This window comes from Pseudomonas putida (assembly GCF_002741075.1).
GTDB lineage: Bacteria > Pseudomonadota > Gammaproteobacteria > Pseudomonadales > Pseudomonadaceae > Aquipseudomonas > Aquipseudomonas putida_T.
Window position 1 is genome coordinate 4,156,029 of record NZ_CP016634.1, and the last position, 57,180, is coordinate 4,213,208.

Consider the following 57,180-nt stretch of genomic DNA (forward strand, 5'->3'; position numbering starts at 1 on the left):
CATCACGCTCAGGGCAGTGACGGTGAGGATGGAGAAACCAAAGACCTTGCGGGCCCACTTGCTGTCGTCCTCGGCCTTGTAGCCGCCCCAAGCCATGTACAGCCAGTACAGGCCCATGGCAGCCGCCACGGCGAGGTAACCCAGACCGGCGTAGCCGCCCAGGGTCAGCATCAGGGTGGCGAGCACGAAGGCCAGCACGTACAGCACGATCTGCTTCTTCGCCGCGAGAATACCGCGCGCCACCGGCAGGACCGGAATGTTGGCGGCGCTGTAATCCTTGAAGCGGAAGATGGCGATGGCGAAGCTGTGTGGCATCTGCCACAGGCTGAACATCACCAGCAGCGTCACTGCAGCCAGGTCGAAGCTGTTGCTGACGGCGCAGTAACCGATCACCGGAGGCATGGCACCGGACAGGCTGCCGACCAAGGTGCCGTGCACCGACTTGCGCTTGAGCCACAGGCTGTAGAAGCCGACGTAGACGACGAAGCCTACCGCTGCGCAGAACGCCGACAGCGGGTTGGCCTGGACATACAGCAGGCTGAAACCCGCCACCCCGAGCAGGGTGGCGTAGATCAGCGCGAGGGTCAGCGACATGCCACCCTGGACCATGACGCGGTTCTTGGTGCGCTCCATCTTCTGGTCGATGTCGCGGTCGATGCAGTTATTGAACACGCAACCGGACGCGACGACCAGAGAGGTCCCCACCACTACCGCCAGGAACAGGGCGAAGTCCACATGGCCCTTCGAGGCAAGGAAGAAGCCGCCTGCCACGGAAAGCACGTTACCGAAAATGATCCCCGGTTTGGTGATTTGGATAAAGTGCTTCACGGACATGCAGTCTTACCTCACTTGGCCATCATTTCGATGTGGATGCTGAACATGATCCACAGCGACAGGCCGACCAGCAGAGCGATTACGAGAGTGGTGAACAGGAACGTCGACACATTCGAACGCTGCTCTTTCGAGCGGTCCATGTGCAGGAAGTACACCAGGTGCACCACCACCTGAATGACGGCCATGGCCACCACGATCAGGACGGTCAGGTTCTTCGGCAGGCTCGGGTACATCACCAGACCGAACGGGATCGCGGTCAGGATGATCGACAGGATGAAGCCGATCGCGTACGACTTGACGCTGCCGTGGTTGCCTTCGTGATGAGTGTCGTGTGCGCTAGCCATTACAGAACTCCCAGCAGGTAGACGACGGTGAATACGCAGATCCAGACCACGTCCAGGAAGTGCCAGAACAGGCTCAGGCAGCTCATGCGGGTCTTGGCGGTCGGGGTGATGCCCTTGGTGCTGATCTGATACATCAGGACAGCCATCCAGATCAGACCGGCAGTCACGTGCAGACCGTGGGTGCCGACCAGGGCGAAGAAGCCCGACAGGAAGCCGCTGCGGTTCGGGCCGAAGCCTTCGCCGATCAGGTGATGGAATTCATAGACTTCCATCGCGATGAAGCCAGCACCGAACAGGAAGGTGATGGCCAGCCAGCCCAGCACGCCACCTTTGTTGCCCTTGAACATCTGCAGCATGGCGAAGCCGAAGGTGATCGAGGACAGCAGCAGCAGTGCGGTTTCAACAGCTACGAAGTCGAGCTGGAAAATGTCATGACCCGACGGGCCGCCGGCAAAACTGCCGGACAGCACCGCGTAGGTGGCGAAGAGCGACGCAAACAGGATGCAGTCGGTCATCAGGTACAGCCAGAAACCGAGTACGGTCATCTGGCCCGAGTCGTGGTGGTGATCGTCGTGCCCATGGTCGTGACCATGAGCGCCGGCGTGGATTACTTGACTGGACATTGATTACACCCGCTCAAACGATTCGACACGTGCGCCGGCAGGCAGAGCACCTGCTTTGGCCAGCGCTTTCATGCGCTCGCCTTCGATGCGCGCCACTTCTTCGGCCGGAACCATGTAGCCCTGGTCGTCACGCGCAGCGTGGCGAACGAAGACAGCGATGGTTGCAACCAGGCTCGCGCCAACCAGCCACCAGATGTGCCAGATGAATGCGAAGCCGAAGACGGTCAGGAACAGGCCCATGAACAAACCGGTGGAGGTATTGCTCGGCATGTGGATCGCTTCGTACTTGGCCGCAGGCTTGTAGGCGACACCGGCTTCCTTGGCTTCGTGCCAGGCGTCCAGGCCAACCTTCTCAGGCATGTGGGCGAAGTTGTAGAACGGAGGTGGCGAAGAAGTCGACCATTCCAGGGTACGGCCACCCCATGGATCGCCAGTGACGTCCAGGTTCTGGTTGCGATCGCGGACCGATACGTACAGCTGGATCAGCTGGCAAGCGATACCGAACAGGATCAGCACGGCGCCGACGACGGCAACGTACAGGTACGGTTCCCAAGCCGGGTTGTCCGAGTGGTTCAGACGACGGGTCATGCCCATGAAGCCCAGGGCGTACAGCGGCATGAACGCTACGTAGAAGCCGGAGATCCAGAACCAGAAGGCAGCTTTGCCCCACTTCTCGTTCAGGGTGAAACCGAAGGCTTTCGGGAACCAGTAGGCGAAGCCGGCGATGTAGCCGAATACCGCACCACCGATGATCACGTTGTGGAAGTGGGCGATAACGAACAGGCTGTTGTGCAGAACGAAGTCAGCACCTGGAACAGCCAGCAGAACGCCGGTCATACCACCGATGGAGAAGGTGACCATGAAGCCCAGGGTCCACATGATCGGCGCGGTGAAGCGCAGACGGCCCTGGTAGATGGTGAACAGCCAGTTGAACAGCTTCACACCGGTCGGAATGGAGATCAGCATCGTCGCCAGACCGAAGAAGGTGTTGACGCTCGCGCCTGCACCCATGGTGAAGAAGTGGTGCAGCCAGACGGCAAAGCCCAGAACAGCGATCGCGCCCGATGCGTAGATCATCGAGTGGTGGCCGAACAGACGCTTGCCAGCGAAGGTCGAGGTGACTTCCGAGAACACACCGAAGGCCGGCAGGATCAGGATGTAAACCTCAGGGTGACCCCAGGCCCAGAACAGGTTGACGTACATCATCGGGTTCCCACCAAGCTCGTTGGTGAAGATGTGGAAGTCCAGATAACGGTCAACAGTCAGCAGAGCCAGTGCAGCGGTCAGGATCGGGAAGGAAGCGACGATCAGCACGTTGGCCCAGGTGCAGGTCCAGGTGAAGATCGGCATGTCCATCAGCTTCATGCCAGGAGCGCGCATCTTCATCACGGTGACGAGGAAGTTCACACCGGTAAGCGTCGTACCCAAGCCGGATAGCTGTAGCGCCCAGATGTAGTAGTCCACACCCACGCCAGGGCTGTACTGGATACCCGCAAGCGGCGGATAGGCAACCCAACCGGTCTTGGCGAATTCACCAACACCCAGGGAGATGTTGACCAGCAGCACGCCTGCCAGCAGCAGGTAGAAGCTCAGGGAGTTCAGGAATGGGAAGGCAACGTCACGTGCACCGATCTGCAGAGGAACCGCCAGGTTCATCAGGCCGGTGAAGAACGGCATCGCCATGAAGATGATCATGATCACACCGTGGGCGGTGAAGATCTGGTCATAGTGTTCAGGCGGCAGGTAGCCTTCGGCGCCACCGGTAGCGGCGGCCAGCTGGGTACGCATCATGATGGCGTCGGCGAAGCCGCGCAGCAGCATGACCATCGCGACGATGATGTACATCACCCCGATTTTCTTGTGGTCGACCGTGGTCAGCCACTCGGTCCACAAGTAGGTCCACTTGCGGAAATAGGTGATAGCACCGACGACAGCGATACCTCCGAGCGCAATCATGGCAAGCGTCACCATGACTATCGGCTCGTGATAGGGTATCGCCTCCAGGCTTAATTTACCGAACATCTCTTACTCCTCTGCACCGGCAGCTGGTTGCATACTCGATTCCACACCCTTGGTAGTGGCCAGATCTTTGCTGCCTGCTTCTTCGTGGCTCGGACGACCGCGGTTCATGCCTTCGTACTTGTCGACGATCAGTTGGAACTGGTCAGGCGAAGCCTCGCTATACAGCGCGACTGGGTTGTTTTCGCTTGGTTTGGCCAAGGCGTCGTATTCGGCCTTGTCCAGCTTCTTCGGCGACTGCTTGACCTCGGCGACCCACTTGTCGAAGTCTTCCTGGGAGGTGGCAGTAGCCTTGAATTTCATGCCGGTGAAGCCAGCACCGCTATAGTTGGCGCTGATACCGTCGAACTCGCCGTTTTCGTTGGCGATCAGGTGCAGTTTGGTGGTCATGCCGGCCATGGCGTAGATCTGGCCGCCCAGACCTGGGATGAAGAAGGAGTTCATCACAGCGTCGGAGGTCACGCGGAAGTTGACCGGGGTGTTAGCCGGGAAGACGATCTTGTTGACCGTGGCGATGCCCTGCTCTGGGTAGATGAACAGCCATTTCCAGTCCAACGCGACCACGTCGATCTGCACCGGCTTCACTTCGGAATCCAGTGGACGGTAAGGGTCCAGCTTGTGGGTGGAATGGTAGGTGACGTAGCCCAGGGCGATGATGATCAGGATCGGGATGATCCAGACAGCCGCTTCGATCTTGGTCGAGTGCGACCAGTCGGGGGTGTAGGTGGCAGCCTTGTTGGAAGCACGGTACTTCCAGGCGAATGCGATGGTCATGATGATGACCGGCACGACGACCAGCAGCATCAGGCCGGTAGCGATCAGGATCAGGTTCTTTTGCTCAATGCCGACCTGGCCCTTCGGGTCGAGCAGGGTCCAGTTGCACCCACTGAGTAAAAGCATGCCTAAAAAGGGCAATATGCCAAACAGTCTGGGGTAACGCTTTTTACTCATCTCACGACCTCTAGATCAGCTTGCTTCAATGCAATTTGTGTTTTGGTAGCCAACACTTCGTCCTGCCAAGTGAGGCATTTCGCGCCCGTACTCGCTCCTGCCGGAGGTCCGACTGCAGGACCTTGGCGTCAAGCGGGTTAGCGGTGCTTATGGTTTCGTAGGCAACAGGCCTGTACTTCAGACCAAGTCCATTTGGTGCGGGAAAACGCGGAGGGGGGTCCGCCCGGTATCGCCGTTGGGCGAAACTTGACGAAGTCAGCAAAAAGGAGCCTCGGCTTCCTTCAATCCTGCGACTTGCAAGCAGTGCCGAACGGAAATTGGGGGCGATTGTAGATAGGTCGCCCACCCTTGACTATGACTTATTGCGCAACAGTCTTTTACGCAATCGGTAACAATGCAGAAGGGAAAATCAACTTCGCGACAGTTTGTCGCACCCCGCTTGATAGCCCTGGAGCCCGCATTGCGCAAGGCTTCGTGATTGATCTAGGTCAAGCGGGAGGCAAGTTTCTTTTGGTATCTCGCCGTGCAATAGAAGAGGTCGGAAGCGGGACTTTTGTCTAAGCCTTGCGTCGGTTCCGATAGATGCCCAGCGGCACCAGGATGGCCGTGAGGACGAACGCCACAAGCGCCCACTGAGCCAGGGACAATCCAAGGATCGGCGGGTACGGCGTGCTGCAGAATCCATCGACCTGGAACGCCAGTGGCCAGACCTGTGCCAGAGGCAGGTCGTCGACGATCGGTTGCAGCGTGTCGATACCACAGCTGACCATCGGGTGCGCGAGTATATACACATGGTTGCCGGCCGCAACGATTCCGCCGATCGCGCTGAGCACCACCAAGGCTTCGAAGAACGTCAGGCTGCGTTTTCCCGGCATGGCGGCAGCAAGGAAGGCGAACACCGCAATCAACAGCAGCGCGTAGCGTTGCAGGATACACAGCGGGCATGGTGCCTCGCCGAGCACCACCTGCATGTAGAGCGCCCCGCCGATCAACGACAGGCAGATCACACCCAGCAGAACCAGGAAGCGCCGTTCGCGATTCAGGCGCGATGTTTGTTCGTTCATTACCGATTCCTTCGATGGATAGGGGCAGTGTCCGACCCTGTCAGGGCAATGGCCTGCCTGGGCGACAGTCTACACGTGCGTCGAGGAAGCGGCGTGATAGCACTGCGCGGGGCTATCCGATGACGACTTCAGACCAGCCAGGGCGACGTCGGTTCAACGTCGGCCGCCAAAAAGCGGCAACCCGGATGTCGGACAGGCGAACGCCCCTCGACACCCGGGAGTGAAGGATACAGTGATTAAAGGAAGATTAAAGATGAAATTGGCCCTGCTTATTTCATCTCCTTCTATATAAGAAGAGACCTATAGGCCCAATCGCTGGCAAGCCAGCCCCCGCACACACGATGTCACGTTCGTTTCGTCTCGATTACCCACGTTCGGGATCACCGCGTACGGGAGCTGGCTTGCCAGCGTTTGGGATAGACGGACAGCGTTGCCGCTTCGCGGGTAACCCCGCTCCCACAGGGTTATCGCAAACCTTGTGAGAGCGAGCTCACCCGCGAGCGGACTCACCGGACTATCGAAGCATCACTCCAGCGCCGCTGCCGGGCCGAAGAACTCGTAGCGGCTCTGCTGCTCGGGCACGCCCAGGCCCTTGAGGTGGTGCTTGACCGCCGCCATGAAGCCTTTCGGGCCCAGGAAGTAGGCATCCACATCACGTTCGGCCGGCAGCCACTGGCCCAACTGCTCCTGGCTCAGCAGGCCAATCGCATCAGCCTCGCCCTTGCCGTCCTGCTCGGCATAGCAGTAGAAGCGCTTGAGCTGGGGATGGCGCGCCGCCAGACCGTCGATCCAATCACGGAAGGCATGTACTGCCCCATTGCGCGCACAATGGATGAAATGCACCGGACGCTGGGTCTTCAAGGCAGCCTGGAGCATCGCCAGGGTCGGGGTGATGCCCACGCCACCGCTGATCAGCACCAGCGGTTTGTCGCTGCTGGTCAGGGTGAAATCGCCGGAGGGTGGGAACAGTTGCAGGGTCTGGCCGACCTGAAGCTGGTGATGCAGGTAGTTGGACACCTTGCCACCGGCCTCGCGCTTGACGCTGATGCGGTACTGCTCGCCATCGCACAGGGCCGACAGGGAATAGTTGCGCCGCTGCTCGACACCGTCGATGAACAGTTGCAGGCCGATGTACTGGCCAGGCTCGGCTTTCAGCACCGGCTTGCCATCGACCGGGGCGAAATAGAAGGAGACGATTTCGCTGCTCTCCTGCTCGCGGCGCACCAGGCGGAACTCACGGGTACCGCGCCAGCCACCGGCGGCTTCTTCCTTCTGTTTATAGAGGCTTTCTTCGGCGCCGATCAGAATGTCAGCCAGTTGGCCGTAGGCCGCGCCCCAGGCATCGATCACCTCTGGGGTGGCGATGTCCTTGCCGAGGACTTCCTCGATGGCGCGCAGCAGGCAGCTGCCGACGATCGGATAGTGTTCCGGGAGGATCTGCAAGGCGACATGCTTGTTGATGATCTGGCCGACCAAGCCGCCAAGCTGCTCCAGCTGATCAATGTGGCGGGCATACATCAGCACGCCGTTGGCCAGCGCGCGCGGCTGGTCGCCGCTGGCCTGGTGGGCCTGGTTGAACAGCGGGCGAACCTCGGGGTACTCGCTGAGCATCAGCTTGTAGAAATGGGTCGTCAGGGCTTCGCCACCGCTTTCGAGCAGTGGGACAGTGGCTTTGATGATTGCACGTTGTTCGGCATTGAGCATTTGCAACGACTCCTGAGCCTGTGGGCTTGAATTTGACTGCCCTCGCTATTTCATCAATCGTGCCAACTTTCAAACCCAGTGTTTACGGGGCTTTTACACAAAGCGAGTCAAAACGACACCGATGCGCGTATAGTCATATCGACCAACAGGAGTCTATATGACCACACGCCCACTGCTCACCACCCTGCTCCCCCTGGTCAGCGATCTTTCACGCGACCTGCCGGACCAGGAGCGCTATCGCCGCCTGCTGCAAGCCATGCGCAACCTGCTGCCGTGCGATGCCGCCGCTCTGTTGCGCCTGGATGGCGAATGGCTGGTGCCACTGGCGGTCGACGGCCTGTCGCCCGATACGCTGGGGCGGCGCTTCAGGGTCAGTGAGCACCCGCGCTTCCAGATTCTGCTCAGCCGCCCCGGGCCGACCCGCTTCGCCAGCGACAGCGAACTGCCTGACCCTTATGACGGCCTGGTCAACGCTCCCCATGCCGACCTGGAAGTGCACGACTGCATGGGCTGTCCCTTGATGGTCGATGAGCAGCCCTGGGGCCTGGTCACCCTCGACGCGCTCACGCCCGGGCAGTTCCAGAGCCTGGAACTCGACGCCCTGCAAGCCTTCGCCAGCCTTGCCGCGGCCACCGTGACCGTGGCCGAGCGTATCGAGGACCTGGCCCTGAAGGCCGAAGACGAACATCAACGTGCCGAGGTCTATCGCCAGGCCAGCGGCCAGAACAAAGAACTGATCGGCCAGAGCAAAGCGCACAAGCGCCTGCTGGAGGAAATCCGCCTGGTCGGCGGCAGCGAACTGACCGTGCTGATCACTGGCGAGACCGGGGTGGGCAAGGAGCTCGTGGCCCAGGCCCTGCACCAGGCCAGCAACCGTGCCGACAAACCGTTGATCAGCCTCAACTGCGCCGCCCTGCCCGACACCCTGGTCGAAAGTGAGTTGTTCGGCCACGTGCGCGGTGCCTTCACCGGTGCCCATGGCGAACGACGCGGCAAGTTCGAGTTGGCCAACGGTGGCACACTGTTCCTCGACGAGGTGGGCGAACTGCCCCTGACGGTACAGGCCAAGCTGCTGCGCGTGCTGCAAAGCGGGCAGCTGCAACGCCTGGGTTCGGACCGCGAACACCGGGTCGATGTGCGCCTGATCGCCGCCACCAACCGCGATCTGGCCATGGAAGTGCGCAACGGCAACTACCGCGCCGATTTCTACCACCGCCTGAGCGTCTACCCGCTACAGGTCCCGCCTCTGCGTGAACGCGGGCGCGATGTATTGCTGATCGCAGGTTATTTCCTGGAGCAGAACCGCTCGCGCCTGGGCCTGAACAGCCTGCGCCTGAGCGCTGAAGCCCAGGCCGCACTGCTGGCCTACGACTGGCCGGGCAATGTGCGCGAACTGGAGCATCTGATCGGCCGCTCGGCACTCAAGGCCCTCGGCCAACATCCCGAACGTCCCCGCATCCTGACCCTGGAAGCCAGCGACCTGGACCTGCGCCCCACCCTTCCCAACCATGAGCCCTCCCCTGCCCCGGCACCGCCTCTGCTCAGCCTGCCCGAGGGCGGCCTGCGCGAAGCGGTGGACGATTACCAACGGCAGGTGATCGGCGCCTGCCTCGGGCGCCATCAGGACAACTGGGCGGCGGCAGCGCGTGAGCTCGGGCTCGATCGTGCCAACCTCAGCCGCCTGGCCAAGCGCCTGGGGTTGCGCTGACATTGCAACCCAGTCGCGCCACAGCGAAACGGCATTCGCGGGTACCGCTCTGTTACCAAGACCACCGCAGATCCTGTAAGAGCGGGATTACCCGCGAAAGGGTCAGCGCTGTCGATATGTGCCAGAGCGAAGCCTGCGATTGGCCGCACCACAACCTAAAGCCTGGCCTCAACAGGCCGATAACCCGGCATCCTCCCTTTATTACCGACAGACTCGAAGGTTGCCCATGGCCACGCAAAACGCCCGTGCGGACTCGTTGTCCCTGCTGCTGTTCACCTTGCGCAGCGGCAAGCTGATGGCGATCAACCTGCTCAAAGTCAGCGAGATCATCCCCTGCCCGCCGCTGACCCGGCTGCCGGAGTCGCATCCGCACGTCAAAGGCGTGGCAACGCTGCGCGGCAATCCGCTGTCGGTGATCGACCTGTCCCGCGCCATCGGCGAACAGCCGCTGGCCGACCCATCCGGCGGCTGCCTGATCGTCACCGAGATCAGCCGTTCGCGCCAGGGGCTGCATGTGCAGGCGGTGAGTCGCATCGTTCACTGCCTGAGTACCGACATCAAGCCGCCGCCCTACGGCTCGGGCAACCGCTCGTTCATCACTGGCGTGACCCGGGTCGACAACACCTTGGTGCAGGTATTGGATATCGAGAAGGTCATCCACGCCATCGCCCCGCCCGAGCCCGAACCGCACCCAGGCGAGCTCAGCGAGGAAGACGCCAGCCTGCTGGCCGCCGCCAATATCCTGGTGGTGGATGACAGCCAGGTCGCTTTGCAACAGTCGATCCACACCCTGCGCAACCTGGGCATCGAGTGCCATACCGCGCGCAGCGCCAAGGATGCGATCAATCTGCTGCTGGAACTGCAAGGTACCGACCGGGAGATCAACATCATCGTCTCGGACATCGAGATGTCCGAGATGGACGGCTATGCCTTCACCCGCACCCTGCGCGAAAGCCCGGACTTCCAGCACCTCTATGTACTGCTGCACACGTCGCTGGACAGCACCATGAGCGGTGAGAAAGCCAAGTTGGCTGGCGCCAACGCCATCCTCACCAAGTTCTCCTCGCCGGAGCTGACCGATTGTCTGGTGGTGGCAGCACGGGCCGTGGTCTTCGCCGAGCACTGATATAGTCAGCGACAATTTCCCTGGCTTGCTGCCAGGGATGACTCGGGCATAATTCGCGCCCTTCGGTTGTTTTGTTGCCGGTACCCTGTATGAAGCTTCTCAGCACCCTCCTGATCGCCTGTGCCTTCGCCAGCAGTGCGGCCCAGGCCTCCAGCAGCCAAGCCTGGAATGAACAACGCCAACAGATGCTCAAGGGCTGCCTGGCCGCCAGCCAGCTCAAAGATGCCCACGCCCGCGGCAAGCCCGCGGAGTTCGACGACCAGGTGGGCTACAGTGCCCTGCTGATCGAAGGCGTCTACCCGCAAAAACACATGCAGCAGCGCACCGGCACCGAGCTGTGCCTGTATGACCGCCAGCGCCATCAGGCCTTCGTCAGCGAATGGAGCCCGGGCGCGCCGTGAGCGACAGCATTCGTTTCGCCTGCACCGGCTGTGGCAAGTGCTGCACCGGCCACCATGTGCCCCTGACCCTGGACGAAACCCGCCAATGGGCGGCCAACGGCGGCCAGGTGGTGGTACTGATCGAAGGGTTCGTCTGCGATGGCCCCGGCATGCCGGCCGAGCAGCGCGACCATGTGCTGCGCCGGGCCTACCCGGTCGACTGTGGCACGGCCCGGCTGCACGTTTCGGTCACCTTCGCCGCCTTCAACCCAGGCCGCTGCCGCAACCTGGACGACAACGACCTGTGCACCATCTATGAAACCCGCCCGTTGGTGTGCCGCATCTACCCGGCCGAGATCAATCCTCACCTGCCCCTGCGCTCGGAAAACAAAGACTGCCCACCCCAAGCCTGGCAGCAAGGCCCGACGCTGATCCACGGCCAGTCGCTGGTGGATCCGCAGTTGCGCGCGCTGATCGAAGCCTCGCGCCAGGCCGACCGAGACGACATCGCCGCCAAGGTTGCCATCTGCCAGGCCCTGGGCATGACCACCAGCGCGCTCAAGGGCAACGGTTTTACGGCCTACCTCCCCGCCATGGAAGCATTCGCCACCGCCCTGGAACAGGTACCGGCCGACAACCAGGCGCCCTGGACCTTGCACATCGAAGCCCCGATCCTGGCACAGGAGTCGGCAGCGCTCGGCCTTCTGACCACCGCCGAGCCGCCCCTCTACTACGCCTTCATCGGTTTCTGATTCACTGGCACCGACGCCAGAACTCATCGGCCAGGCGCCGCAGATCCATCGCCAGATCCGCCACGTCCGTTGCACTGGCATGGCTGCGCTGGCCGACATCGACCGTCGCCTCGCTGGCTTGGCGGATGCTGATGATGTTGCGGTTGATGTTCTCGCTCACCTGGCTCTGCTGCTCCACCGCAGCCGCGATCTGCAGGCTCATTTCATTGATCTGGTTGACCCGTGCGCTGATGCCATCGAGCGCACCACTGGCCAATTGCGCCTGCTCGACGCTATGCCCGGCATGGCTGCTGCTCTGGCGCATCACCTGCACCGCGGCGCGAGCCCCTTCCTGCAGCGTGCCGATCATGCGCTGGATCTCGTGGGTCGACTGGGTCGTGCGCTGCGCCAGGCCACGCACTTCGTCGGCCACCACAGCGAACCCGCGGCCCTGGTCGCCCGCCCGGGCGGCCTCGATGGCTGCATTGAGCGCCAGCAGGTTGGTCTGCTCGGCGATGCCCCGGATCACATCGAGCACCCCGGAAATATCGCTGCTGTGCTGTTCCAGTTGATGGACCGCATCACTGGCTTCGACCAGCGAACCGGCCAGGTCCTGAATCGCGCAGCGATTGCGATCGACCACCTGGTGACCGGCCTGGGTTTCATCCTCGGCCTGGTTGGCCGCCACGGACGCCAACTGCGCACTGCTGGCAACCTGGGCGACACTGGCGCTCATCTGGTGAATGGCGGTGGCCACCTGGTCAGCCTCTTCCTGCTGCTCCAGGCTGTTGGCGTGGCTGGCCTGCAATGCCTGCACCAACGAGCCGGAATGCCCTGCCAGGCGCGCCGAGGTATCGCCGATACGCCCCACCACCGCACCCAGCTGGGCCTTGAGCATGCGCATGGCGAACTCGATCTGGCCGATGGCATCGCGCCGCCCGGTGTACAGCTGCTGGCTCAGCGGGTTGTCGGCAATGGCCAAGGCTTGCTGACGCAAGCGTTCGAAGGGACGTAGCTGCCAGAACAGCAGCGCACTGCTGGCCCCGGCCGCAAGCATGATTTCCATCAGCGAGCTCCAAAGCGACAGCCCCTGCCAGCCGTGACCGACGCCGACCACCAGCGCCAGAGCGGCCGTCACACCCAGCGACAACCGCAGCCCCAGACCAAGCACCGGCAGACGCGCGCGCCAGTTACGCTGCCCTTCGCGCATCTGCTGGTAGCAACGCTCGGCCGCCGCCACCTGCTCGGCGCTGGGCCGAGTGCGCACCGACTGGTACTCGATGGTTCGCCCACCGCTGCTGATCGGCGAAACGAACGCGCTGACCCAATAGTGGTCGCCGTTCTTGCAGCGGTTCTTCACCAACCCCATCCAGGAGCGCCCCGCCGTGAGCGCGCCCCACATCTGCTCGAACGCCTGGGGCGGCATGTCCGGGTGACGCACGATATGGTGTGCATGGCCCAACAATTCATCACGGGTGAACCCACTGATTCGCACGAAATCGTCGTTGGCATAGGTGATACGGCTGTCCAGGTCGGTGGTGGACAGGATGTTGGCATCGCCGGGGTAATCCACTTGGCGACCGGTAACAGGCAAATTGCACTTCATCGGAGGCACTCGTTGTTGTTGTAGGGAAAATCGGCAGGGCGTTCGACTCTAGGGGCAATGACTGACAAAACATTGATCCAGAGCAGCATATTGGCAATTGGCCACTAACCAGCTGAAACTGACAGGTCTGTCAGCCAGGCGTCACGCTCTCGACCCGATCCAGGCGCTATAACCTGAAACAGTGAAGAACCGCTTTTCTCCCTTTCGGCTACGGTGCCCGATCCGATGCGACATCCGTCCCGCTCTCTCGTCTTTGCCGCCCTGAGCATCCTGGCCCTGGCCACGTTGGGCGGGTGGCTGAGCCAACGCCAGGCGCCGCCGGGGGCTCGTGCGCAGGTAGCCATTCCGGTGCGCGTGGTCAGCGTCGTCCAGCAGGACGTGCCTCGCTACGCCAGTGCCCTCGGCTCGGTGCTGTCGCTGCACAGTGTCGAAGTGCGTCCGCAGGTCGAGGGCGTACTGACCCAGGTGCTGGTCAAGGAAGGCCAGTGGGTGAAGGAGGGCGACCTGCTAGCCACCCTCGATGACCGCGCGATCAGCGCCAGCCTTGACCAGGCCCGCGCCCAGCTTGGCCAAAGCCAGGCACAGCTGCAGGTGGCCGGCGTCGACCTCAAGCGCTACCGCTTGCTGAGCACCGACGATGGGGTATCCAAACAGACCCTCGACCAGCAGCAGGCCTTGGTCAACCAGTTGCAGGCCACGGTGAAGGGCAACCAGGCGGCCATCGCCAACGCCCAGGTCCAGCTCTCCTACACGCAGATCCGCTCGCCGGTGACCGGGCGGGTCGGCATTCGCAACATCGACCCTGGCAACCTGGTGCGCACCAGCGATACCCAAGGGCTGTTCAGCGTCACCCAGATCGACCCGATCGCCGTGGAATTCGCCCTGCCCCAACAGATGCTGCCGACCCTGCAGAAGCTGCTGCAGGCCCCCACACCAGCCGTGGTCCAGGCCTACCTGGATGCCGATGGCCAGAGCAGCCTGCTCGGCGAAGGTCACCTGGCGCTGATCGACAACCAGGTCTCCGCCACCACTGGCACCGTGCGGGTCAAGGCCGAGTTCGACAACAAGGACGGCCAGCTGTGGCCGGGCCAACTGGTGACCATCAAGCTGCGCACCGCCTTTGAGCAAAACGCCTTGGTGGTGCCACCGCCGGTGGTGCAACGCGGTATCGACGGACACTTCGTCTATCGACTGGAGGGCGACAAGGTGACCAGCGTGCCAGTCAAGGTGCTCTACCAGGACAGCACGCTGAACATCGTTGCCGGGGTCAAGCCCGGGGACCGGTTGGTGCTCGATGGCCAGTCGCGGCTCAAGCCCGGCGCCCGCGTGGAGGTCACCCCTCAGGTGCCGCCCGCCCCGGAAATGGCCGACCGCCGGAGCCAGCCATGACCTCGCGCAACAGTGTGTCGGCCTGGTGTATCGATCACCCGGTGGCAACCCTGCTGCTGACCTTCGCCCTCATTCTGCTCGGCGCCATCGCCTTCCCACGCCTGCCGGTGGCGCCGCTGCCGGAGGCGGACTTCCCGACCATCCAGGTCACCGCCCAGTTGCCCGGCGCCAGTCCCGAGACCATGGCCTCGTCGGTGGCGACGCCTCTCGAAGTGCAGTTCAGCGCCATCCCCGGCATGACCCAGATGACCAGCAGCAGCGCCCTGGGCTCGACGACCCTGATCCTGCAGTTCTCCCTCGACAAGAACATCGACACCGCCGCCCAGGAAGTTCAGGCGGCGATCAATACCGCCACCGCACGCCTGCCCCAGGACCTGCCCAACCCGCCGACCTGGCGCAAGGTCAACCCCGCCGACAGCCCGGTGCTGGTCCTCACCGTCAGCTCTGCGCAGATGCCCGGCAATGACCTGAGCGACTACGCTGAGACCCTGCTCGCCCGTCAACTGAGCCAGATCGACGGCGTCGGTCTGATCAACATCACCGGCCAACAACGTCCGGCCATCCGCGTCCAGGCACAGCCCGAAAAGCTCGCGGCCATCGGCCTGACCCTGGCCGATGTCCGCCAGGCCATCCAGCAGACCAGCCTGAACCTGGCCAAGGGCGCACTGTATGGCGAGCACAGCGTCTCGACGCTGGCCGCCAACGACCAGCTCTTCCACCCCGAGGACTATGCCCGGCTGATCGTGTCCTATCGCAATGGCGCGCCGGTGCACCTGTCCGATGTGGCCAAGGTGATCCAGGGGGCCGAGAACGCCTACGTCAAGGCCTGGTCGGGTGACCAGCCAGGGTTGAACCTGGTGATCTTCCGCCAGCCCGGGGCGAACATCGTCGATACCGTGGACCGGGTGCTGGCAGCCCTGCCGAAGCTGACGGAAATGCTGCCGGCCTCGGTCGAGGTCTCGGTGCTCAACGACCGCACGCAGACCATTCGCGCTTCGCTGCACGAGGTGGAACTGACGCTGATGATCGCCGTGGTGCTGGTGATCGGGGTGATGGCGCTGTTCCTGCGCCAGTGGTCGGCAACGATGGTGGTCTCCAGCGTGCTCGGCGTGTCGCTGATCGCCAGTTGCGCCTTGATGTACGTGTTCGGTTTCAGCCTGAACAACCTGACCTTGGTGGCGATCGTCATCGCCGTGGGCTTCGTGGTCGACGACGCCATCGTGGTGGTGGAGAACATCCACCGCCATCTGGAGGCCGGCGACGACAGCCGCACGGCAGCGATCAAGGGCGCCGGCGAGATTGGCTTTACCGTGGTGTCGATCAGCTTCTCACTGATCGCCGCGTTCATTCCGCTGCTGTTCATGGGCGGTGTGGTCGGCCGGCTGTTCAAGGAGTTCGCCCTGACCGCCACGGCCACCATCCTGATTTCGGTGGTGGTGTCTTTGACACTGGCGCCGACCCTCTGCGCGCTGTTCATGCGCAAACCGCCCCGTGAAACCCACGACGGCTTCGGTCAACGCCTGCTGCGCGTGTACGAGAAGGGCCTGGACCACGCCCTGGCCCACCAGCGTCTGACCCTCGGCGTGTTCGGCCTGACCTTGGCCCTGGCCGTGGCCGGCTACGTGGGCATCCCCAAGGGCTTTTTCCCTCTGCAGGACACCGGTTTCGTCCTCGGCACCAGCGAGGCCGCCGCCGATGTGTCCTACCCCTCCATGGTGGAAAAACACCAGGCACTGGCGAAGATTCTCGAAGCCGACCCGGCGGTGCGCGCCTTCTCGCACTCGGTGGGCGTCACTGGCAGCAACCAGACCATCGCCAATGGCCGCTTCTGGATTGCCCTCAAGCCCCGCGGCGAACGCGATGTCTCGGCCAGCGAATGGATCGACCGCATGCGCCCCAAACTGGCCCAGGTGCCGGGCATCGTCCTCTACCTGCGGGCTGGGCAGGACATCAACCTGAGCTCCGGCCCGTCACGCACCCAGTATCAATATGTGCTCAAGAGCAACGATGGCGTCGCCCTGAACCTCTGGACCCAGCGCCTGACCGACCGCCTGCGGGAAAACCCGGCGATCCGCGACCTCTCCAATGACCTGCAACTGGGCGCCAGCGTCACCCGCATCGAAATCGACCGCCAGGCCGCCGCACGCTTCGGGCTGACCACCACCGACGTCGACCAGGCGCTATACGATGCCTTCGGCCAACGGCAGATCAGCGAATTCCAGACCGAGACCAACCAGTACAAGGTCATCCTCGAACTGGATGCCCGCCAGCGCGGCAAGGCCGAGAGCCTGAACTACTTCTACCTGCGCTCGCCGCTGTCCGGGGAGATGGTGCCGCTGTCTGCGCTCGCCCATGTGGCCACGCCCAGTACCGGCCCTCTGTCGATCAGCCACGACGGGCTGTTTCCGGCCGCCAACCTCTCGTTCAACCTGGCGCCAGGCGTAGCCCTGGGCGATGCGGTGAAGATCCTCGAGCGCACCCAGCGTGAGCTGGGCATGCCCGACTCGATCGTCGGCAACTTCCAGGGCGCGGCCCAGGCGTTCCAGAGCTCGCTGTCGAGCCAGCCATGGCTGATCCTCGCTGCGCTGGTGGCGGTGTACATCATCCTGGGCGTGCTCTACGAGAGCTTCGTCCACCCGCTGACCATCATTTCCACCCTGCCCTCGGCGGGCCTGGGTGCGCTGATCCTGCTTTGGGCCATGGGCCAGGACTTCAGCATCATGGGCCTGATCGGCGTGGTGCTGCTGATCGGTATCGTCAAGAAGAATGGCATCCTGCTCATCGACTTTGCCCTGGACGCCCAGCGCACGCACGGCATGACGCCGGAGCAGGCGATCCACCAGGCCTGCCTGACACGTTTTCGCCCCATCATCATGACCACCCTGGCTGCACTGCTTGGCGCCCTGCCGCTGATGTTCGGCTTCGGCACCGGTGCCGAGCTGCGCCAGCCATTGGGAATCGCCGTGGTCGGTGGCCTGCTGGTGAGCCAGGCCCTGACGCTGTTCACCACCCCGGTCATATACTTGGCCCTGGAACGCCTGTTCCATCGCCGTCGGGCCGCCAATGCGCTCGCGCCCCGTGCCAGTTGAGACAAGACCATGCGTGTGCTGATCATCGAAGACGAAGAGAAAACCGCCGACTACCTGCATCGTGGCCTGACCGAACAGGGCTTCACCGTGGACCTGGCGCGCGACGGCATCGACGGCCTGCACCTGGCCCTGGAAGGCGACTACGCGGTGATCGTGCTGGACGTCATGCTCCCGGGCCTGGACGGTTATGGCGTGCTGCGCGCCTTGCGCGCGCGCAAGCAGACGCCGGTGATCATGCTCACCGCCCGCGAGCGGGTGGAGGACCGGATCCATGGCCTGCGCGAAGGCGCCGACGATTACCTGGGCAAGCCGTTTTCCTTCCTGGAGCTGGTGGCCCGGTTGCAGGCCCTGACCCGTCGCAGCAGCAGCCACGAGCCGTTGCAGGTCCAGGTCGCGGACCTGTGGATAGACCTGATCAGCCGCAAGGCCAGCCGCGCCGGCCAGCGCCTGGACCTGACCGCCAAGGAGTTCTCGCTGCTCAGTGTGCTGGCCCGTCACCAAGGCCAGATCCTGTCCAAGACGGCCATTGCCGAACTGGTCTGGGACATCAATTTCGACAGTGATGCCAATGTCGTCGAAGTGGCCATCAAGCGACTGCGCGCCAAGCTCGACGGGCCGTTCGACAACAAGCTGCTGCACACCATCCGAGGCATGGGCTATGTCCTGGAAAACCGCGCCTGAATCCCACATCGCCGGGGGCGCTGCGCGCCCCTTTCGCGGCACAAGGCCGCGCCTACAAGGGCATGCGATCTTCTGTGGGCGCGGCCTTGTGCCGCGAAAGGGCTGCAAAGCAGCCCCAGAGGATGCCTGAGCATGCGACGTTCTACCGGCAACTCCATCGCCCTGCGCCTCTCGGCGCTGTTCACCCTGGTGGCCCTGGGCGTGTTCGTGCTGATCGGCAGCGCCCTGTACCGCCAGGTCGATCGCAGCCTTGATCTACTGCCGGCGGCCGAGCTCGATGCCCGCTTCAGCGTGCTGGAGTCCACCCTCAACCGCTACGGCACGCCCGAGCACTGGGCCAAGATCAACAACAAGCTCAGCCTGCTGGCCGAGGAAGACCGGCGCATCCGCTTCTGGGTCGTCAGCGGCAATCCGGCCTACGAGTATGGCCGGCCGGATGGACAGATCCGCCATTTCGCCGAAGGCCCGCCCGGCATGCGCGACCTGCGCCTGACCGACAGTACCTATCCCTACAAAGTGCTGCTCAGCGAGCTGCCGGCCTTGGGCGAGCGTCCGCCGCTGCGCTTTCTGATCGGTATCGACACCGAGACGTTCTGGCAGGCCCAGCACAGCCTGCTGGTGGCCATCGTCAGCCTGGCCGTGCTGGGTGTGCTGCTGGCCTCGCTGCTCAGCTACTGGGTCGCACGCATTGGCCTGCGGCCCTTGCTCGCCCTGTCCGCCGAAGCCCAGGCACTGGCCCCGCCCCGTCTGGACGGGCGCCTGCAAACCCAGGACCTGGCCCCGGAGCTGGCCCAGTTCGCCGATGCCTTCAACGCCGCACTGGACCGGGTCAGCCAGGCCTATTCACGGCTGGAGGCGTTCAATGCCGACGTCGCCCATGAACTGCGCTCACCGCTGACCAACCTGATCGGACAGACCCAGGTCGCACTGACCCGGGGACGCAGCGCCGAACACTACTTCGAGGTGTTGCAATCGAACCTGGAAGAGCTGGAGCGCCTGCGCAGCATCATCAATGACATGCTGTTCCTCGCCAGCGCCGACCAGGGCACCAAGGCCACAGCCCTCACCCAGGCATCATTGGCCGAGGAAGTGGCCACGACCCTGGATTACCTGGACTACATCCTCGAAGACGCCCAGGTCAGCGTCACCGTCAGTGGCGACGCCCAGGCACCGATCGAAAAGGCCCAACTGCGCCGTGCCTTGATCAACCTGCTGAACAACGCCGTGCAGCACACCGCGCCTCATCAGGTCATCGAGGTGCGCATCGAGACCGGCCCCGACCAGGTGAGCATCGCCGTGAGCAATCCGGGGCCGGCCATCACCGAAGCGCACCTGCCCCTGCTGTTCGAGCGCTTCTATCGGGTCGACGCGGCACGCAGCAACAGTGGCGGTGGCAATCACGGGCTGGGGCTGGCGATCGTCAAGGCCATCGCCTTGATGCATGGCGGCGATGTGTTCGTGCGCAGCCGCGCTGGCACCAACACCTTCGGCATTTGCCTGCCGAGCGCTCAAGGGCGCGGGTTTGCGCCCTAGATCCAGACATTTTCCCGGCTAATCATTACTTTTTGCGCAACAGTGCTTCTCCAACATCGGCCTGTTTCGAAGTGTTTGAAGGGACTAACTTATGCCTGTCCCCGTTAACACTTGCATCGCAAGAAGGTTGTTTTAAATGTCCAACAGTATGGGTGTTGCCAGCGTTTTCATTCTGTCTTCCCTGTTGTTGTCGCCTCTGGCCATGGCTGAAGAATCGCCGGCCTTTGCTGCCCGTAACGCAGAACTTGCAGTTATCCATAAACAGGCTCGCGAAGCCTATGCCGCACAGAAAGCCGATGCGGCGAAAGACGTACAGCAGACAGCTTCCAAGGCCGTCGCCGACGACAACGCCGATAGCTGACCGACAGTTTCCCGCTCCTGTTTTTTCCCTTGGCTCTCACACGGGCGCCCTATGCGCCAATATGTTAGCCTTTCAAAGCCGCTGCCGATCAGCGGCTTTTTTTATGTGCCAAAACAATCAGCCACGCTGGTGAGTACATAACAAGAAACTTTCAAATCACAGAACAACAACGCCCCCACCGCCAGACCAAAGGAGCTCGTACCGGTGTCTTCCGCGTTTCGTTTTACCCCGCTGTTCATTGCACTGACTGCAACGATGCCATTCGCTGTACAGGCAGATGAAGACAAGGCTGATGGCTTTATCGAGGGTTCTTCGTTGAACCTGCATTTTCGTAACGCCTACTTCAACCGCAACAACCTCAACACCGGTGAGCGTGACTTGCGCGAATGGGGCCAGGGCTTCGTCGCGCGTTTCGAGTCCGGCTACACCCCCGGCGTGATCGGCGTCGGTGTCGATGCCCATGCCATGCTGGGCCTGAAGCTCGACGGCGGCGGTGGCCATTCGGGCACCAGCATCCTGCCCAAGCACGTGCAGGACGACGGTGAGCCAGGGGCGGCCCCGCACTCGTTCTCCACTGCCGGCGCGGCGGTCAAGTTCAAGGCCTTCGACACCGAGCTCAAGGCCGGTGACCTGTTCCTGACCAACCCGGTGATCGCCGGTGGCGAGTCACGCATGCTGCCGCAGACCTTCCGCGGCGTGAGCCTGACCAACACCAGCATCGACGGGCTGCTGCTCGAAGGGGGCCAGGCGAGCTTCACCAAGCCTTACAACCAGAGTGGCCACCGCCGCATCGACACCTACTACGGCAGTTTGGAAGATGGCACCAAGAGCGACCACCTGACCTGGGCCGGGTTGTCCTGGAGCGGTACCGAGAACGTCACCACCAACCTCTATGCCGCCGAGCTGAAGGACATCTGGAACCAGTACTACGTCGACTTCGACTACACCTATGTGGTCAACGACCTGGTCAGCCTCAACCCAGGCCTGCACTTCTATCACACCCAGGACACCGGCCAGGCGCTGCTGGGCAACATCGACAACAACACCTACAGCCTGCATTTCACGGTCAATGCCGGGTACCACAGCATCACGGCCGCCTACCAGCGCGTGAACGGCAACACGCCATTCGACTACATCAACCTGGGCGACAGCGTGTACCTGGACAATTCGCGCATGTACTCGGACTTCAACGCACCCAACGAACGGTCCTGGAAGCTGCAGTACGACTACGACTTCGCAGGCCTGGGCATGCCCGGCCTGAGCACGTCGCTGTCGTACTCGCGCGGTGAAGCGGACCTGACCAAAGCCGAGCAGGACACCACCCACTACGCGTACTACAACCCAGAAGGCAAGAATGCCATGCACTGGGAGCGTGACCTGGACGTGAAATACGTGTTCCAGGAAGGCAACCTCAAGGACCTGTCGGTGCTGTTGCGCTATGCCAGCCATCGCGGCAGCCAGGGCTATGCGGCCATCGATGGCAACAGCGACAACGATGAAGTGCGGGTGATCGTGGACTACCCGTTGAGCATCTTCTGACCTGAAAGCCCGATCGCAGGGCCGCTCCTACAGAGGACACCATCGTCCCCTGTAGGGGCAGGCAAAGGCCGCCCAGCGGGCGCCATCGTTTTTCCGTCGAACGAATCTTGTCCGACAATCCCGGCTTCCCTAAAATACCGCCGCCGCAGAATGGCCCCGCCTGTGCAGTAGCGAACATGCCTACCCGATCATCGCGCTTTACCCTGTACAGGTCGCACCCCGAACTGATCCTCAACCTGGGCAGTTGCCTCGCCGTGCTCGCCATCGTGGCGATCGTCAGCTACCTGCTGAGCCGCGAACGCGACAGTGTCGAGCAGTCGGCCAAACGTTCCTCCAACAACATCGTCCAGCTCATCGAAAGCGATATCCTGCGCAACGTCGAACTCTACGACCAGACCCTGCACGGGCTGATCTGGGCGGTGAATCACCCCCAGCTACTGGACAGCTCGCCTGAGCTGCGCCAGCAGATCCTGTTCAACCAGACCTTCGCCGCCCCGGTGCGTGGCGATATCCTCTGGCTCGACGCCACCGGCAAGGTCCTCGGCGATTCGCTCAGCGTGCCGCCACGGCAAGCCAATCTCAGCGACAGCATCGCCTTCAAGGCCCATCGCGACCGCCCAGGCCTGGGGCTGTTCATCAGCCCGCCGTTCAAGGCACGGCTCGGCGATCTGGATTGGTGCATCAGTTTCAGCCGGCGCATTACCGGCCCCAATGGCGAATTCGTCGGCATTGCCGCCGGTGCCCTGCGCCTTTCCTATTTCAGCGAACTGTTCGAGCGTCTGGACATCGGCAACGACAGCAGCATCAACCTGCTCAACACCGACGGTCAGCTGCTGGCCCGCCAGCCTTCTCGCCCGCAAGACCCACTGATCGGCAGCGACTTCAGCGAGCGCCCCAATTTTCAGCGCATCCTCAGCGAGCGCAGCGGCAGTTTCACTGCGCAGTCGGGGTCGGTCGGCACACCTCATATCTATACCTTTGCCCGGGTCAAAGACCTGCCCTTGATCGTCTTGGTGGTGGATTCGGCCGATGAGGTGTTTCAGTCCTGGCGGCGTACCGCGATCCTGGTCAGCGTGGCGACCGGCATGCTGTGCGTCGGCATCCTCTGGCTGACGCTGCTGCTGGGGCGCGAGTTGCGTCGTCGTCACGAAGCCGAGCAGAGCTTGGCCACACTGGCGGCCACTGACAGCCTCACCGGTCTGGCCAATCGTCGACGCCTGGACCAGGTGCTGCGACAAGAATGGGCACGGGCCCAGCGCAACCGCCGGCCACTCGCCGTTCTCATGGTGGATGTAGATCACTTCAAATCGTTCAACCAGCGTCATGGTCACGCCGGAGGCGACCATGCCTTGCGCGAAGTCGCCAGCACGCTCGAACACTGTATTCGCCGCCCGGCGGATCTGGCGGCGCGCTATGGCGGGGAGGAATTTCAGGTGGTGCTACCGGAGACGGACCTGGCAGGGGCACGCCTGTTGGCCGAACGAATTCGCACTGAAGTCGAGGCACTGCCAAGCTTCGCAGGCGACGAGCACCCGGTAACCGTCAGCATTGGCATCGGCGTGCACGTCCCCGGCACCCAGCAGGACCTGACGGCTCTGCTGGGCAGCGCTGACGAAGCGCTCTACCGGGCCAAGGCCAACGGCCGCAACCGCGTCGAAGGCCCGGCTGCTTAGGGGCCTAGGAGCGGGCGCGGGCGGCGTCGCGCAGGGCCTTGACCTGGTCATGGTTGCGCTGCACACCTTGCAGTTGCTTCTCAACCAACGCGTAGGTCTGATCGCTGGCGCTACGGCCGAGCTTGACCAGTTTCTCGCGGGCATCCTTGTAGGCTTTCAGGGCGTAGTCCTCGCCGCGCTCAACCTCATTGAGCACCGCTTCTTCGCTCTTGCCGGTCAGCATCGACTTGAAGTTGACCCAACCCCGATGCAAGTCACCGCTCAGGCTCGTGGAGGTTTCCGGATCGCCGCCCAGGCGACGTACTTCACTTTGCAGCTCGGCAGCGGCGCTGGCGCATTCGCCGGCACGTTGGACGAAGAAGGCCTTCAACTCGGTGTTCTTGACGTCTTCGGCCGACTCCTTGAAACCCTTTTCGCCGTCCTTGCTGTACTCGATCAGGTCGTTGAGTACATCGATCACGTCTTTGTTTGGATGACTCATGGCGCGAACTCCTTGGCAGGTGATAGTCACCTGAACTGGAGCAGGCATCGTGCCAAATTCGCCATGCTGATAAATTCCAGTGAAATCAGCAGGTTACAAAGCATCGATAAAACACGTGAAACGGCGTTCTGCATGATCGCCGCTTGGGCGTTCGTGCAGTTTGCAGTATGGTCGGCGCTTTGTTGAACAAAGGGCTGGCGATGAAACCTGAAACCTTGCAACTGCTGGTCACCCGCACCATGCCCTTCGGCAAGTACCAAGGCCGCCTGATCGCTGACCTGCCCGGCGACTATCTGGCCTGGTTCGCCCGCAAGGGTTTCCCGCCCGGAGAGCTGGGCGGGTTGCTGGCCTTGATGCATGAGATCGATCACAACGGGCTGGGTGAACTGCTGACGCCTTTGCGGCGCAAGCACCCGCGTTAGCCCCACGCGCCTACAGATCCATGCGATTTCTGTAGGAACGGCCTCGTGTCGCGAAAGGGCTGCGCAGCAGCCCCGACACCTGGCCCTTCAGCCTTTGACTGGCGCCACCGCCAACTCCACCCGTTCCCCTTTCTTGATCAGCGCATACACCACCGCCGTCAGCAGGCTGCCCGCCAGGATCGCCAGCAGGTAAAGCAGCGCATGGTTGATCGCGTTGGGGATCAGCAGCACGAACAGCCCCCCGTGGGGCGCCATCAGCTTGCAGCCAAAGTACATCGACAGTGCCCCGGTCAACGCGCCGCCCGCGACGCTCGCCGGGATCACCCGCAGCGGGTCCTTGGCGGCAAACGGGATCGCCCCCTCGGAGATGAAGCACAGCCCCAGAGCCAATGCCGCCTTGCCCGCCTCGCGCTCGCTCTGGGCGAACTTGCGCCGAGCCAGGAAGCTGGCGATACCCAGGCCGATCGGCGGCACCATCCCGGCAGCCATGGTCGCCGCCATCGGCGCATAGCTGGAGGAGGCCAACAGTCCCACCGAGAAGGCATACGCCGCCTTGTTGATCGGACCGCCCAGGTCGACGCACATCATGCCGCCGAGCAACAGGCCGAGCAGAATGGCGTTGGTGGTACCCATGCTGTCCAGGAAACGCGTCAGGCCTTCGAGCATCGCCGCCACCGGCTGACCGACCACGTAGATCATCACCAAACCCGTGAACAGACTGGCCAACAGCGGAATGATCAGGATTGGCTTGAGCGCCTCAAGGCTGCTCGGCAGGCGTGCCCAGCGGCTGATGGCCTTGGCGCTGTAGCCCGCCAGAAAGCCCGCGACGATGCCACCGATGAAGCCCGCCCCCAAGGTACTGGCGAGCAGACCGCCGATCATGCCCGGCGCCAACCCCGGGCGATCGGCAATCGACCAGGCGATATAGCCGGCCAGCAGCGGCACCATCAGCTTGAACGCCGCCTCGCCACCGATCTGCATCAAGGCCGCCGGCAAGGTGCCAGGTTCCTTGTAGGCCTCGATGCCAAAGACGAACGACAAGGCAATCAGCAGGCCGCCGGCCACCACCATCGGCAGCATGAATGACACACCGGTGAGCAGGTGCTTGTAGACACCGCGCTTCTCATTGCTCTTTACAGGTTCGGCAGACGCTTCGCCGCCCACCTCGACCTTGCCTTCGCCCAGGGCCTTGTCGAGGGTGGCACGCGCCTGCTTCAGCGCGACGCCGGTACCACAGCGGTAGATGCGCTTGCCGGCAAAGCGCGCCGTGGGCACTTCGATGTCGGCGGCCAGCAACACCACATCGGCGGCGGCGATGGCTTCGGCCGAGAGTGGGTCGCGCGCCCCTACCGAGCCCTGGGTTTCCACTGTCAGTAGGTAGCCCAGATCCTTGGCCGCCTGCTGCAGCGCCTCGGCCGCCATGAAGGTATGGGCCACACCGGTCGGGCAGGCGGTGACGGCAACCAACCGGGGCTGCGTAACGATCGGCGCGCTCACCGCGGGCGTCTGCGCCTCCAGCACCTGGGCCTGGGTCGCCGCCTCATCGAGAAAACGCTCGCGATCGGCCAGGGCCTGGGCCGGAGTACTGCGGTAGACCCGCTTGCCGACAAAACGGTCAAGCTCCACGGGGCCGGTGCTGACCACCAGTACCCAGTCGGCCTCGGCGATCTGCGCCGGACTCAAACGCCCGTCGGTATGCTCGGCATCCTGCACCTCGACCACAGGTATCCAGCCCCGTTGCCGGGCAGCGGCCGACAGAAGACGCGCGCTCAATACGCTGGACACCTGGCCGTTGGGGCAGGCAGTGATGATGGCGATGTTCATCGGCAACCCTCTTGTTGTTCTGTCAGTTGCACAGCGTCTTGCAGACGGGCCAGCTGCTCGCGGTCACGGATCCCGAAGCCAACCTGGGTCACCGCCTGGGCGGCGATGGCCGTGGCCCGGCGCAGGGTCTGTTCAGGCGGCTCACCCAGCAGCAGGCCATGAACCATGCCCGCTACCAGCGAATCACCCGCGCCGACAGTGCTGGCCACCTGCACCTTCGGCGGTCGTCCGTGCAGGGCTTGGCCATCCTGGGCAAACCAGGTCACGCCCTGCTCGCCCTGGGACACCACGACATGCTCGACGCCACTGGCCAGCAGCCGCTCGGCGGCCAGGCGTTGCGCGTGCGCGGTATGCACCTCGGTGCCCAGCGCCTCGCCCAGTTCCTCGGTGTTGGGCTTGACCAACCAAGGCCCGACCTGCAGGCCGGCGCGCAAGGCTTCGCCGCTGGTGTCCAGGGCGATCTTCAGGCCTTGCTGCTTCAGTTGCAGCAACAACTGATGGAACCACCGGGCATCGACGCCTCGGGGCAGGCTGCCTGCCACCACCACCGCATCGTGCCCGGCCGCCAGCTGCCCCAGGCGGCGCATCAGGGCGATCCAAGCGGCTTCGTCGACATCCGGCCCCTGGCCATTGATGTCGGTGACCCGGCCATCGGCCTCCACCAGCTTGATGTTGCTGCGGGTTTCGCCCGGCACCCGGACGAAACAGTCGGCAAAGCCCCGCCAGGCGATCAGCGCCTCGAACGGCTCCAGGTTGTCGCGCCCCAGAAAGCCACCCACGGTCACGCTGTGGCCCAGGTCGGCCAGGACCTGAGCGACGTTCAGCCCCTTGCCCGCGGCATGGCTGTGCTGGCTGTGGCTGCGATTGACATGGCCGGGGCGCAGGGCGTCCAGGCTGACGGTGATGTCGAGCGCCGGGTTCAGGGTGAGGGTAAGGATCTTGGCCATTTCAATAACGCTCCACCAACGCCCGGACCGCCGCGGCGCTGTCTTGTTGCAGGGCCTCGCGCGCCAGGGCGCGGGCTGTCTGATGATCGGCCTGGCGAACCAATGCCTTGACTTCGGCGATGCTGCGGGCCGCGACGCTCAGCTCGTCCACATCCAGGCCCAGCAGCACCGCGACCGCCTGCGGGTCCGCCGCCAGCTCACCGCACACGCCCACCCATTTGCCATGGGCGTGGGCCGCCCGCACGGTCATGTCGATCAGTTGCAGCACCGCCGGATGCAGGCCGTCGGCCTGGGCCGAAAGGCTCGGGTGACCACGGTCGATGGCCAGGGTGTACTGGGTCAGATCGTTGGTGCCGATACTGAAGAAATCCACTTCGCGGGCCAGCTGCGGTGCCAGCAAAGCCGCTGACGGCACTTCCACCATGATGCCCACTTGCAGGTCGGCCACCGGGATGTGCGCTCGCAGGCGATCGACCATGGCCTTGGCCTCGCGCCACTCATGCACCTGCCCGACCATCGGGAACATGATGCGCAAAGGACGATCATCAGCGGCGCGCAGCAAGGCGCGCAGCTGTTCTTCCATCACTTGGGGACGCTGCAGGGTCAGGCGCACGCCACGAACCCCCAGGAAGGGGTTTTCCTCGGCGGCGATCGGCCAGTACGGCAGCGGCTTGTCGCCGCCCACATCCAGGGTGCGCACCACCAGGGCGCGCCCACCCAGCCCATCGAGCACACGGCGGTACTCGGCCTCCTGGGTCGCGATGTCGGGTGCCTGGGGATGAGCCATGAAGATCAGTTCGGTACGCAGCAGGCCGACCCCTTCGGCGCCCTGCTCCACCACCTTGTCGATGCCGGTGCTCTCGCCGATGTTGGCGAACACCTCCAGCGCATGGCCATCGCGGGTCACCGCAGGCTCGTGGCGCTTGGCCCAGGCGGCCTGCAGGCGTTGCTCGCGCAGGTCGCGCTCGGCCAGGGCCCGTTGCAGTTCATCTGCCGCGGGCGCCACGCAGACCCGGCCACGCTGGCCATCGAGCAGCAACGGCGTGCCGGCCTCCAGCAGCAGGATCGCAGCACCGGCCCCCACCACTGCCGGAATGCCCAGCGCCCGGGCCACGATGGCGCTGTGGGCCGTAGCGCCGCCCTGGGCGGTGACGATACCGGCGACTCGGGCCGGGTCCAGGCGGGCTACATCCGAGGGGCCCACTTCGGCCATCACCAGCACGTAGGGCTGCTGAGGCTCGGCAACGTCCTGGATGCCACACAGCTGGGCCAGCACTCGCCGGCCGATGTCGCGCAGATCGGCGGCACGCTCGGCGAGCAGGGTGTCGTGCAGCGACTCCTGCTGGCGCGCCGCACTGTCGATCACCGCCATCCAGGCGGCCGCCGCGCTCTCGCCCTGGGCCAGACGCTGCTGGACTTCCTCGCCCAGACCTGGGTCGGCGAGCATTTCCTGGTGGGTGACGAAGATCTCCCCGATAGACGTGTCGCTGCGCTGCACCAACGCCTGCAATTCAGCGTTGACCGCTGCCAAGGCATCCTGCAGCCTTTGCCGCTCCTGGGCAGGCGACTCACCGCGCAGCGGGTAGTCGATCTTGCGAGCCACATGCACATGGGCCGGGCCACTGGCGATGCCTGGCGCCGCACCGACGCCCTGGACGATGCTGCCAGCTTGCGGCGCCTGGAGCACAGGCTCGGGCGGCGCCGCGCTGGTGGGGGCGACCTCCGGTAGCGGCTCCACCGCCTCGCCCAGGCCTTGCTCGATGGCCGCGAGCAACACCGGCAGGGCATCGTTGGCAATGCCCGGTTCGGCGATCAGTTCGAGGGTCTGCCCACGCCGGGCTCCCAGGCTGAGCAGCTTGCTCAGGCTCTTGAGCGACACGGCAGGCTGAGCGCTGTCTTGCAGACGTACCAGAAGCTCGCCCTCAAAGCCTTTGGCCAACTGCGCCAGCACCTTGGCCGGGCGGGCGTGCAGGCCGTGTGGGTTGGCCAGCACGACACAAGCGCTGGGCCAATCGGCCGGAACCTCGCCGCCCAAGACCTCGAGCACGGCGCGGCTGTTGCGCGCTTGGTAGAGCATTTGCCCACGGCCTTCGATGAGCACTTCGCACAGGCGCTCGAGCAACGCTTGGTGAGCGACACCCAGGCTGGCCAGGCAGAACAAACCATTGAGCGGCTGGTCGCGATAATGCAGCGGCTGCTGCGGCGTGATGAAGGCCAACCCCGGCTGGCGTACCTGACGCTCGCTGTGCAGCCACCACAGCCCTTCGCCCAAGGGCAGCGGCTCGGCCTGTTGCAACACGTTGGCGAACCCTGGATCGACGCAACCGGCGCGCTGCAGCAGGCGCGCGCCACGCCAGGCCAGTTCGTCGAAGTCTTCGGCGGCCAGGTTCAGCCCCACCAGTTGCGCATCCAACGCCAGGGCCTGGGGCGCCCCTTGCAGCAGCTTGAGCAGCGCTTCGGCACTGGAGGCGCGGCGCAGGGCCTCGGCCAGATCGGTCTCGCCCAGGGCGCGGGTTAGCAATTGCAGAAGACGCAGGTGCTCGTCGGAACGGGCGGCAATGCCAATGGCCAGGTAGACGATCTGCCCGTCACCCCAGTCCACCCCTTCGGGAAACTGCAACAGGCGCACGCCGGTGGCGAAGACCTGATCGCGGGTCTGCGGCGTGCCGTGGGGGATGGCGATCCCTTGGCCAAGGAAGGTCGAGCCTTGCGCCTCGCGGTCCAGGAGCCCTTGCAGGTAACCTTCGGCGACCAGACCATCGGCGACCAATCGATCAGCCAGCAGGCGCAATGCCTCGGCCTTGTCGGCAGCCACCTGGTTCATGGCGATCTGCTCCTGAGCGAGCTCCAGCATGACCTTCTCCTTTTGCAGCCCCCGGGAGGGGACCTGAGGTATTGTTGTGAAATTCACCAATCGGGTCCGTTCAACGGTCTTGCGCAGGCGGTATTCGAGGCAGAAAATTTGCCTGCTGAAACGTTTAATCTGACCAGGTGGCCACGTTACTCGATAATCTTCCGACGAAAAAGCCCCATCCTGTCGGACAATTGCGACAATGGTCGCCTGCCCAAGGCCCCGGCGCCAGGTGAAACTACCCGGTCCGGCCTCGCAGGCAGCCCCGGTAATAACAAGGAAAATTCGGTGAAACTCAGCGATATCGCCCGTCTGGCCGGTGTGTCCGTGACCACCGCCAGCTACGTCATCAATGGCAAGGCCGAACAGCAGCGCATCAGCAACAGCACCGTCGAGCGCGTGCGTGCGGTGGTCGAGGCCCACGGCTTCACGCCCAACCCCCAGGCCGCCGGCCTGCGTAGCCGGCATACGCGTACCCTGGGCTTCATTCTCCCGGATCTGGAGAACCCCAGCTACGCCCGCATCGCCAAGCAGCTCGAGCAAGGAGCCCGCGCCCGCGGCTACCAATTGCTGATCGCCAGCAGCGATGACCAGCCCGACAGCGAGCGCCAATTGCAACAGCTGTTCCGTGCTCGCCGTTGCGATGCACTGTTCGTCGCCAGTTGCCTGCCGCCGGATGACGAAAGCTATCGCGAGCTGCAGGACAAAGGCCTGCCGATCATCGCCATCGACCGACGCATGGCACCGGAGCACTTCTGCTCGGTGATCAGCGACGACCGCGACGCCAGCCGTCAACTCGCCCAGAGCCTTCTGGATACCAACCCCGGCAGCATCGCCCTGATCGGCGCGCGCCCGGAGCTGTCGGTCAGCCAGGCCCGCGCCGGCGGTTTCGACGAGGCCCTGCACCCCTTCGCCGGCCAGGTGCGCCGCTATCAGGGCGAGGCCTTCAGCCGCGAGTGCGGCCAGCGCCTGATGGTGCAATTGATCGAAGACTTCGGCGGCCTGCCGGATGCCTTGGTGACCACCTCCTATGTGCTGCTGCAGGGCGTGTTCGATACCCTGCAGGCGCGCCCGGCCGACTCGCGCCAGCTGCAACTGGGCACCTTCGGCGACAACCAACTGCTGGATTTCCTGCCTCTGCCAGTCAATGCCATGGCCCAACAGCACGGCCTGATTGCCGCCACCGCTCTCGAACTGGCCCTGGCCGCGATCGAGGACAAACGCTACGAGCCCGGCGTGCACGCCGTCGCCCGAACCTTCAAGCAACGCATCAACGCAGGTTGAGCATGCGCCTGATCGACACCCACACCCACCTGGACTTCCCCGACTTCGACGCCGACCGCGACCGCCTGCTGGCCAACGCGGCGGCGCGGGGCGTGGAGCGCATGGTGGTGCTGGGGGTGTACCAGGCCAACTGGCAGCGGGTGTGGGACTTGGTCTGTGGCGAGCAGCGGCTGTTCGCGGCGCTGGGCCTGCATCCGGTGTACCTCGAACAGCACCGCCCCGAGCATCTGGCACAACTGCGCGACTGGCTCGAACGCCTGCGCGGCGACCCACGCCTGTGCGCGGTGGGAGAGTTCGGCTTGGACTACTACCTGCCGGAACTGGACAAAGACCGCCAGCAGGCGTTGTTCCAGGCGCAGTTGCAACTGGCCTGCGACTTCGACCTGCCCGCCCTGCTGCACGTACGCCGCAGCCATGCCCAGGTGATCGCTACCCTCAAGCGCTACAAGCCTGCGCGCGGCGGCATCGTCCACGCCTTCGCCGGCAGCTACGAAGAAGCCCGCGAGTACATCAAGCTCGGTTTCAGGCTGGGCCTGGGCGGCGCGGCCACCTGGCCCCAGGCCCTGCGCCTGCGCAAGACCTTGCCCCGACTGCCCTTGGAAAGCCTGGTGCTGGAAACCGACGCGCCGGACATGGCGCCGGTGATGTTCCCTGGCGAGCGCAACAGCCCCGAACACTTGCCGGAAATTGCCGAGGCACTGGCCGAGGTGATCGGCACAGAGGCCGAGCACCTGGCTCAGACCAGCAGCCGAAATGCCTGTGAGCTGTTCGGCTGGTAGGCCGCCGCAGTCCCATTCGTGGGTAAGTCGGGGCTCTCGATGACACCCGCGAAGGGTGCCCCCTCGGCTAGACGCGAAACGCCCCGATCAGCCGCTTGAGCTCTTCCACCTGTCCCGACAGCGCCCGGCTGGCATCCTCGGTCTGGCACGCGCCCTGGGTGGTGTCCTGGGCGGCGCGGTTGATCGCCACGATGTTCAAATCGATGTCATGCGCCACCGTGGTCTGCTGCTCGACGGCCGCTGCGATCTGCTGGTTCTGCGCGACGATGCCGCCCACCGCGCCCAAGATGTTGCCCAGCGCCTGTTGCACCTGGCGTGCTTCGTCCACCGTCCCCGCCGCCATCTGATGGCTGCTGCCCATGGCCTTGACCGCCGCGCCAACGCCTGCCTGTAGGCGCTGGATCATCTGCGCGATCTCCTCGGTGGAGTCCTGGGTGCGACGCGCCAGGGTGCGCACCTCGTCGGCCACCACGGCAAACCCCCTGCCCTGCTCGCCAGCCCGTGCCGCCTCGATCGCGGCATTGAGCGCCAGTAGGTTGGTCTGCTCGGCGATGCTGCGGATCACTTCCAGCACCCGGCCGATGGCCTGGCTGTCACCGGCCAGCTGGTTGACCGCGACCACGCTCTGGTCGATCTCACCGGCCAGTCGGGTGATGCTGTCCTGCTGGTTTTCCACCAGGCCACGGCCGGTGGCGCTCTCGCGATTGACCTGCTGCGCGCCTTCGGCGGCCAGCGCCGCGCTGCGGGCGACTTCCTGGGAGGTGGCACTCATCTGGTTCATGGCCGTGGCCACCTGCTCGATCTGCTCGCGCTGACCACTGACCGCCTGGTTGCTGCGCACCGACACAGCCAGCACCTGTCCGGCCTGCTCCTCGACCGTCGAGACGGTCCGACCCACCTGGTCGATAAGTTCGCGGATCCGCCGCACCGTCTGGTTGAAGCCCTGGCCCAGCTCGCCCAGCTCGTCACGGCTGCGGGCCTGGAAGCTCACGGTCATGTCTCCGGCAGCGACCTTGTCCATGGCCGCGCCCAGGTTGCCCAGGGTTTCGCGGATGGACACATAGAAGCCGCTGTCCAGGTAGATGATCAGGGCAAACACCACCGCCAGCGCAGCGATCAGCGCGATCATGCGCAGACGATGCTCGTCCAGGCGGTCTTGCAGTTGCACCTGCAAGTGGCCGAGGACGGCGTCGTTGAGCCGGTAGGTCTGCGCCATCAGCTCGCTGACCTGCTGATAGAACGCGAGCCATGGCGCGTCCAGGGTCTCGGCCATCACCACGCGGTCTTCGAACAAGGTGGCGGCCTGCTTCACCGTTGCCTGGCTGGCCTGGGCCAACGCGGCCAAGTCGGCCTTTGCGCGCGGGTCGGCGCTCAGCGCATCGTCCAGGCGGATGCCGTAGTCGGCGGACAGGCGCTCCAGGCGCTGCAACAAGTCTTCGAAACGGGCGCTGCCAGCCGAATCGATGAAACCGCGGCCCAACGCCATGGCCCCCAGCGCCCGCCCCTCGCCCAGGGTTTGGGTCACCTGCCCGGTGGCACTGCCCAACAGCTCGCTCAGATGCCGCACCGACGCCTGGTTGTCCTGATCCAGCCCGGACTGGCTGGCCACCTGCTTGGTCAGGACCTGGGCCTGGACCAGGAGCTTGTCGAACAGGGCTGCCTTGCTTTGCAAGGAAGACTCTTTGCGCGCTCGGGCGAAGATCTCGCTGAGTTCATCGCGTCGGGCCTGTAGCTGCGGGCCGCTCACGGGAATCGCCTCGAGCCCTGCGGCGACCTTTTTCTCAAGCGCATCGATGCGCTGCTCCAGATCACCGGCCTGGCCCGACTGGCCCAGCAGGGCATTGATCTGCACGAGATTGCCCAGGGTTTCCAGGTCACCGCGCAGGCTCAGGGCTCCGGCCAGGGGGCCGAGCCCCTGCAGTTCGACGCCGGTGGCGTGAAATTCGTCGTAGACGTCGCGCACCAGGTAGAAGCTGGTGACCAGCATGGGGACGAAGAACAAGGTGCTGATCAAGCTGAACTTCAGGCCGAAGCTCAGCCGGTCCATCAGGGCGATGGCCGGATAGAGCAAACGCTTCATGCGCATCTCCTTGGATTCTTTTTATTCTGCGAGGTAGCACAAGGCCATTAACGGCCAAGCGACCTGTATAACGCAGATCGAATCCAAGGTTTGTAATTTAAGGTTAAGCGAGGCTTGCCAGACCAGGCTCATCCGCCAGCAGGCCTACAGGGTGCTGATCTCTTCGCGGGTAAACCCGCTCCAGATACAGCGGTGCCCTCATTAACGCCGTTGTATCTGTAGGTTTACCTGCGAAGCAGGCGCCGCTCACCAGGCGAAGAACACCTTCTGAAAAGCGCTCAGAACAATACCGTCCACAGCGCAAAGCAGGCGTACCACAGCACCGCGCAACGCAGCAGCAGCTCCCAGAGGCTGTCCAGGCGACCGAGCCCACGCTGGGCGTCCTCTTCCTCGGGCATGTTGTCCGCCACGCGCCCGACCCGCGCCACCAGATGCCCCGCGCTGATGTGCCAGTTGAGCAGTTCATGCAGCATCACCCGCATCACGGCGACGAAGTTACCCACCAGGGCAAAGCTCAGGGCCAGCACCCGCACCGGCAACCAGTCCAGGGCATGGCGCAACTGCTCGGCGCGCTCCTTGAGTGCTGGCTGTCGGCTGTTCTCGGCACTCAAGGCCAGCAGGCGGTAGGCCAGGGCGGCACCTGGGCCGAGCAGGAAATACCAGAAGATCACCGCAAAGAAGCTCTGGTAGGCCTGCCACAGCAAATGTCCCTGCACGCGCACCAACAAACCAGGGGCATCGTCGGCCACCAGGCCCAGGTCCCGCTCGGCCACATGCAATGCGGCCTGGTCATCGGCCCGGCGCCAGGTATCGCGAAACGGCCCCAGGGATGCCTTGATGTCGCCACGACCGAGGCTGTAGATCAGCACCAGCAGGTGCACCGGCAAGGCCAGCAGGCCATAGGCCACCGGCTCGAGCACGTGGAGCAACAGCACCAGCAAGGCCACGGGCGCCAGCACCAGGATGGCCAGGGTCCACCAGGGGTGCACCTTGCCACTGCGCTCAAGGCGCACCAGCTCGCCGATGAAAAAACCGTCACGCTGCAACCGCTGGCGCAGGGCCGAAAACTTCTCGAACCAGAGCACCAGCACCAACACCAGAAAACTCATGCGTTGTCCTCATTGCATTGCAAGGCCGCGCGGTAGCGGCGCCAATCGAAAGCCGGGCCCGGGTCGGTCTTGCGCGCCGGGGCGATGTCGCTGTGACCGCAGATACGCCCAAGATCGATCGCAGGCCACACGCTGCGAATCTGCCGGGTCAGCTGCGTCAGGGTCTGGTATTGGGCGTCTGTGTAGGACAACTCGTCAGTGCCCTCCAGTTCGATGCCGATGGAAAAATCGTTGCAACCCTCACGCTCGCCGAAGCGTGAAACACCGGCATGCCAGGCCCGGTCCAGCAAGGAAACGAACTGAGTCACCGCCCCGTCGCGCTCGACGAACAGATGCGCCGACACAGTCAGGTGACAGATGCTTTCGAAATAGGGATGCTCGGCGGGGTCGAGCCGGTTCTGGAAGAACTGCTGGACCTTGCCGGTGCCGAAACAGGCCGGCGGCAGGCTGATATTGTGGATGACCAACAGGGAGATGGCTTCGCCTTCAGGGCGCGCGTTGAAATTCGGCGAGGGGCAGTGGGTGACGCCGGAGAACCAGCCAGTCGCACGGTCCAATTGCATGGAGCAGATCCTGAAATCGCCAGGGAGGAGCCACCAGTATGCCCCGCGCCTGGCAGGCTTGCATGTAAATGATTGTTCAGCAGACCTGCTACCTGCGCAATCGCTCAAGCACCGCGTCCAGCGCGCGCTCGAACAACAGCCCGTCATCGAGCAGGCGCACCTCGCCGCGACGCAGGGCCTGAGCCAGTCCAGCGCCGCTCCATTCGCGCACCTTCATGCCAGTGCGATTGGCGAAGACGTAACGGTCACTGCTGTCGATAACCGCCACCAGCTTGCAACGCAGGGGCTCCTCGTCATCCATCACCTCGACCCAGACCCCGATGCGCAGACGCCGCACCAGGCCCAGCTCAGGGCCCTGCGCGTGCAGACGCAACAGAGGGCCGCAGGCCGATTCATCGGCCACCGCCAGGATGATCTGCTCAGCCACCAGCACCTCGCCCAAGGCAGGTACCCCTTCGACAGGTGAACCCTCCCCCCCGGCAAAGGCACGCAGGTGCAACTGCTCCAGCTGCAGGAAGAACGCCCGGGTCGCGGCGGCTTCGGTGACGACCCCGGCCAGCCCGTCACGCAGGGCCTTGAGCAGCCCCGGCACCTGTTGCAACAAGCGCTCCCGGGCGTGCGGGTCGCGGTGCGGAGCAAGACTGGCCAGCAGGGCATCGACCGTCGCCAGGCCATTGCGCCAGGCGCTCGAATCCTCACCCTCCTTGAGCCAAGCCAACAGCAGGACCTGGCTCCAATCCTGCACCAGCATCCGCACCACCGTGTGCGGCAGGACCCGCCCCAGAAGACGCAGGTTCAGGGCCTGCTGCACCCGCTGCCGGGCTTGCAGCGCACGGGCACGGCCCTCTTCGGCATCGCGGGTGCGTTGTTCGAGCAGTTCGTTGCGCCGATGCTCCTCCTGGTTGAAGGCCAGAAAGTCCTCGAGCAGGTCAGCGAACACGCGAGGATCATCGGTGAAGTCGTTGAGCAAACGCTGAATCACACGCTCCACACGCAGGTGCAGGTTGTCGCGCACGCCCTCGCTGCCGCTTTCCCATCCGATCGCGGCAGCGGCGATTTCGTTGAGTAGACGCCGGGCCGGATGGCTGGCACGACTGAACAGGCCTTTATCGAGCAGGGCCACTTTGAGCAGGGGGATGTGCAACCGAGCGATCAGCGCGCGCAATGACGCAGGCAGGTTGTTATCGGCCTGGATGAAGTCGAACAGCAGGCCGACCAGGTTGAGGGTGTCTTCGTCCGCCGTGTCGATCCGCCGACGCGTGCCGCTGCGCACACTCACCCGCAACAGCAACTGCTCCAACTGCTGGCCAAGCGCGAAGTCATCCGCCTCGCAGGTCGCGGGCACATAGCGCTGAAGATGCGACAGCAAACGCAGCAAGTCGGCGGTGCTGATCGGCTGGGCGCTGACGACCTGCTGTACACGTGGCGCGATACCCCCTCGAACCGGGGCCAACAGTGCCTGCAAGGAATCGAAAAATGCCTTGCCCGCACCATCGGGCTCCGGCGCCTCGTCGCGCGCCAGCGCGGTCGCAAGGTGTCTGGCGGCGTGGCGACGATCGTCGACACGGCGGCGCGGCGTCGGCTTGAGTTCGGCCAGCACACCGGCGTCGGCCAGCAACTGGTTGGCCTGGTCGTACAGCTGATCGAGGTCGCGCAATACATAGCGTTCGAACAGCTTGAGCAGGATCAGCTTGACCCTGCGGTTTACACCTTGGCTGCGCGCGGCCTCCAGAAAGTAGCCGCACAATCGGTCCGGCCCCAGGGGGTTGTCGGACGCCGCGCAGGCCTCGCCGAGCAGGGTCTGCAGACGCAACGCCAAGTGCTCCAGGGCAAGGCCATCACGGGAAAGAACGCGAGCGACCATGGATTCGAGGGCGGCGGCGCGCGCCAGTTGCGCCGAGCCGAGCGGGTCGTCACTGACAGTGAACCCCGAGGCCTCGGCCTGCCCCACTTGGGCAAAACAGTCATAAAAGGTGTCGAGAAAGCCTCGCTCGATGCTCTTGCGCTTGAGGCGCAGGTCGCGCATGGCTTCGAAATACAGGTTCTGGTCGAAGCGTTCAGGGGCTTTGTCGGCCATTTCGAAGAGCGTGTCGTCAGCATTGTCGAACAACGCGTGCAGCCCCTGGCGCAGTTGCAATGCGGCCTGATCGCGCACTTGCAGCAGCAGCGCCGGGAGGCAAGGCGAGGGCGCATGTGCCCCTTGATCGATGGCGACCGCCAACGGCACCACCTTGCCTTCGTTCTGCATCCCGGACTCCTTGTGGGTGTTTTGCGTTGATCTCACGATCAGTCAAAACCATGACGCCAAATACTGGTCGCATTATCGGTAAAAATTCCGACAGCTACTAGAGCGTTCTTCACATGCCAGCTAGTGACACTCCATTCGTCATGATGCTCAGTCGTCCTGACCAAAGGTCACTCCCGTTGCCGCTGTACACGCAGCCCCCCTGCCCTATAATCGCCGCACCTAGCTTGTGGAGCCGACCATGCCGAACCTACGCCTCGCCGACCTGACCGCCGAAATCGAAGCCAACGTGCGCCGCGCGCTGCTCGAAGACATCGGCAGTGGCGACATCACCGCCCAGCTGATTCCGGCCGAGCGCCTGGCCAAGGCAACCATCATCACCCGCGAGGACTGCACCATCGCCGGTACCGCTTGGGTCGATGCGGTGTTCCGCCAGCTCGACCCCCGGGTCGCGGTGCACTGGCAGGTAGCCGATGGCGATCGGGCTACGCCCAACCAGGCGCTGTTCCACCTCGAAGGCCCAGCGCGCTCGCTGCTCAGCGGCGAACGCACGGCGCTGAACTTCCTGCAGATGCTGTCGGGCGTGGCAACCCGGGCGCGCTTTCTCGCGGACTTGGTGCAAGGCACACAGGTGCGCCTGCTCGACACCCGCAAGACGCTCCCCGGCCTGCGCCTGGCGCAGAAGTACGCCGTGACGTGCGGCGGCTGCCACAACCACCGCATCGGCCTGTACGACGCCTTCCTGATCAAGGAAAACCACATTGCCGCCAGCGGCGGAGTGGCCGAGGCTGTCAATGCCGCACACCGCATCGCACCGGGCAAGCCCGTGGAAATCGAAGTCGAAAGCCTGGACGAGCTGCGTCAGGCCCTGGCAGCCGGCGCCGACATCATCATGCTCGACGAACTCACCCTCGATGAAATGCGCGAAGCCGTGCGCATCACCGCCGGCAAGGCCAAGCTCGAGGCCAGCGGCGGGGTCAACGAGAGCACGCTGCGGGTGATCGCCGAGACAGGCGTGGACTACATCTCCATTGGCGCCATGACCAAAGACGTGAAGGCAGTGGACCTGTCCATGCGCCTTAGCCTCTGAGGTTTTCTCTAGACACAAAAAAACCGGCCAGTTGGCCGGTTTTTTCTTGCGGGCCACGAGGGCCCGCTGGGCGCTGACGAAGCCTTAGAACGAGGCGTTCGCCAGGCCGTCCAGGTAACGCTCCACGTCCAGTGCGGCCATGCAGCCGGCACCGGCGGAAGTGATCGCCTGGCGGTAGACGTGGTCGGCCACGTCGCCCGCTGCGAACACGCCTTCGATGTTGGTGGCAGTGGCGTTGCCTTCACGACCGCCATTGACCACCAGGTAGCCGTCCTTGAGGGTCAGCTGGCCTTCGAACAGCGAAGTGTTCGGGGTGTGGCCAATGGCGATGAACACGCCGTCGACCTTGATTTCGTCGCTGCTGCCGTCGTTGTTCTTCAGACGCGCACCGGTCACGCCCATGTCGTCACCGAGCACTTCGTCCAGGGTGGCGTTGAGCTTGAGTTCGATCTTGCCTTCGGCGACACGGGCGTGCAGCTTGTCGACCAGGATCTTCTCGGCGCGGAAGGTGTCGCGGCGGTGGACCAGGGTCACCTTGCTGGCGATGTTGGCCAGGTACAGGGCTTCTTCCACGGCGGTGTTGCCACCACCTACCACGGCTACCGGCTTGTTGCGGTAGAAGAAACCGTCGCAGGTCGCGCAGGCCGAAACGCCCTTGCCCATGAACGACTCTTCGGACGGCAGGCCCAGGTAGCGAGCGCTGGCACCGGTGGCGATGATCAGGGCGTCGCAGGTATAGGTGCCGCTGTCGCCGCGCAGGGTGAACGGCTTGTTGGCCAAGTCCACGGCGTTGATGTGGTCGAAGACGATCTCGGTCTCGAAGCGCTCGGCATGCTCCTGCATGCGCTGCATCAGGGCCGGGCCGGTCAGGCCATGGGGGTCGCCCGGCCAGTTGTCGACTTCGGTGGTGGTGGTCAGCTGACCGCCAGCCTGCATGCCGGTGATCAGCAGCGGCTTCAAGTTGGCGCGGGCGGCATAGACCGCGGCGCTGTAACCGGCAGGGCCGGAACCGAGAATGATGACGCGCGAATGACGTACTTCAGACATGTCGAACTCCTGTCGAGACGGCCGCTGGGCCGGCATCGGTGCACCGGCAGTGCCGGCTGGAATGAAAAGGGACCTACGCAGCGCTTGGGGAAGCCTATGACGCGAAGATCCGAAACCAAAAAGTTGAGCGCACTGTAGCGAGGTCGCAGAGATTAAGGAAATATCCTTCGACAATCCACCTTATAGGCTGGCTCTATCTGCCGACCAAACCGATAGAAAATCTTCACTCGCTTTTGTTACAGACCATTGCTCCCCTGCCGGGCAGCTTTCGTCGAAGCCTCAAACTCGGTAAGGTCAGCGCGTTTTCCCCTGATCCGGAGCGTCTCGATGCAAGCCCCTGTCCTCTCTGGCCCACAGTACCTGCGCGAAGGGCTGAAACTGGTCATGAGCCCCAGCCTGCGCCTGTTCGTGCTGCTGCCGCTGACGGTCAACCTGTTGCTGTTCGGCGGGCTGATCTACTTCGCAGGGCATCAGTTCAGCCTGTGGGTCGATACCCTGATGCCGACCCTGCCGAGCTGGCTGAGCTTTCTGACCTACATCCTGTGGCCACTGTTCGTCGCCTTGGTGGTCCTCATGGTGTTCTTCACCTTCACCCTGGTGGCCAACGTCATCGCCGCGCCCTTCAATGGGTTTCTGGCCGAAAAGGTCGAGGTGGTGGTTCGCGGAGAGGATAACTTCCCCGCATTCAGTTGGGGCGAGTTAATTGCCATGGTGCCACGCACCTTTGGCCGCGAAATGCGTAAGCTCGGCTACTTTTTGCCACGTGCCATCGCCCTGTTCATCCTGTCGTTGATCCCGGTGGTCAACGTGGTGGCTGCACCGCTGTGGCTGATCTTCGGGGTGTGGATGATGGCCATCCAGTACATCGACTACCCGGCGGACAACAACAAGATGAGCTGGCAGGACATGCTCGCCTGGCTGCGCGAAAAGCGCTGGCAGTCCCTGGGCTTTGGCGGCATCACCTACCTGGCGCTGATGATTCCGCTGGTCAACGTACTGATGATGCCCGCGGCGGTGGCGGGGGCTACGTTGTTCTGGGTGCGGGAAAAGGGTGATACCCGCGTCACGAAACCGGCCAATCAGAACGCCTGATAACTACGTAAGCAATGCCCTTTCCCAGCCAACTGATACACAAGGCTGGTACACATGGCACTCATCGCTCAACCATTCAGGCACTCCGACTCGGGCATCTATTATCTACGTCGCAGGGTGCCTGATGACCTCAGGAAGATCATCGGCAAAACAGAGATTCGCCGCTCGCTCAATACCCGACACCATCAGCAAGCGAAGGCTGCATTTGCCCTGGCATATGCGGAGTCGGAGAGGTTGTTCAGTGATGCCCGCCAGGGCCACTACGTTGAGCCCTGCAAGCCAGAGACGGTAGGCCCGCCTCTACCTACGCCTACACTGCCTGCCCTCAAAGAAAGCTCTATAAGGCTGTCGGAAGCACTCAGCCGCTACGTTCAATCCATCTCTATGTCAGGCAGGTCCGAATACGTACTGCGGCGGCATGCAGTGGACTACAGCCGTGCAGTCAACCGGTTCATCTCGGACATGGGGGACAAATCCATTACGGCGGTTCAGCCCTCAGATATACAGTAAGCGCTCCATGAACCCCACCTAACCAACGATGGGCAGAGCACTCAGCTATGTATTTGAGGTGTGCAATTCCACGGCAGCAGCGCTTCGTAGTCTTCCACTGAGGCCGCATGCGGCAAGCGTTCCAGTGCGTGGCGCAGCCACGCATAGGGCTCTTGGCCGTTGGCTTTGGCCGTTTCTACCAAGCTGTAAAGTTGTGCGCTGGCAGTGGCACCTTTGGGCGTGTCACTGAACAACCAGTTCTTTCTGCCGATGACAAACGGGCGGATCGCTCGCTCGGCTGCGTTGTTGTCGATCGGTAAGCAGCCGTGCTCGACGTAGCGTTCCAACTTGCTCCAGTTGCTGGCCAAGTAGCCGATGGCCTTGCCCAAGGCATTCTGCGTCGTGACCTGAGGTTGCGTTTTCTCTACCCAGCTTTTCAGTTGAGCCAGCAATGGCAGGCTGCGCTCCATGCGGGCAGCCTTACGATCTTCATCGCTGCCGTCCTTAAGGTCGCGCTCGATGCCATACAGCTTGTTGATCAAATTCAGGGCGATGTCTGCGCGCCCGGTTTTACCCTTGGGCTGCACTTTCTGCGCTTCGACGAACTTGCGGCGTGCGTGCGCCCAACAGCCCAATCGCTCCACGCCGTCCTGCGCGGCCAGCGCGTTGTAACCGGCGTAGTCGTCGGTCATGACATAGCCGCGATAGCCATCCAACAGGCGCGTCGGCACCTCCTGCGCTCGGCTAGTGGCGTAGTCGAAAAGGATCACCGGGCGATCAGGTGGGCCGCCGGTTTGTACCCACATCCAGGATTGGCTGCTGAGCTCACGACCCGGCTCTTTCAACACCTGCACACGTGTTTCGTCACAGTGGATGATCCGACTGCTCAACAGGCTTTCGCGCATCAGATTCAGCAGCGGTTGGAAGTGCTCGCTGCATTGAATCACCCAGCGTGCCAAGGTTTGGCGCGAGATATCGATACCGTGGCGCCCCAACACTTTTTCGAAGCGATGAAGCGGCAAGCTGTCTACGTATTTGGTGGTGAGCAGCATGGCCAGCACACTCGGGCTAGCCATGCTCTTCTCGATCACCTGGGCAGGCTTGTCCGCCGTTACGGGCGCTGACTCGCAGTTGCGGCAGCCATACACCTTGCGAACATGTTTGATGACGCGAATCTGCATCGGGACGATTTCAAGCTGTTCGCTGACCTCTTCACCGATGGCATGTTTGCGGCAGCCACAAGCGCACGTCAGCTCATGCTCGGGCAGTTCGTGGACAACCTCGATACGCGGTAAATCAGCCGGCAGAGGTTTGCGTTTACCACGGCGCTTGGTCGGTGCAACGACTTCTTCATCGCCAGCCTCATCCAAGGGTTCTGCCAGGCTTTCCGCTTCGTCGAAGAGCGGCAACTGTGGCGTCGCCGCATCGCTTGTCTGCTCGGTCTTGCGCCCGAACAGGCGCTGGCGCAACAGCGCAACTTCCTCTTCGAGATGAACGATCTTGCCCTTGTCGGACGCGCGCTCGTTGATCATCTGCTCAAGCAGTTGCTTGAGCAGAACAGGATCGTCAGGGAGGTCTTCGGGCATGGAAATCATGCCGCGGATTATACCGAATCAGGCGACGTATCGAGGCGTCAAAACCTGATGCGGACGGTTGCGCCAGAGGTCGAAGCCGTCGAGTAGCCAGTTCAGTTCCTGAACGGTCAGTACGATGGCCACGTCAGTCGGATCGGGTGAGGTTTTGAACCGTTCGGAGTCCAGGCGTTTGAGCCAGAGGCAGAAGCCGTTGCGTTCCCAGTACAAGATCTTCACGCGGTTGCGCGGCTTGTTGAGAAAGACGAAAAGCACCGGGTCGAACACTGCCACTTTGATATCGAGTTCGACCAGCGCAGCCAGGCCATCGATGGACTTTCGGAAGTCGACGGGCTTGGGGTAGAGGTACACTTTTTCGACTTTGGCGTCGGGTCGCATCATGGTCGGCGAACTCCAGAAAGAAATCGGGAGCACAGCATCGGGGATTAGGTAAGCGCTTTGAATGTGGGGTTCATGGAGCGCTTACGATATACATGCGTTCGCTGCCAACTTGATTCAGCCAAGTGATGACAAAGTTAAGCCTCTGGCTACCTCATCAACTCGCTTGCTGCTGGCGCGACTGTCCTCGGTGATGGCGTTTACCGTCGATTCCGGTCTGCTTGAAACGAGAACCCCGTCACCGCATCACGAATTCACAAGCGTCTCGGATCAGGCAAACCGAAACGCCGCTTGGACGATAACAGGGGGTACAGCTGGTGCGAGTTGGTCACCCTATTCAGCAGCTCCGAGTTTCAACGGCTTAGAACAGCCAAAGGCCATCCGGGCAATGCCGTATTCTGGATATCATTGTTAGCCGCATATACAGGAGGCCGACGTGAGGAGCTGGCTCAGCTATACGTTGAGGACATCCATCAGCACGAAGGAAGCGCGTGGTTCATCCGGATCATTGACGACCGACCCGACAAGTCTGTTAAGACAACTACATCTGGTAACACAATCTCATCAACTATTTTACAACCTGAAACACCCATAACGACTTATGTCCTCCGTGTCACGAATACAACAAGCGCATACAAAAAAGGGGATCCGTTACATGATCCCCTTTTAAAGTCTATGCTACATTATGCCCTGACAGCTATTCACCTTCTGCTTTGATGAATTGTGTCGAAAGGCTTGGAGCTCGCTCACGCAGATAAGTCGCAGCGTCATCAGCAATATCTGATGCGCTCTCAGGTCGTTCAGCAAGATTCATTGCCCATGACCGCCCAGGGTGTAAAACATCCCAACGAGGTCGCATCCCCGCATGTCGCCCTTTCCCTGGGTTGTGATTACCAAAACCATCAATCAGGGAGTTCCAGACCGGGGTGAACCTTGCGATGATCAAAGACTCACCCAAAGGAATCCAGATATCGTCCACCACTAAAAACCGACAGTGGAAATCCTCAATATTCAGATTCTCAGCAGCGCGAATACTATCGGCATGCTCTTTCAACCGCTTATGCAGAACCTTACCAGGCGATGTGCCTAAGTCGCCGCCCATACGAGCACCTGCCGGAACAGCTTTACCAACGTAAATCGGCAGCATGAACTGGCCACTTTTGTTCAATGATGCTAGCCGTGAATAAGCTGGAAAATCTCCAGTGTAGTAAATCGCATAGACGCCTGCCCCCTCAAATACAGGAAGCGCGCCGAGCGGGTGAACTTCCTTTGAGAGCAGTGCTTCAGCAACGCTGGCACCAAGGTTTTTCTTATCCAATGGATTAAATGGAACGACTTTACCCGTCATGCGACATTCACCACCTTCTTGGCAGTTTTCTGAATACGGAGGATTTCAGCAACTGCCAACTTTTCTGCAACACTCGATGCAACTTGCTGTGCTAGCAGTACCGGTACAGCATTGCCGAGCTGCCGCATGGTCTCAGACCAACTCCCGTGGAACCTGAAACCGTCAGGGAAGGTTTGAATACGCGCGCTTTCACGCACAGTGAAGTAACGCACTTCGCCATTTTCCTTAACCAACATGTTCTCACCACCTGGAACACCATGATCTCCTGCCTTCAAGGTTTTGGCTGGAAGGTCCAAGGGACTGCCGGTGTGACCAGGGTATGAACGAGCACCACCTTGAAATGTGTGGTTTGGGACCTTCAATGCTGCACGGGTTTCAGGGTCAGGAAGATCAGCAATGGCATCACGAACCGTTCTCCATGGTAGTTTATCCATCGGAAGAAGGCCGTTTCTCAATTTACAAACACGTGACCAAAGCTTCGCTGGAACCTCCGGCATTTCTAAACCATGTCGAGCCCAATACTCACCGGTAACCCATTGCGAGTGCAGCAAGGCATCATAGCTATGAGTTTCCTCTGGAAACGACCATTCAACCCCAAGATCGTCCCTAAAGCCGACAATGAAAACCCGCTCCCGCTTCTGTGGCACACCGTAATCGGCAGCGTTCACGAGTGTGGGCACCACATTGTAGGTATGACCTCTCCCCTTACGCTTACCCGAGGTGCGCTCGGCTTGCAGTCGCATCAGGTGGTCATGCCAGCCTTCATCCTTCCGGCGTGGCAACTCGGGAAATTCCAGTTGAAGCAAGATGTACTGGTAATAATTGGCGAAGGCCGCTCGCGTTAACCCCTTCACGTTTTCGATGATAAATGCCTTCGGCTTGAGGGTTCGGATGATCTCCACCGTTGCTGGGAACATGTCACGCCGATCATCGTATGCCCCATGCTTACCCCCGATTGAGAAGGGTTGGCAAGGAGGTCCACCTGCAAGTAGGTCAATACCTTCAGGAATGCTGCTCCAATCGAATCCGCGAACGTCACCTTCGTGCAGGCTCCAATGCTGCACCAATGGGTAACCACGCTTTTTATTCTCGCGAACCGTGTCGCACGCCCATTTATCCCACTCGACGACCGCCAGGTGTGAAAAACCTGCTATTTCACAGCCCATAGCAAGCCCACCAGCCCCCGCGAATAGCTCAACGGATTTCATTGCGTGTTCCCCCGGCCCAGGAAGCCATTCAGTTTTTTCTCTAGTAAATTCAAATCTTTAAGCTCACATTCCCAGATCACCAAGGCATCCCATCCTTGAGACTGTAGCTGAAGCAGCTTGCGCGCATCGCGCTCCCTGTTCCCGTCCAGCTTCGGCCCCCAGAATTCCAACCGTGATTTGGGCAACCTTGCGAGTGGACAGCATTCGTGACGATGCCAAAAGCACCCGTGAACGAAGATAGCTTTCTTCATACCTCTGAAAACGATGTCCGGACTGCCGGGCAAACCACGGTCGTGAAGCCGATAGCGATAGCCCAGCGAGAAAAGCAATCGACGCACCAGCATTTCCGGCCTAGTGTCCTTTGCCTTCACACGTGCCATCCGGATGCTTCGTTCAGAGGGGGTCAGCGTGTCCACGAATCTTATCAGCCATGCAGGATTCATTCATTACCCAAAGCCCTAAGCGGCGATCCGGTTGTGCCTAGGCTCTCCATTAGGACGGGCTTTCACGCCCACCATAACACTGGTACATTTCCTGCTCACTCCCTTGGGAAGGGGCGTTGATTTACGGGGTTTGCAGCCGATGTAGGCGGATTTATCAGTACATCGACTACCCGGCGGACAACAACAAGATGAGCTGGCAGGACATGCTCGCCTGGCTGCGCGAAAAGCGCTGGCAGTCCCTGGGCTTTGGCGGCATCACTTACCTGGCGCTGATGATTCCGCTGGTCAACGTGCTGATGATGCCCGCGGCGGTGGCGGGGGCGACGCTGTTTTGGGTGCGTGAGCGTAGCTGATATCGCTGGGGGGCTTTGCGCCCCCTCGCGGGTAAACCCACTCCCACACGGGTCACCGCCAGCCCTGTGTGGGGTTTACCCGCGAATTGATCACTGATTCAACTGGCTGGAAAACTGCCCCACCGCATCCACCACCCTCTTCGCTCCGTCCTGGATCTCGACGATCACGCTGCCGGTTTCGGCAGCCAGGGTAAGGCCCTGCTCGGCCTGGCGCTTGCTGGTGTCGATGATGTCCACCGCCGCCTGGGCCAGTTGTTCGTTCTGCTGCACCACCTTGGCGATCTCATCGGTGGCGGTGCTGGTGCGTGAGGCGAGCTGACGCACTTCATCGGCGACCACGGCAAACCCTCGCCCCTGCTCACCCGCACGCGCCGCCTCGATGGCAGCGTTGAGCGCCAGCAGGTTGGTCTGCCCGGCAATATCACTGATGGTCTTGATGATCGAGCCGATCACCCGGGACTGGGTGTCCAGCGCCTGGATGCCCTGGGCGGCATCCTGCATGGAGCCCTCCAGGCCGCGCATGACATTGACGGTCTGGGTGACCACCTCAGTGGCCTTGCGCGCGCTGGCGTCGGTGCCCAGCGATGTGTTGTAGGCGATGTCCGCGGCCTGGGCCACGGCTATTTCCTGGTTGACCTGGTCAGTAATCACGGTGGCGAACTTGACCACTTTGTAGAGCACGTCATGGGCATCGATGATCGGGTTGTAGGAAGCCTCCAGCCACACGGTCCGACCATGGGCATCGATACGCTTGAAGCGATCGGCGACGAATTCGCCCCGGCGCAGCTTGTCCCAGAACGCCTGGTAAGCCGCCGAGTTGGCCTCTTCCGGTTCACAGAACATGCGGTGGGATTTGCCGCGCACCTGCTCCAGGGTGTAACCCATCGCATTGAGGAAGCGGTCGTTGGCGGTGATCACTTCGCCTTGCAGGTTGAACTCGATCAAGGCAGTGGAGCGCATCAGGGCCTTGATCAGGCTCTCATGCTCGCGGGAGGACTCGATGGTGCGGGTCAGGTCGCTCGAATGCATGCTGAAATGCCTGATCCGCCCGTCGCAGCTCTTGACCGGTTGCAAGATCGAACGCAGCCAAGCTTCCTCGCCGTTGCCACGTAGCAGGCGGAACGCGCCGTTAAGGTGTTCACCCCGGGTGATGGCGTTTTTCATGCGGTGGTAGAAATCCAGCTCCTTCACATGAGGCGGCACGAGTTCCTCAATGTTGCGCCCGATCAACTGCCCGGCGCTGTAGAGCATCTCCTTTTCGAAGTTGCTGTTGACCGACTCGATGCGCCCGTGGGGGTCGAGCTGAAGCACCAACATCTCGCTGTCCAGGCTGCTTTTGACCTGTTCGATGGACATCAGGTCCTCGCGTAGCTGTTGGATTTCTTTCTTGAGTTTGCTGTTGAACATGACCGCTCTCCCGGAGCGTACCTCGAGTGTCGAATACCTTTGCATCGGCTGGCCCCGGAGGATTCTTGAGTGCTCCGCAGGGAAATTTCGACGCGTACTTTGGGGCAGAAAAGTGGCGTCACTCGGCCGTCATCTCAACGTCACAGAATCGCAACGCGGCGGGTGGAAACTTTTTGTCATGAATAGACCGCCCCTGCGTATCACCCTTGTCAGCGAGACGTTTCCACCCGAGATCAACGGCGTGGCCAATACCCTTGGTCGCCTTAGCGAAGGGCTGCGCCAACGTGGCCATCATGTCGAGCTGGTGCGCCCAAGACAGGCCAGCGATAGCCCGCAGAACGAAAGCGATGCCCTGCTGCTCTGCCGGGGCTGGCCGCTGCCGGGCTATCCGGGCCTTCAATGGGGCGAGATCACCAAGCGCACATTGCTGCGTCGCTGGCGCAAGCAACGCCCGGACGTGCTCTACATCGCCACCGAAGGGCCGCTGGGGCTCAGTGCCCTGCGTGCCGCGCGGCAGTTGGGGGTTGCCGTGGTCAGCGGTTTTCACACCAATTTCCCGCAGTATTCTGGCCAGTACGGCCTGGGCCTGCTGACGCGCCTGCTTACGCATTACCTGCGCTGGTTTCACCGACGCACAGCCATCACCTTGGTGCCAAGCGCGAGCCAGCGCCTGGAGCTGGAGCGTCGTGGCTTCGAGCGTCTGGCACTGATGGCCCGCGGCGTCGACGCCTGCCTGTTCAACCCGGCTCGGCGCAGCCAGGTGCTGCGCGAGCGCTGGGGCCTGGGTGCGGACGACATCGCCGTGCTGCATGTGGGCCGCTTGGCTGCGGAAAAGAACCTGGGGTTGCTGCAACCATGCATGGAGGCCCTGCGCAAGGCTTATCCACAGCGTCGCATGCGCTTGGTCATCGTCGGCGACGGTCCTCAACGCCAGACGCTCGAACAACAGTTGCCCGACGCCGTGTTCTGTGGCGCCCAACGGGGCGAGGTATTGGCCGAACACTATGCCAGTGGTGACGTGTTCTTGTTCCCGAGCCTCACCGAGACCTTCGGGAACGTCGTCCTCGAAGCGCTGGCCTCTGGCCTGGCGGTGGTTGCCTATGACGAAGCGGCTGCCGCTCAGCACATCCGCCACGGGCATAGCGGCGCGCTGGCGATGCCGGGCGACCAGGCGGCGTTCATCGACGCGGCCTGCTGGCTGATGGAAGAGCAGGAAACCTTGCGCAGGGTCCGACTGAATGCCCGCCAGCACGCCAGCCGCCAAGGCTGGCCGGCGATCGTCGAGCAGTTCGAAGGGTACTTGGCCAGTGCCTGTCGCCAGGCTGGGATCGTGAACACTGAGCCCGTGAGGACAGATCTGGCGATCAAGCCAGGTTCGACCACACCGCCCAGCTGAGCGCTTGTCGGACTCAAAACAGTGGCTCATTCGCGAGTAAATCGGAGCGGCGGTTCGGCGCTCCAATTCACACGGGAATGGGCTGCACAGCAGCGCCGAAGATGGTTGGCGACTAGCAGGACTTTAGCCCCAAATAGATGGATTCAGGCCAGCGCCTTTTCGATCGCCTGGACCACCGTCGGGTCATCCGGCGTGGTACGCGGCGCGAAACGCGCCAGGACGCGGCCATCCTTGCCGACCAGGAATTTCTCGAAGTTCCAGGTGATGTCCCCCGGGAACTCGGCCCCTTCACCCGCCAGCAGGCGATACAGCGAATGGCGCTGCGGCCCGTTGACGTCGAGCTTGGCCCCCAACGGGAAGCTCACGCCGTAGTTGAGGCTGCAGAATGCCTGGATTTCCTCTTCGCTGCCCGGCTCCTGCCCGGCGAACTGATTGCAAGGCAAACCGAGGACGTTGAAGCCTTTGTCCTTGTAGTCCTGGTACAGGTTCTCCAGGGCTTTGTATTGCGGTGTCAAACCACACTTGGAGGCGACATTGACCACCAACACCACCTGGCCCTTGAACGGTGCAAGGGGCAGATCCTCGCCGTTCAGCGCCTTCAACGTCAGGTCGTGAAATGCACTCATGATGACTCCCCTCTCAGGTTCCCGGTTGTCGCAGGGGGCGAAATGCGCCCACTAAAAAGGCGCGCGGTCAAACCGTCCACCTTCCCCAAGGAAGGCAAGTCGGCTTGCCCGAGCGCCTGGCGACTCTCTGAGCTTAGCGCAGAAAATCAGTGGTGATGGCCACCTTCACCGTGGATGTGGCGATGAGCGATTTCTTCGTCGCTGGCGTCACGAACATTGACCACTTTGACCTTGAAGTTCAGGCGCTGGCCAGCCAGCGGGTGGTTGCCGTCGACGGTGATGTCGTCGCCGTCGATGTCGCGGATGGTGACGATCTGCATCTGGCCGTCCGGCGCCGAAGCGTGGAACTGCATGCCCACTTCCAGCTGATCGACGCCTTCGAACAGGCTGCGGTTGAGCGTGCTGACCAGTTCGGCCAGGTACTCGCCGTAGGCGTCTTCAGGCTCGACGCTGACGTTCAGTTCGTCGCCGGCCTGCTTGCCTTCCAGGGCCTTTTCCAGGCCAGGGATGATGTTGGAGGCACCGTGCAGGTACACCAGCGGAGCACCGCCGGCGGAACTGTCGATGACCTCCCCGGCGTCGTTGGTCAGGGTATAGTCGATGGAGACAGCCTTGTTGGCGGCGATCAGCATGGGGCAAGACCTTTTGCAAAAGAATGTAGAGCGAACAAGTGTAACCAAGGCATCGTCCGATTGCGAACGCCCCTCGGGCAATGAGCACCCCGTCAGTCGGGTGACGGGGTTTCATCAGGACGAAGAGGGCCACTGGGTGGTCGAGCTTTCCTGCGGCCACACCCAGCACCTGCGCCACCAACCGCCCTGGCAGGCCAGGCCCTGGGTACTGGATGCCCAGGAGCGCGAACGGCGTATCGGCCAGGTATTTGCCTGCGGCTGGTGCGCCCAGGGCATCGATAGCGATACCCTTGGCCGTTGATCCCTTGCACCGCTTATTTCGAGAAGCACGCATGCAGACATTTTTCATCGCGCCGACCGACTTTGGTGTCGGCCTGACCTCCATCAGCCTCGGCCTGGTCCGTACCCTTGAGCGCGGCGGGCTGAAGGTTGGCTTCTTCAAGCCGATCGCCCAGCACCATCCTGGCGACACCGGCCCGGAGCGCTCCAGCGAACTGGTCGCTCGCACCCACGGCATCCGTCCGCCCACGCCCCTGAGCCTGGCCCAGGTCGAGCGCATGCTCGGCGACGGCCAGCTCGACGAATTGCTCGAGGAAATCATCCGCCTGTACCAGCAGGCCTGCGTTGGCAACGACGTGGTCGTCGTCGAGGGCATGGTGCCCACCCGCCATGCCAGCTATGCCGCGCGGGTCAACCTGCACCTGGCCAAGAGCCTGGATGCCGAGGTGATCCTGGTATCGGCGCCGGAAAACGAAGTGCTCAGCGAGCTGTCCGGCCGGGTCGAACTGCAGGCCCAGCTGTTCGGTGGCCCGCGCGATCCGAAGGTGCTCGGCGTGGTCCTGAACAAGGTCCGCACCGACGAGAGCATGGCCGATTTCGCCACGCGCCTGCGCGAGCACTCGCCTTTGCTGCGCGGCAACGACTTCCGCCTGCTCGGCTGCATCCCCTACCAGGCCGAACTCAACGCCCCACGCACCCGTGATGTGGCCGAGCTGCTCGGCGCGCAGGTGCTCAATGCCGGCGACTACGAACAGCGGCGCATGAACACCATCATCATCTGCGCCCGTACCGTGGCCAACACCGTGCCGCTGCTCAAGCCCGGCACCCTGGTGGTGACGCCAGGCGACCGCGACGACATCATCCTCGCAGTGAGCCTGGCGGCGATCAACGGCGTTCCGCTGGCGGGCCTGCTGCTGACCAGCGACAGCAAGCCGGACCCACGCATCCTCGAACTGTGCCGAGGCGCCCTGCAGGCCGGCCTGCCGATCCTCTCGGTGAGCACCGGCTCGTACGACACCGCCAACCGGCTCAACTCGCTCAACCGCGAGATCCCGGTCGATGACCGCGAACGCGCCGAGTTCATCACCGACTTCGTCGCCAGCCACCTGGACGCCGCCTGGCTGCACCAGCGTTGTGGCACGCCACGCGAGTTGCGCCTGTCGCCGGCGGTGTTCCGCTACCAGTTGATCCAGCGCGCCCAGCAGGCCAACAAGCGTATCGTCCTGCCCGAAGGCGCCGAGCCGCTGCTGGTACAGGCCGCCGCCATCTGCCAGGCACGTGGCATTGCCCGTTGCGTGCTGCTGGCCAAGCCCGAGGACGTGCAGGCCGTCGCCCGCGCCCAGGGCATCACGTTGCCGCCGGACCTCGAGGTGCTCGATCCGGAGCTGATCCGCGCACGCTATGTCGAGCCGATGGTCGAGCTGCGCAAGAGCCGGAACCTCAACGCCCCCATGGCCGAGCAGCAGCTGGAAGACCCCGTGGTGATCGGCACCATGATGCTGGCGCTCGACGAGGTCGACGGGCTGGTGTCAGGGCTGGTGCATTCGACCGCCAACACCATCCGCCCCGCCCTGCAACTGATCAAGACCGCGCCGGGCAGCAGCCTGGTGTCATCGGTGTTCTTCATGCTCTTCCCCGAGCAGGTGCTGGTATACGGCGATTGCGTGATGAACCCGCACCCCAGCGCCGCGGAGCTGGCCGAAATCGCCCGGCAGAGTGCCGAATCGGCCCAGGCCTTCGGCATTGCCCCACGCGTGGCGATGCTCAGCTACTCCAGCGATTCGGCAGCCAGCGATGAGGAAGTGGAAAAGGTGCGTGAGGCCACACGCCTGGCGCAGCAGGCCGAGCACGAACTGGTGATCGACGGCCCCTTGCAGTACGACGCGGCCGCCAACCCCGAAATCGCTCGCCAGTTGGCGCCGGCAAGCCCTGTGGCCGGGCGGGCGACGGTGTTCGTCTTCCCGGACCTGAACACCGGCAATACCACGCACAAGGCTGTGCAGCGCAGCGCCGACTGCGTCAGCCTCGGCCCGATGCTGCAGGGGCTGCGCAAACCGGTCAATGACCTGCCTCGCGGGGCGCAGGTGGACGACATTGTCCACACCATCGCCTTGACCGCGATCCAGGCCAGTACCGTGCGCTGAAATGAACAGGGGCCGCTAAGCGGCCCCTGTCATGTGGATCTGATACTTACGGGTACTGCTGAACCGTGCCCTGCTGGTCGTACTGCTGACCCGGAATCGGCTTGAGGTTGACCTCTACACGACGGTTCTGCGCACGACCATTGGCGTCGGCGTTGCTGGCGATCGGTTGGTCCGGGCCCATGCCGCGCACGCTGACGCGGGACGGGTCGACGCCCTGGGAAGTCAGGTAGCTGCTGACCGCCTGAGCACGGCGCTGGGACAGGTCCATGTTGTGCTGGCGGCTGCCGGTGCTGTCGGTGAAGCCGACCACTTCGATGGTGTTCTGGTTGAACTGCTTGAACGAGTTGGCCAGGTTGTTCAGCGGCGAGTAGAAGCTTGGGGAAATGTTCGCCGAATCGGTGGCGAAGGTGATGTTGCCCGGCATGATCAGCTTGATCTGGTCGCCCTGGCGCTGGACCTCGACACCGGTATTGGCCATCTTGGCGCGCAGCTCGGCTTCCTGCTTGTCGGCATAGTAGCCGTAGCCGGCAGCGGCGGCACCTACCGCGGCAGCGCCGATCAGCGCGCCCTTGCCACGGTTGTTGTGATCGATAGCAGCGCCGGCGATGGCACCTGCCAGCGCGCCCAGGCCACCATACTTGGCGGTTTTGCTCATCCCAGTGGAGCCCTGCTCCTGGCCCTGGCTGTCATAGGGGTTCTGGCCGGCACAGCCGGTCATCAGAGCAGCAGCGGTAGCGACGATAATCAGACGACGCATGGTGAACATGGACAAGCTCCTACAGAAATTCAAAAGTGCAAAGGTCATGGGATAGCCCTATGCCATCCTTCGACCGAAGCGAGGCGGAATAATTCCGTGAAATCTTACGCGCGCACGAATGGATTCTCGCGCATTTCGTCGCCAAGCCGGGTATCCGGCCCATGCCCGGTCACCACGACCGCCTCTTCGTCCAGGCGATAGAGCCGCTCTTTGATAGAACGAACGATAGCCCTCTGGTCCCCACCCCACAAATCGGTGCGGCCGATTCCCCGGCGGAACAATGTGTCGCCCGCGATCAACAGCTTGGCATCGGCGAACCAGAAGCTCATCGAGCCCGGCGTATGCCCCGGCGTGTGCAACGCCACGCCGCAGCCGCAGGCCAGCTCCTCGTCGTCACCCAACCAGCGGTCTGGCGGCGGCACCGGGGTGTAGGGCACACCGAACATCTGGCATTGCATCTGAAGGTTGTCCCACAGCGGCTGGTCGTCCTTGTGCAGGTGCAAGGTCGCGCCGGTCAGCGCCTTGAGCGTGCCCGAGGCGAGGAAGTGGTCGAAGTGGGCGTGGGTATGAATGATGCTCACCAACGTCAGGCCATGGGCCTGCAGGCGGGCGAGGATTTTCTCCGGGTCACCGCCCGGGTCGACGACGATCGCCTTCTTGCTGAGCGGATCGCCGATCAGGGTGCAGTTGCACTGCAGCGGGCCAACGGGGAAGGTTTCGCGGATGAGCGCAGTGGGTGCATTGTTCATGGCAGGGAAAATCACTGGATACCTATTGGTCGAAAAGGGTCTGCACACGCGCAAGGGCGTCTTCGATCACCACATCGGGCGCCGACTCGATCCGTTTGGCACCTCGGGCGTCGAGGTCCACGGTCCGCAATTGATTGCACAGGATCACGCCTTGGGTCTGTGTACCGGCGCCGCTCAACGTGACGGCAAAGCCTGCATGGCGGGCAAAGTCATCCCCTTGGGTGATGGGCACGATCACAGCCAGGCCTGACGCATTGTACGCCGCTGGCGTAAGCACCAGCGCTGGCCGCGCGCTGCCCTGTTGTTCACGAACCGAGGTGGGGTCGAGACAGACCCTAACGATATCGCCTCTGGCGAACGTGCCTCGCCTCATGCTTCACGCCCTACGGGCCGCATTGCGTTCCAGTCCGCCAGTTCCTTGGGCTCAGGCGCCTCAAGATCGCACTGGGCGATCAATTCTTCGAGGGTGTACTTGGGTTTGGCTCTCACAGGCTTGAGCACCAGCGACTCCCCTGCCGTATCGAGGCTCAGGGTCGAGCCAACCTTCAAGCGCATTTGCTTGAGTATCGCGGCAGGCAAACGAATGGCGGCGCTGTTGCCCCACTGCTGGATTTTGATTTCCATAAGTATCTCCAAAGGTAGATACATAGTAGAAACCCTCCGAATGAATGCAAGTATTTGTAGAAACATCGTATCTACACACTCATTCATCAGACCCACGGAAAAGCCCCAAACCGCGGGCCAGGACATCTCCTACCCCATCTTGGGAAACCCTGCGATGCTACCCGCAAACGAACATTCGATTCAGGGCAAATACAACCGGAACAACCCGCCCCCAAGCGCCCCGCCGTTGGCGATCTCGATCCGCCCGCGCACGCCATTGCGCTCATGAAGGGCGGCGATGCGGGCGGCGAAGTACAGGCCAAGGCCGGTGCTGCCAGTGCGCGAATCGATGCCTTGGAGGTAATCCTGCTGACGTTCGAGCATGCGCTGTGGATAACCCGGGCCGTCGTCGTTGACGCTGATCACCAGCTGTTCCCCGTCTTCCTCGATGCTGATCAACAGAGCGTGGCCGGCATGACGGATGGCATTGGTGAGGACGTTGCCCACCACCGAGGCGACCAGTTCGCGGTCGAAGAAGCCCAGCGGGTTTTCGGTCTCAAGACGCCAGGAGGCGAGGATGTCTCGATGCTCCAGCACCTCTTGCTGGGCGGCGAGCTGGGCTTCGATGAAGTCGTCCAGCTCGTGGTAGTCCGGGCAGATCGGCAACTGGTTGATGTCCAGTTTGTACAGGCCCAGCAGTTGCACCAGCATGCCGTTGAGGTGACGGAACTCATGCTCGATCACGCCTTGCTCGCTGCCACCGTGCAGCACTTCGGGCAGGCGCGCCAACCATTGGTCATGGGCCTGGATCAGGGCCGACAAAGAGTTCTTCATGTCGTGCACGGTAGAGGCGATCACCGTGGAGAAATCCAGCCCCTGCTCGTCTCGATTCATGCGCCGAACACCCGGATATGCAGTTTACGGTAGCGATCGTAGCGGCTGTCGCTGGCCGGAATGCCGGCGACGCTCTGCAGGCAGTTGCGACACTCCTGCATCAACGCTGGCGCCGGACTCTCACCACCGATGCGCAGCAGCGCCTGGGCGGTATTGAGCGCGATGCTGATGTTCTTGGGTTGCAGTGCCAGCGCGCGACGGAACATCTCCAGCGCCTCGTTGAGCTGGCCGCCCTGATAGCTGCGCACCCCCTGGCGGTTGAGATCCACCGCCTCGGTGACAGCGCCGAGCACGCCCGGGTCGTCGGTGAGCTTGGCCACGCTCTGCATGACCTTGGGGTCGTCACCATAGGTTTCCACGCAGCCCTTGAGGATGCTGGTGCCAGCCGAGGCCTGACCCAGTTGCTGCAACTGCTTGGCCACGGTCAGGGCCGCTTCGACGGAGAAGAACTGGTCCATCTTCTCCAGACGTTGCATGGCCTGCTCGGTGAGCTTGCTGGCCGTTTCCTCGTCACCGGCCTGTTGCAGACTGGCCGCCTTCATCAGGCGCGCGCGTACCTGCAGGCCCTGGTCCTCGACGTTTTCCTTGGCCACTTCGCTGAGCACCGTGTTGATCTCGACCCGGGTGCGAGCATCGAGGCCGTTGCCAGCGTTCTTGTTCATCAGCGCCTGGACCAGGCCCAGGTTGCTCTCAGGGCTCTTGTAGCGAGAGCT

The 57,180-nt window shown here is 62.8% G+C and carries 50 protein-coding genes and 5 pseudogenes (2 of these 55 running past the window's edge); 21 read left to right on the plus strand and 34 right to left on the minus strand.

Translation table 11 applies throughout. The annotated features are described in order from the left end of the window. The 7 genes from cyoE to hmpA form a co-directional block, all read right to left on the minus strand. Positions 1–834, minus strand: the 5' portion of a protein-coding gene (gene cyoE, locus IEC33019_RS19450) for a heme o synthase (protein WP_043208040.1). 54 nt of this gene lie to the left of the window's left edge; 834 of the gene's 888 nt are visible here — the first part of the coding sequence; it begins with the start codon at positions 832–834; its stop codon lies beyond the left edge, outside the window. Between the two features lie 11 nt (positions 835–845). Next, a complete protein-coding gene (gene cyoD / locus IEC33019_RS19455; RefSeq protein WP_043208038.1) occupies positions 846–1,178 on the minus strand; it encodes a cytochrome o ubiquinol oxidase subunit IV in 333 nt (110 codons plus the stop codon). Further along, positions 1,178–1,801, minus strand: a complete 624-nt coding sequence (gene cyoC, locus IEC33019_RS19460; protein ID WP_043208035.1) for a cytochrome o ubiquinol oxidase subunit III — start codon at positions 1,799–1,801, stop codon at positions 1,178–1,180. Before cyoC ends, cyoD begins: the two co-directional genes overlap by 1 nt. Positions 1,802–1,804: 3 nt before the next feature. Next, positions 1,805–3,823, minus strand: a complete 2,019-nt coding sequence (cyoB, locus tag IEC33019_RS19465; RefSeq protein ID WP_070094176.1) for a cytochrome o ubiquinol oxidase subunit I — start codon at positions 3,821–3,823, stop codon at positions 1,805–1,807. Between the two features lie 3 nt (positions 3,824–3,826). Then, positions 3,827–4,771: a ubiquinol oxidase subunit II gene (gene cyoA / locus IEC33019_RS19470; protein WP_043208031.1), complete on the minus strand. Its 945-nt coding sequence runs from the start codon at positions 4,769–4,771 to the stop codon at positions 3,827–3,829. A 557-nt stretch (positions 4,772–5,328) separates the two neighbouring features. Then, a complete protein-coding gene (locus IEC33019_RS19480) occupies positions 5,329–5,835 on the minus strand; it encodes a disulfide bond formation protein B (RefSeq protein WP_070094175.1) in 507 nt (168 codons plus the stop codon). Positions 5,836–6,360: 525 nt separating this feature from the next. After that, positions 6,361–7,539, minus strand: coding sequence for an NO-inducible flavohemoprotein (gene hmpA / locus IEC33019_RS19485; protein ID WP_070094174.1), 1,179 nt, complete (start codon positions 7,537–7,539; stop codon positions 6,361–6,363). Positions 7,540–7,696: 157 nt separating this feature from the next. Between hmpA and norR the strand changes: the two genes are divergently transcribed. From norR to IEC33019_RS19505, 4 genes are all read left to right on the plus strand, one after another. Beyond that, complete coding sequence (gene norR / locus IEC33019_RS19490; RefSeq protein WP_070094173.1) at positions 7,697–9,247, plus strand: nitric oxide reductase transcriptional regulator NorR; 1,551 nt, start codon at positions 7,697–7,699, stop codon at positions 9,245–9,247. A gap of 226 nt (positions 9,248–9,473) precedes the next feature. Next, a complete protein-coding gene (locus IEC33019_RS19495) occupies positions 9,474–10,373 on the plus strand; it encodes a chemotaxis protein (RefSeq protein ID WP_070094172.1) in 900 nt (299 codons plus the stop codon). Between the two features lie 89 nt (positions 10,374–10,462). Continuing rightward, positions 10,463–10,774: a hypothetical protein gene (locus tag IEC33019_RS19500; protein WP_070094171.1), complete on the plus strand. Its 312-nt coding sequence runs from the start codon at positions 10,463–10,465 to the stop codon at positions 10,772–10,774. Continuing rightward, the gene (locus IEC33019_RS19505) at positions 10,771–11,505 is read left to right on the plus strand and encodes a YkgJ family cysteine cluster protein (protein WP_070094170.1); all 735 of its coding nucleotides are present in this window, start codon (positions 10,771–10,773) and stop codon (positions 11,503–11,505) included. The genes IEC33019_RS19500 and IEC33019_RS19505 overlap by 4 nt, the downstream gene beginning before the upstream one ends. 1 nt (position 11,506) lies before the next feature. On the opposite strand, the pseudogene IEC33019_RS28245 reads toward IEC33019_RS19505, so the two are convergent. After that, positions 11,507–12,499: pseudogene (locus IEC33019_RS28245) on the minus strand (methyl-accepting chemotaxis protein); the annotation flags it as partial. 309 nt (positions 12,500–12,808) lie between these two features. Next, positions 12,809–13,090: pseudogene (locus IEC33019_RS28250) on the minus strand (PAS domain-containing protein); the annotation flags it as partial. Positions 13,091–13,315: 225 nt separating this feature from the next. Between IEC33019_RS28250 and IEC33019_RS19515 the strand changes: the two are divergent. The 7 genes from IEC33019_RS19515 to IEC33019_RS19545 all read left to right on the plus strand — a co-directional run bounded on the left by IEC33019_RS19515 (position 13,316) and on the right by IEC33019_RS19545 (position 23,355). After that, entirely contained in the window at positions 13,316–14,479 is a 1,164-nt protein-coding gene (locus IEC33019_RS19515; RefSeq protein WP_070094168.1) for an efflux RND transporter periplasmic adaptor subunit, read from the plus strand. Further along, the gene (locus tag IEC33019_RS19520; protein ID WP_070094167.1) at positions 14,476–17,568 is read left to right on the plus strand and encodes a multidrug efflux RND transporter permease subunit; all 3,093 of its coding nucleotides are present in this window, start codon (positions 14,476–14,478) and stop codon (positions 17,566–17,568) included. The genes IEC33019_RS19515 and IEC33019_RS19520 overlap by 4 nt, the downstream gene beginning before the upstream one ends. Before the next feature lie 9 nt (positions 17,569–17,577). Continuing rightward, positions 17,578–18,249 (plus strand): heavy metal response regulator transcription factor, encoded by a 672-nt coding sequence (locus IEC33019_RS19525; protein ID WP_070094166.1) that lies wholly within the window; start codon positions 17,578–17,580, stop codon positions 18,247–18,249. A gap of 132 nt (positions 18,250–18,381) precedes the next feature. Continuing rightward, positions 18,382–19,782, plus strand: coding sequence for a heavy metal sensor histidine kinase (locus tag IEC33019_RS19530; RefSeq protein WP_099593854.1), 1,401 nt, complete (start codon positions 18,382–18,384; stop codon positions 19,780–19,782). 136 nt (positions 19,783–19,918) lie between these two features. Then, positions 19,919–20,143, plus strand: coding sequence for a hypothetical protein (locus tag IEC33019_RS19535; protein ID WP_070094164.1), 225 nt, complete (start codon positions 19,919–19,921; stop codon positions 20,141–20,143). A gap of 204 nt (positions 20,144–20,347) precedes the next feature. Beyond that, a complete protein-coding gene (locus IEC33019_RS19540) occupies positions 20,348–21,682 on the plus strand; it encodes an OprD family porin (RefSeq protein WP_070094163.1) in 1,335 nt (444 codons plus the stop codon). 176 nt (positions 21,683–21,858) lie between these two features. Next, positions 21,859–23,355 (plus strand): GGDEF domain-containing protein, encoded by a 1,497-nt coding sequence (locus IEC33019_RS19545; protein ID WP_070094162.1) that lies wholly within the window; start codon positions 21,859–21,861, stop codon positions 23,353–23,355. 4 nt (positions 23,356–23,359) lie between these two features. Here IEC33019_RS19545 and IEC33019_RS19550 read toward each other — a convergent pair whose 3' ends face one another. Continuing rightward, positions 23,360–23,836: a ferritin-like domain-containing protein gene (locus IEC33019_RS19550; RefSeq protein ID WP_070094161.1), complete on the minus strand. Its 477-nt coding sequence runs from the start codon at positions 23,834–23,836 to the stop codon at positions 23,360–23,362. A gap of 200 nt (positions 23,837–24,036) precedes the next feature. Between IEC33019_RS19550 and IEC33019_RS19555 the strand changes: the two genes are divergently transcribed. Then, on the plus strand, positions 24,037–24,258 hold the full coding sequence (locus tag IEC33019_RS19555) for a DUF3820 family protein (RefSeq protein ID WP_070094193.1): 222 nt from the start codon (positions 24,037–24,039) through the stop codon (positions 24,256–24,258). Between the two features lie 87 nt (positions 24,259–24,345). Here the strand turns inward: IEC33019_RS19555 and IEC33019_RS19560 are convergent, their stop codons facing one another. From IEC33019_RS19560 to ptsP, 3 genes are read right to left on the minus strand one after another with little or no spacing between them, the layout of a single operon-like run. Continuing rightward, positions 24,346–26,082, minus strand: coding sequence for a PTS fructose-like transporter subunit IIB (locus tag IEC33019_RS19560; protein WP_070094160.1), 1,737 nt, complete (start codon positions 26,080–26,082; stop codon positions 24,346–24,348). Beyond that, positions 26,079–27,029, minus strand: coding sequence for a 1-phosphofructokinase (gene pfkB, locus IEC33019_RS19565; RefSeq protein WP_070094159.1), 951 nt, complete (start codon positions 27,027–27,029; stop codon positions 26,079–26,081). The genes IEC33019_RS19560 and pfkB overlap by 4 nt, the downstream gene beginning before the upstream one ends. A gap of 1 nt (position 27,030) precedes the next feature. Further along, complete coding sequence (gene ptsP, locus IEC33019_RS19570; protein ID WP_070094158.1) at positions 27,031–29,883, minus strand: phosphoenolpyruvate--protein phosphotransferase; 2,853 nt, start codon at positions 29,881–29,883, stop codon at positions 27,031–27,033. A 285-nt stretch (positions 29,884–30,168) separates the two neighbouring features. Between ptsP and cra the strand changes: the two genes are divergently transcribed. After that, positions 30,169–31,164 (plus strand): catabolite repressor/activator, encoded by a 996-nt coding sequence (cra, locus tag IEC33019_RS19575; RefSeq protein ID WP_070094157.1) that lies wholly within the window; start codon positions 30,169–30,171, stop codon positions 31,162–31,164. A gap of 2 nt (positions 31,165–31,166) precedes the next feature. Further along, on the plus strand, positions 31,167–31,943 hold the full coding sequence (locus IEC33019_RS19580; RefSeq protein WP_070094156.1) for a TatD family hydrolase: 777 nt from the start codon (positions 31,167–31,169) through the stop codon (positions 31,941–31,943). 67 nt (positions 31,944–32,010) lie between these two features. Here the strand turns inward: IEC33019_RS19580 and IEC33019_RS28255 are convergent, their stop codons facing one another. The 5 genes and pseudogenes from IEC33019_RS28255 to IEC33019_RS19600 all read right to left on the minus strand — a co-directional run bounded on the left by IEC33019_RS28255 (position 32,011) and on the right by IEC33019_RS19600 (position 37,943). Beyond that, positions 32,011–32,940, minus strand: a complete 930-nt coding sequence (locus IEC33019_RS28255; protein ID WP_372340678.1) for a methyl-accepting chemotaxis protein — start codon at positions 32,938–32,940, stop codon at positions 32,011–32,013. Next, positions 32,914–34,029, minus strand: a pseudogene (locus IEC33019_RS28260) (methyl-accepting chemotaxis protein); the annotation flags it as partial. The pseudogene IEC33019_RS28260 and the gene IEC33019_RS28255, both read right to left, overlap by 27 nt. A 272-nt stretch (positions 34,030–34,301) precedes the next feature. Further along, positions 34,302–35,132, minus strand: coding sequence for a regulatory signaling modulator protein AmpE (ampE, locus tag IEC33019_RS19590; protein ID WP_070094154.1), 831 nt, complete (start codon positions 35,130–35,132; stop codon positions 34,302–34,304). Then, complete coding sequence (gene ampD / locus IEC33019_RS19595) at positions 35,129–35,695, minus strand: 1,6-anhydro-N-acetylmuramyl-L-alanine amidase AmpD (protein WP_070094153.1); 567 nt, start codon at positions 35,693–35,695, stop codon at positions 35,129–35,131. The genes ampE and ampD overlap by 4 nt, the downstream gene beginning before the upstream one ends. Positions 35,696–35,783: 88 nt before the next feature. Then, positions 35,784–37,943 carry a DUF1631 domain-containing protein gene (locus tag IEC33019_RS19600; RefSeq protein WP_099593857.1) on the minus strand — a complete coding sequence of 720 codons (2,160 nt, stop codon included), beginning with the start codon at positions 37,941–37,943 and terminating at the stop codon, positions 35,784–35,786. A 238-nt stretch (positions 37,944–38,181) separates the two neighbouring features. On the opposite strand from IEC33019_RS19600, the gene nadC reads away from it, so the two are divergent. Continuing rightward, complete coding sequence (gene nadC / locus IEC33019_RS19605) at positions 38,182–39,030, plus strand: carboxylating nicotinate-nucleotide diphosphorylase (protein WP_070094151.1); 849 nt, start codon at positions 38,182–38,184, stop codon at positions 39,028–39,030. A gap of 84 nt (positions 39,031–39,114) precedes the next feature. On the opposite strand, the gene trxB is transcribed toward nadC, so the two are convergent. Then, positions 39,115–40,077 carry a thioredoxin-disulfide reductase gene (gene trxB, locus IEC33019_RS19610; protein WP_070094150.1) on the minus strand — a complete coding sequence of 321 codons (963 nt, stop codon included), beginning with the start codon at positions 40,075–40,077 and terminating at the stop codon, positions 39,115–39,117. Between the two features lie 327 nt (positions 40,078–40,404). Here trxB and cysZ point away from each other — a divergent pair, with 327 nt between their 5' ends. Continuing rightward, on the plus strand, positions 40,405–41,169 hold the full coding sequence (gene cysZ, locus IEC33019_RS19615) for a sulfate transporter CysZ (RefSeq protein WP_070094149.1): 765 nt from the start codon (positions 40,405–40,407) through the stop codon (positions 41,167–41,169). 54 nt (positions 41,170–41,223) lie between these two features. Continuing rightward, positions 41,224–41,679, plus strand: coding sequence for a DUF6538 domain-containing protein (locus tag IEC33019_RS28070; protein ID WP_099593858.1), 456 nt, complete (start codon positions 41,224–41,226; stop codon positions 41,677–41,679). A 41-nt stretch (positions 41,680–41,720) separates the two neighbouring features. Here IEC33019_RS28070 and tnpC read toward each other — a convergent pair whose 3' ends face one another. From tnpC to IEC33019_RS19645, 5 genes are all read right to left on the minus strand, one after another. Next, positions 41,721–43,253, minus strand: a complete 1,533-nt coding sequence (gene tnpC / locus IEC33019_RS19625) for an IS66 family transposase (protein ID WP_070091772.1) — start codon at positions 43,251–43,253, stop codon at positions 41,721–41,723. A gap of 18 nt (positions 43,254–43,271) precedes the next feature. Next, positions 43,272–43,631: an IS66 family insertion sequence element accessory protein TnpB gene (gene tnpB / locus IEC33019_RS19630; RefSeq protein ID WP_054913089.1), complete on the minus strand. Its 360-nt coding sequence runs from the start codon at positions 43,629–43,631 to the stop codon at positions 43,272–43,274. A gap of 694 nt (positions 43,632–44,325) precedes the next feature. Then, positions 44,326–44,976: an Eco29kI family restriction endonuclease gene (locus tag IEC33019_RS19635; RefSeq protein ID WP_081337492.1), complete on the minus strand. Its 651-nt coding sequence runs from the start codon at positions 44,974–44,976 to the stop codon at positions 44,326–44,328. Further along, positions 44,973–46,184 carry a DNA cytosine methyltransferase gene (locus IEC33019_RS19640; protein WP_070093636.1) on the minus strand — a complete coding sequence of 404 codons (1,212 nt, stop codon included), beginning with the start codon at positions 46,182–46,184 and terminating at the stop codon, positions 44,973–44,975. Before IEC33019_RS19640 ends, IEC33019_RS19635 begins: the two co-directional genes overlap by 4 nt. Continuing rightward, on the minus strand, positions 46,181–46,600 hold the full coding sequence (locus IEC33019_RS19645; RefSeq protein WP_070093640.1) for a very short patch repair endonuclease: 420 nt from the start codon (positions 46,598–46,600) through the stop codon (positions 46,181–46,183). Before IEC33019_RS19645 ends, IEC33019_RS19640 begins: the two co-directional genes overlap by 4 nt. 182 nt (positions 46,601–46,782) lie before the next feature. On the opposite strand from IEC33019_RS19645, the pseudogene IEC33019_RS19650 reads away from it, so the two are divergent. Then, positions 46,783–46,980: pseudogene (locus tag IEC33019_RS19650) on the plus strand (EI24 domain-containing protein); the annotation flags it as partial. A 90-nt stretch (positions 46,981–47,070) separates the two neighbouring features. On the opposite strand, the gene IEC33019_RS28265 reads toward IEC33019_RS19650, so the two are convergent. Beyond that, on the minus strand, positions 47,071–47,502 hold the full coding sequence (locus tag IEC33019_RS28265) for a methyl-accepting chemotaxis protein (RefSeq protein WP_372340676.1): 432 nt from the start codon (positions 47,500–47,502) through the stop codon (positions 47,071–47,073). A gap of 162 nt (positions 47,503–47,664) precedes the next feature. Beyond that, positions 47,665–48,432, minus strand: a pseudogene (locus IEC33019_RS28270) (PAS domain-containing protein); the annotation flags it as partial. A gap of 133 nt (positions 48,433–48,565) precedes the next feature. On the opposite strand from IEC33019_RS28270, the gene IEC33019_RS19660 reads away from it, so the two are divergent. After that, positions 48,566–49,783: a glycosyltransferase family 4 protein gene (locus IEC33019_RS19660; RefSeq protein ID WP_070093634.1), complete on the plus strand. Its 1,218-nt coding sequence runs from the start codon at positions 48,566–48,568 to the stop codon at positions 49,781–49,783. Positions 49,784–49,926: 143 nt separating this feature from the next. Here IEC33019_RS19660 and IEC33019_RS19665 read toward each other — a convergent pair whose 3' ends face one another. Then, the gene (locus IEC33019_RS19665) at positions 49,927–50,409 is read right to left on the minus strand and encodes a glutathione peroxidase (RefSeq protein ID WP_070093633.1); all 483 of its coding nucleotides are present in this window, start codon (positions 50,407–50,409) and stop codon (positions 49,927–49,929) included. A gap of 146 nt (positions 50,410–50,555) precedes the next feature. Continuing rightward, positions 50,556–51,041: an FKBP-type peptidyl-prolyl cis-trans isomerase gene (locus tag IEC33019_RS19670; RefSeq protein ID WP_070093632.1), complete on the minus strand. Its 486-nt coding sequence runs from the start codon at positions 51,039–51,041 to the stop codon at positions 50,556–50,558. On the opposite strand from IEC33019_RS19670, the gene IEC33019_RS19675 reads away from it, so the two are divergent. Together IEC33019_RS19675 and pta are read left to right on the plus strand one after the other, a co-directional pair. Further along, positions 51,040–51,342 (plus strand): DUF3565 domain-containing protein, encoded by a 303-nt coding sequence (locus IEC33019_RS19675; protein WP_070093631.1) that lies wholly within the window; start codon positions 51,040–51,042, stop codon positions 51,340–51,342. The genes IEC33019_RS19670 and IEC33019_RS19675 overlap by 2 nt on opposite strands. A gap of 31 nt (positions 51,343–51,373) precedes the next feature. Then, positions 51,374–53,464, plus strand: coding sequence for a phosphate acetyltransferase (gene pta / locus IEC33019_RS19680; protein ID WP_070093630.1), 2,091 nt, complete (start codon positions 51,374–51,376; stop codon positions 53,462–53,464). Between the two features lie 46 nt (positions 53,465–53,510). On the opposite strand, the gene IEC33019_RS19685 is transcribed toward pta, so the two are convergent. From IEC33019_RS19685 to IEC33019_RS19710, 6 genes are all read right to left on the minus strand, one after another. Then, positions 53,511–54,230, minus strand: a complete 720-nt coding sequence (locus IEC33019_RS19685) for an OmpA family protein (protein WP_070093629.1) — start codon at positions 54,228–54,230, stop codon at positions 53,511–53,513. A gap of 95 nt (positions 54,231–54,325) precedes the next feature. Continuing rightward, positions 54,326–54,970, minus strand: a complete 645-nt coding sequence (locus IEC33019_RS19690) for an MBL fold metallo-hydrolase (RefSeq protein WP_070093628.1) — start codon at positions 54,968–54,970, stop codon at positions 54,326–54,328. A 22-nt stretch (positions 54,971–54,992) separates the two neighbouring features. Then, the gene (locus tag IEC33019_RS19695; protein WP_070093627.1) at positions 54,993–55,343 is read right to left on the minus strand and encodes a type II toxin-antitoxin system ChpB family toxin; all 351 of its coding nucleotides are present in this window, start codon (positions 55,341–55,343) and stop codon (positions 54,993–54,995) included. After that, complete coding sequence (locus IEC33019_RS19700) at positions 55,340–55,618, minus strand: AbrB/MazE/SpoVT family DNA-binding domain-containing protein (protein ID WP_081337493.1); 279 nt, start codon at positions 55,616–55,618, stop codon at positions 55,340–55,342. The genes IEC33019_RS19695 and IEC33019_RS19700 overlap by 4 nt, the downstream gene beginning before the upstream one ends. 156 nt (positions 55,619–55,774) lie before the next feature. Next, the gene (locus IEC33019_RS19705; protein ID WP_099593860.1) at positions 55,775–56,467 is read right to left on the minus strand and encodes a sensor histidine kinase; all 693 of its coding nucleotides are present in this window, start codon (positions 56,465–56,467) and stop codon (positions 55,775–55,777) included. Beyond that, positions 56,464–57,180: the final stretch of a tetratricopeptide repeat-containing response regulator gene (locus IEC33019_RS19710; RefSeq protein ID WP_070093625.1), read on the minus strand. Its footprint extends 891 nt past the window's final position; the window shows 717 of its 1,608 coding nt (coding positions 892–1,608); the start codon falls outside the window, past its right edge — the gene reads right to left on this strand; it ends in the stop codon at positions 56,464–56,466. The genes IEC33019_RS19705 and IEC33019_RS19710 overlap by 4 nt, the downstream gene beginning before the upstream one ends.

Coding starts and splice junctions, on each gene's coding strand:
- cyoD (WP_043208038.1), bottom strand. CDS start 1,178: ATGGCTAGCGCACACGACACTCATCACGAAGGCAACCACGGCAGCGTC.
- cyoC (WP_043208035.1), bottom strand. CDS start 1,801: ATGTCCAGTCAAGTAATCCACGCCGGCGCTCATGGTCACGACCATGGG.
- cyoB (WP_070094176.1), bottom strand. CDS start 3,823: ATGTTCGGTAAATTAAGCCTGGAGGCGATACCCTATCACGAGCCGATA.
- cyoA (WP_043208031.1), bottom strand. CDS start 4,771: ATGAGTAAAAAGCGTTACCCCAGACTGTTTGGCATATTGCCCTTTTTA.
- IEC33019_RS19480 (WP_070094175.1), bottom strand. CDS start 5,835: ATGAACGAACAAACATCGCGCCTGAATCGCGAACGGCGCTTCCTGGTT.
- hmpA (WP_070094174.1), bottom strand. CDS start 7,539: ATGCTCAATGCCGAACAACGTGCAATCATCAAAGCCACTGTCCCACTG.
- norR (WP_070094173.1), top strand. CDS start 7,697: ATGACCACACGCCCACTGCTCACCACCCTGCTCCCCCTGGTCAGCGAT.
- IEC33019_RS19495 (WP_070094172.1), top strand. CDS start 9,474: ATGGCCACGCAAAACGCCCGTGCGGACTCGTTGTCCCTGCTGCTGTTC.
- IEC33019_RS19500 (WP_070094171.1), top strand. CDS start 10,463: ATGAAGCTTCTCAGCACCCTCCTGATCGCCTGTGCCTTCGCCAGCAGT.
- IEC33019_RS19515 (WP_070094168.1), top strand. CDS start 13,316: ATGCGACATCCGTCCCGCTCTCTCGTCTTTGCCGCCCTGAGCATCCTG.
- IEC33019_RS19520 (WP_070094167.1), top strand. CDS start 14,476: ATGACCTCGCGCAACAGTGTGTCGGCCTGGTGTATCGATCACCCGGTG.
- IEC33019_RS19525 (WP_070094166.1), top strand. CDS start 17,578: ATGCGTGTGCTGATCATCGAAGACGAAGAGAAAACCGCCGACTACCTG.
- IEC33019_RS19530 (WP_099593854.1), top strand. CDS start 18,382: ATGCGACGTTCTACCGGCAACTCCATCGCCCTGCGCCTCTCGGCGCTG.
- IEC33019_RS19535 (WP_070094164.1), top strand. CDS start 19,919: ATGTCCAACAGTATGGGTGTTGCCAGCGTTTTCATTCTGTCTTCCCTG.
- IEC33019_RS19545 (WP_070094162.1), top strand. CDS start 21,859: ATGCCTACCCGATCATCGCGCTTTACCCTGTACAGGTCGCACCCCGAA.
- IEC33019_RS19550 (WP_070094161.1), bottom strand. CDS start 23,836: ATGAGTCATCCAAACAAAGACGTGATCGATGTACTCAACGACCTGATC.
- IEC33019_RS19555 (WP_070094193.1), top strand. CDS start 24,037: ATGAAACCTGAAACCTTGCAACTGCTGGTCACCCGCACCATGCCCTTC.
- IEC33019_RS19560 (WP_070094160.1), bottom strand. CDS start 26,082: ATGAACATCGCCATCATCACTGCCTGCCCCAACGGCCAGGTGTCCAGC.
- pfkB (WP_070094159.1), bottom strand. CDS start 27,029: ATGGCCAAGATCCTTACCCTCACCCTGAACCCGGCGCTCGACATCACC.
- ptsP (WP_070094158.1), bottom strand. CDS start 29,883: ATGCTGGAGCTCGCTCAGGAGCAGATCGCCATGAACCAGGTGGCTGCC.
- IEC33019_RS19580 (WP_070094156.1), top strand. CDS start 31,167: ATGCGCCTGATCGACACCCACACCCACCTGGACTTCCCCGACTTCGAC.
- IEC33019_RS28255 (WP_372340678.1), bottom strand. CDS start 32,940: ATGACCGTGAGCTTCCAGGCCCGCAGCCGTGACGAGCTGGGCGAGCTG.
- ampE (WP_070094154.1), bottom strand. CDS start 35,132: ATGAGTTTTCTGGTGTTGGTGCTGGTGCTCTGGTTCGAGAAGTTTTCG.
- ampD (WP_070094153.1), bottom strand. CDS start 35,695: ATGCAATTGGACCGTGCGACTGGCTGGTTCTCCGGCGTCACCCACTGC.
- IEC33019_RS19600 (WP_099593857.1), bottom strand. CDS start 37,943: ATGCAGAACGAAGGCAAGGTGGTGCCGTTGGCGGTCGCCATCGATCAA.
- nadC (WP_070094151.1), top strand. CDS start 38,182: ATGCCGAACCTACGCCTCGCCGACCTGACCGCCGAAATCGAAGCCAAC.
- trxB (WP_070094150.1), bottom strand. CDS start 40,077: ATGTCTGAAGTACGTCATTCGCGCGTCATCATTCTCGGTTCCGGCCCT.
- cysZ (WP_070094149.1), top strand. CDS start 40,405: ATGCAAGCCCCTGTCCTCTCTGGCCCACAGTACCTGCGCGAAGGGCTG.
- IEC33019_RS28070 (WP_099593858.1), top strand. CDS start 41,224: ATGGCACTCATCGCTCAACCATTCAGGCACTCCGACTCGGGCATCTAT.
- tnpC (WP_070091772.1), bottom strand. CDS start 43,253: ATGATTTCCATGCCCGAAGACCTCCCTGACGATCCTGTTCTGCTCAAG.
- tnpB (WP_054913089.1), bottom strand. CDS start 43,631: ATGATGCGACCCGACGCCAAAGTCGAAAAAGTGTACCTCTACCCCAAG.
- IEC33019_RS19635 (WP_081337492.1), bottom strand. CDS start 44,976: ATGACGGGTAAAGTCGTTCCATTTAATCCATTGGATAAGAAAAACCTT.
- IEC33019_RS19640 (WP_070093636.1), bottom strand. CDS start 46,184: ATGAAATCCGTTGAGCTATTCGCGGGGGCTGGTGGGCTTGCTATGGGC.
- IEC33019_RS28265 (WP_372340676.1), bottom strand. CDS start 47,502: ATGCGCGGCCTGGAGGGCTCCATGCAGGATGCCGCCCAGGGCATCCAG.
- IEC33019_RS19660 (WP_070093634.1), top strand. CDS start 48,566: ATGAATAGACCGCCCCTGCGTATCACCCTTGTCAGCGAGACGTTTCCA.
- IEC33019_RS19665 (WP_070093633.1), bottom strand. CDS start 50,409: ATGAGTGCATTTCACGACCTGACGTTGAAGGCGCTGAACGGCGAGGAT.
- IEC33019_RS19675 (WP_070093631.1), top strand. CDS start 51,040: ATGGGGCAAGACCTTTTGCAAAAGAATGTAGAGCGAACAAGTGTAACC.
- IEC33019_RS19670 (WP_070093632.1), bottom strand. CDS start 51,041: ATGCTGATCGCCGCCAACAAGGCTGTCTCCATCGACTATACCCTGACC.
- pta (WP_070093630.1), top strand. CDS start 51,374: ATGCAGACATTTTTCATCGCGCCGACCGACTTTGGTGTCGGCCTGACC.
- IEC33019_RS19685 (WP_070093629.1), bottom strand. CDS start 54,230: ATGTTCACCATGCGTCGTCTGATTATCGTCGCTACCGCTGCTGCTCTG.
- IEC33019_RS19690 (WP_070093628.1), bottom strand. CDS start 54,970: ATGAACAATGCACCCACTGCGCTCATCCGCGAAACCTTCCCCGTTGGC.
- IEC33019_RS19695 (WP_070093627.1), bottom strand. CDS start 55,343: ATGAGGCGAGGCACGTTCGCCAGAGGCGATATCGTTAGGGTCTGTCTC.
- IEC33019_RS19700 (WP_081337493.1), bottom strand. CDS start 55,618: ATGTATCTACCTTTGGAGATACTTATGGAAATCAAAATCCAGCAGTGG.
- IEC33019_RS19705 (WP_099593860.1), bottom strand. CDS start 56,467: ATGAATCGAGACGAGCAGGGGCTGGATTTCTCCACGGTGATCGCCTCT.